44 protein-coding genes (1 of these 44 only partly in view) are annotated in these 55,810 nt (G+C 51.0%); 19 read left to right on the plus strand and 25 right to left on the minus strand.

Features of this window, described 5'->3' with window-relative positions; all coding sequences use genetic code 11:
* From lpxK to spt, 10 genes are all read right to left on the minus strand, one after another.
* Nucleotides 1-964, minus strand: the 5' portion of a protein-coding gene (gene lpxK, locus NG346_RS00870; RefSeq protein WP_262278772.1) for a tetraacyldisaccharide 4'-kinase. It extends 224 nt beyond the left edge of the window; the window shows 964 of its 1,188 coding nt (coding positions 1-964); the start codon lies at nucleotides 962-964; its stop codon lies off the left edge, out of view.
* 5 nt (nucleotides 965-969) lie between these two features.
* Nucleotides 970-2,739, minus strand: a complete 1,770-nt coding sequence (sppA, locus tag NG346_RS00875; RefSeq protein WP_262278771.1) for a signal peptide peptidase SppA — start codon at nucleotides 2,737-2,739, stop codon at nucleotides 970-972.
* Between the two features lie 209 nt (nucleotides 2,740-2,948).
* Nucleotides 2,949-3,362, minus strand: coding sequence for a hypothetical protein (locus tag NG346_RS00880; protein WP_262278770.1), 414 nt, complete (start codon nucleotides 3,360-3,362; stop codon nucleotides 2,949-2,951).
* Nucleotides 3,363-3,394: 32 nt separating this feature from the next.
* Nucleotides 3,395-4,369 carry an alpha/beta hydrolase gene (locus tag NG346_RS00885; protein WP_262278769.1) on the minus strand — a complete coding sequence of 325 codons (975 nt, stop codon included), beginning with the start codon at nucleotides 4,367-4,369 and terminating at the stop codon, nucleotides 3,395-3,397.
* A gap of 177 nt (nucleotides 4,370-4,546) precedes the next feature.
* Nucleotides 4,547-7,027 (minus strand): bifunctional UDP-N-acetylmuramoyl-tripeptide:D-alanyl-D-alanine ligase/alanine racemase, encoded by a 2,481-nt coding sequence (locus NG346_RS00890; protein ID WP_262278768.1) that lies wholly within the window; start codon nucleotides 7,025-7,027, stop codon nucleotides 4,547-4,549.
* A 195-nt stretch (nucleotides 7,028-7,222) separates the two neighbouring features.
* On the minus strand, nucleotides 7,223-8,731 hold the full coding sequence (locus NG346_RS00895) for a glutamine synthetase family protein (protein ID WP_262278767.1): 1,509 nt from the start codon (nucleotides 8,729-8,731) through the stop codon (nucleotides 7,223-7,225).
* Between the two features lie 420 nt (nucleotides 8,732-9,151).
* Nucleotides 9,152-9,811 carry a GDSL-type esterase/lipase family protein gene (locus NG346_RS00900; RefSeq protein ID WP_262278766.1) on the minus strand — a complete coding sequence of 220 codons (660 nt, stop codon included), beginning with the start codon at nucleotides 9,809-9,811 and terminating at the stop codon, nucleotides 9,152-9,154.
* 18 nt (nucleotides 9,812-9,829) lie between these two features.
* Nucleotides 9,830-10,273: a lytic transglycosylase domain-containing protein gene (locus tag NG346_RS00905; protein WP_396266669.1), complete on the minus strand. Its 444-nt coding sequence runs from the start codon at nucleotides 10,271-10,273 to the stop codon at nucleotides 9,830-9,832.
* Between the two features lie 376 nt (nucleotides 10,274-10,649).
* Nucleotides 10,650-11,645 carry a hypothetical protein gene (locus NG346_RS00910; RefSeq protein ID WP_262278764.1) on the minus strand — a complete coding sequence of 332 codons (996 nt, stop codon included), beginning with the start codon at nucleotides 11,643-11,645 and terminating at the stop codon, nucleotides 10,650-10,652.
* Between the two features lie 1,154 nt (nucleotides 11,646-12,799).
* On the minus strand, nucleotides 12,800-13,987 hold the full coding sequence (gene spt / locus NG346_RS00915; protein WP_262278763.1) for a serine palmitoyltransferase: 1,188 nt from the start codon (nucleotides 13,985-13,987) through the stop codon (nucleotides 12,800-12,802).
* A 163-nt stretch (nucleotides 13,988-14,150) separates the two neighbouring features.
* Between spt and NG346_RS00920 the strand changes: the two genes are divergently transcribed.
* The gene (locus tag NG346_RS00920) at nucleotides 14,151-15,197 is read left to right on the plus strand and encodes a diacylglycerol/lipid kinase family protein (protein WP_262278762.1); all 1,047 of its coding nucleotides are present in this window, start codon (nucleotides 14,151-14,153) and stop codon (nucleotides 15,195-15,197) included.
* 360 nt (nucleotides 15,198-15,557) lie between these two features.
* Here the strand turns inward: NG346_RS00920 and NG346_RS00925 are convergent, their stop codons facing one another.
* Nucleotides 15,558-16,274, minus strand: a complete 717-nt coding sequence (locus NG346_RS00925) for a tRNA1(Val) (adenine(37)-N6)-methyltransferase (RefSeq protein ID WP_262278761.1) — start codon at nucleotides 16,272-16,274, stop codon at nucleotides 15,558-15,560.
* Between the two features lie 184 nt (nucleotides 16,275-16,458).
* Here NG346_RS00925 and lon point away from each other — a divergent pair, with 184 nt between their 5' ends.
* The 5 genes from lon to NG346_RS00950 all read left to right on the plus strand — a co-directional run bounded on the left by lon (nucleotide 16,459) and on the right by NG346_RS00950 (nucleotide 24,746).
* A complete protein-coding gene (gene lon, locus NG346_RS00930) occupies nucleotides 16,459-18,951 on the plus strand; it encodes an endopeptidase La (protein WP_262278760.1) in 2,493 nt (830 codons plus the stop codon).
* Between the two features lie 8 nt (nucleotides 18,952-18,959).
* On the plus strand, nucleotides 18,960-20,087 hold the full coding sequence (gene tgt, locus NG346_RS00935; protein ID WP_262278759.1) for a tRNA guanosine(34) transglycosylase Tgt: 1,128 nt from the start codon (nucleotides 18,960-18,962) through the stop codon (nucleotides 20,085-20,087).
* A 14-nt stretch (nucleotides 20,088-20,101) separates the two neighbouring features.
* Nucleotides 20,102-21,385 carry an LptF/LptG family permease gene (locus NG346_RS00940; protein ID WP_262278758.1) on the plus strand — a complete coding sequence of 428 codons (1,284 nt, stop codon included), beginning with the start codon at nucleotides 20,102-20,104 and terminating at the stop codon, nucleotides 21,383-21,385.
* Nucleotides 21,386-21,495: 110 nt separating this feature from the next.
* Nucleotides 21,496-23,262 (plus strand): DEAD/DEAH box helicase, encoded by a 1,767-nt coding sequence (locus NG346_RS00945; RefSeq protein WP_262278757.1) that lies wholly within the window; start codon nucleotides 21,496-21,498, stop codon nucleotides 23,260-23,262.
* A gap of 41 nt (nucleotides 23,263-23,303) precedes the next feature.
* Nucleotides 23,304-24,746: a C69 family dipeptidase gene (locus tag NG346_RS00950; protein WP_262278756.1), complete on the plus strand. Its 1,443-nt coding sequence runs from the start codon at nucleotides 23,304-23,306 to the stop codon at nucleotides 24,744-24,746.
* A gap of 122 nt (nucleotides 24,747-24,868) precedes the next feature.
* Here the strand turns inward: NG346_RS00950 and NG346_RS00955 are convergent, their stop codons facing one another.
* From NG346_RS00955 to NG346_RS01000, 10 genes are all read right to left on the minus strand, one after another.
* Nucleotides 24,869-25,936, minus strand: coding sequence for a hypothetical protein (locus tag NG346_RS00955; protein WP_262278755.1), 1,068 nt, complete (start codon nucleotides 25,934-25,936; stop codon nucleotides 24,869-24,871).
* Nucleotides 25,937-25,994: 58 nt separating this feature from the next.
* Nucleotides 25,995-26,717, minus strand: coding sequence for a YiiX/YebB-like N1pC/P60 family cysteine hydrolase (locus tag NG346_RS00960; RefSeq protein ID WP_262278754.1), 723 nt, complete (start codon nucleotides 26,715-26,717; stop codon nucleotides 25,995-25,997).
* Between the two features lie 40 nt (nucleotides 26,718-26,757).
* Complete coding sequence (locus tag NG346_RS00965) at nucleotides 26,758-27,618, minus strand: DUF1460 domain-containing protein (RefSeq protein WP_262278753.1); 861 nt, start codon at nucleotides 27,616-27,618, stop codon at nucleotides 26,758-26,760.
* A 34-nt stretch (nucleotides 27,619-27,652) separates the two neighbouring features.
* Nucleotides 27,653-28,723, minus strand: a complete 1,071-nt coding sequence (locus NG346_RS00970) for a DUF4421 domain-containing protein (protein WP_262278752.1) — start codon at nucleotides 28,721-28,723, stop codon at nucleotides 27,653-27,655.
* 5 nt (nucleotides 28,724-28,728) lie between these two features.
* Nucleotides 28,729-29,712 (minus strand): Gfo/Idh/MocA family protein, encoded by a 984-nt coding sequence (locus tag NG346_RS00975; protein WP_262278751.1) that lies wholly within the window; start codon nucleotides 29,710-29,712, stop codon nucleotides 28,729-28,731.
* 222 nt (nucleotides 29,713-29,934) lie between these two features.
* Nucleotides 29,935-31,173: an ABC transporter permease gene (locus NG346_RS00980; protein ID WP_262278750.1), complete on the minus strand. Its 1,239-nt coding sequence runs from the start codon at nucleotides 31,171-31,173 to the stop codon at nucleotides 29,935-29,937.
* Between the two features lie 5 nt (nucleotides 31,174-31,178).
* Nucleotides 31,179-31,961 carry an ABC transporter ATP-binding protein gene (locus NG346_RS00985; RefSeq protein WP_262278749.1) on the minus strand — a complete coding sequence of 261 codons (783 nt, stop codon included), beginning with the start codon at nucleotides 31,959-31,961 and terminating at the stop codon, nucleotides 31,179-31,181.
* 118 nt (nucleotides 31,962-32,079) lie between these two features.
* On the minus strand, nucleotides 32,080-33,315 hold the full coding sequence (locus NG346_RS00990) for an efflux RND transporter periplasmic adaptor subunit (protein WP_262288119.1): 1,236 nt from the start codon (nucleotides 33,313-33,315) through the stop codon (nucleotides 32,080-32,082).
* 81 nt (nucleotides 33,316-33,396) lie between these two features.
* On the minus strand, nucleotides 33,397-34,722 hold the full coding sequence (locus NG346_RS00995; protein ID WP_262278927.1) for a TolC family protein: 1,326 nt from the start codon (nucleotides 34,720-34,722) through the stop codon (nucleotides 33,397-33,399).
* A gap of 256 nt (nucleotides 34,723-34,978) precedes the next feature.
* Nucleotides 34,979-35,413, minus strand: a complete 435-nt coding sequence (locus NG346_RS01000) for a copper resistance protein NlpE (protein WP_262278747.1) — start codon at nucleotides 35,411-35,413, stop codon at nucleotides 34,979-34,981.
* A gap of 858 nt (nucleotides 35,414-36,271) precedes the next feature.
* Between NG346_RS01000 and NG346_RS01005 the strand changes: the two genes are divergently transcribed.
* Complete coding sequence (locus NG346_RS01005) at nucleotides 36,272-37,141, plus strand: sigma-70 family RNA polymerase sigma factor (protein ID WP_262278746.1); 870 nt, start codon at nucleotides 36,272-36,274, stop codon at nucleotides 37,139-37,141.
* Between the two features lie 79 nt (nucleotides 37,142-37,220).
* On the opposite strand, the gene NG346_RS01010 is transcribed toward NG346_RS01005, so the two are convergent.
* The 3 genes from NG346_RS01010 to NG346_RS01020 form a co-directional block, all read right to left on the minus strand.
* Nucleotides 37,221-38,114 (minus strand): FimB/Mfa2 family fimbrial subunit, encoded by an 894-nt coding sequence (locus NG346_RS01010; protein WP_262278745.1) that lies wholly within the window; start codon nucleotides 38,112-38,114, stop codon nucleotides 37,221-37,223.
* A 169-nt stretch (nucleotides 38,115-38,283) separates the two neighbouring features.
* A complete protein-coding gene (locus tag NG346_RS01015; RefSeq protein ID WP_262278744.1) occupies nucleotides 38,284-39,912 on the minus strand; it encodes a class I adenylate-forming enzyme family protein in 1,629 nt (542 codons plus the stop codon).
* A 152-nt stretch (nucleotides 39,913-40,064) separates the two neighbouring features.
* The gene (locus NG346_RS01020; protein WP_262288120.1) at nucleotides 40,065-41,063 is read right to left on the minus strand and encodes a PstS family phosphate ABC transporter substrate-binding protein; all 999 of its coding nucleotides are present in this window, start codon (nucleotides 41,061-41,063) and stop codon (nucleotides 40,065-40,067) included.
* A 170-nt stretch (nucleotides 41,064-41,233) separates the two neighbouring features.
* Here NG346_RS01020 and NG346_RS01025 point away from each other — a divergent pair, with 170 nt between their 5' ends.
* The 3 genes from NG346_RS01025 to NG346_RS01035 all read left to right on the plus strand — a co-directional run bounded on the left by NG346_RS01025 (nucleotide 41,234) and on the right by NG346_RS01035 (nucleotide 44,489).
* Nucleotides 41,234-42,109 (plus strand): phosphate ABC transporter ATP-binding protein, encoded by an 876-nt coding sequence (locus NG346_RS01025; RefSeq protein ID WP_262278742.1) that lies wholly within the window; start codon nucleotides 41,234-41,236, stop codon nucleotides 42,107-42,109.
* A 129-nt stretch (nucleotides 42,110-42,238) separates the two neighbouring features.
* Nucleotides 42,239-43,387 (plus strand): ABC transporter substrate-binding protein, encoded by a 1,149-nt coding sequence (locus NG346_RS01030; protein WP_262278741.1) that lies wholly within the window; start codon nucleotides 42,239-42,241, stop codon nucleotides 43,385-43,387.
* 67 nt (nucleotides 43,388-43,454) lie between these two features.
* Nucleotides 43,455-44,489 carry an iron chelate uptake ABC transporter family permease subunit gene (locus NG346_RS01035; protein WP_262278926.1) on the plus strand — a complete coding sequence of 345 codons (1,035 nt, stop codon included), beginning with the start codon at nucleotides 43,455-43,457 and terminating at the stop codon, nucleotides 44,487-44,489.
* Nucleotides 44,490-44,618: 129 nt separating this feature from the next.
* Here NG346_RS01035 and NG346_RS01040 read toward each other — a convergent pair whose 3' ends face one another.
* On the minus strand, nucleotides 44,619-46,667 hold the full coding sequence (locus tag NG346_RS01040) for a TonB-dependent receptor plug domain-containing protein (protein WP_262288121.1): 2,049 nt from the start codon (nucleotides 46,665-46,667) through the stop codon (nucleotides 44,619-44,621).
* A gap of 244 nt (nucleotides 46,668-46,911) precedes the next feature.
* Here NG346_RS01040 and thiS point away from each other — a divergent pair, with 244 nt between their 5' ends.
* From thiS to pstC, 9 genes are all read left to right on the plus strand, one after another.
* The gene (thiS, locus tag NG346_RS01045; protein ID WP_154533359.1) at nucleotides 46,912-47,124 is read left to right on the plus strand and encodes a sulfur carrier protein ThiS; all 213 of its coding nucleotides are present in this window, start codon (nucleotides 46,912-46,914) and stop codon (nucleotides 47,122-47,124) included.
* The gene (locus NG346_RS01050; protein ID WP_262278739.1) at nucleotides 47,121-47,924 is read left to right on the plus strand and encodes a HesA/MoeB/ThiF family protein; all 804 of its coding nucleotides are present in this window, start codon (nucleotides 47,121-47,123) and stop codon (nucleotides 47,922-47,924) included. The genes thiS and NG346_RS01050 overlap by 4 nt, the downstream gene beginning before the upstream one ends.
* Before the next feature lie 46 nt (nucleotides 47,925-47,970).
* Nucleotides 47,971-48,363: a M67 family metallopeptidase gene (locus NG346_RS01055; protein WP_154533361.1), complete on the plus strand. Its 393-nt coding sequence runs from the start codon at nucleotides 47,971-47,973 to the stop codon at nucleotides 48,361-48,363.
* Nucleotides 48,364-48,413: 50 nt separating this feature from the next.
* Nucleotides 48,414-50,834 carry a sulfurtransferase TusA family protein gene (locus NG346_RS01060; protein ID WP_262288122.1) on the plus strand — a complete coding sequence of 807 codons (2,421 nt, stop codon included), beginning with the start codon at nucleotides 48,414-48,416 and terminating at the stop codon, nucleotides 50,832-50,834.
* 2 nt (nucleotides 50,835-50,836) lie between these two features.
* A complete protein-coding gene (locus NG346_RS01065) occupies nucleotides 50,837-51,292 on the plus strand; it encodes a precorrin-2 dehydrogenase/sirohydrochlorin ferrochelatase family protein (RefSeq protein WP_262288123.1) in 456 nt (151 codons plus the stop codon).
* Between the two features lie 190 nt (nucleotides 51,293-51,482).
* Nucleotides 51,483-52,388, plus strand: a complete 906-nt coding sequence (gene cysD / locus NG346_RS01070; RefSeq protein ID WP_154533364.1) for a sulfate adenylyltransferase subunit CysD — start codon at nucleotides 51,483-51,485, stop codon at nucleotides 52,386-52,388.
* A gap of 75 nt (nucleotides 52,389-52,463) precedes the next feature.
* Nucleotides 52,464-53,741 carry a sulfate adenylyltransferase subunit CysN gene (gene cysN / locus NG346_RS01075; RefSeq protein ID WP_262288124.1) on the plus strand — a complete coding sequence of 426 codons (1,278 nt, stop codon included), beginning with the start codon at nucleotides 52,464-52,466 and terminating at the stop codon, nucleotides 53,739-53,741.
* Between the two features lie 36 nt (nucleotides 53,742-53,777).
* The gene (locus NG346_RS01080; protein ID WP_262288125.1) at nucleotides 53,778-54,485 is read left to right on the plus strand and encodes a phosphoadenylyl-sulfate reductase; all 708 of its coding nucleotides are present in this window, start codon (nucleotides 53,778-53,780) and stop codon (nucleotides 54,483-54,485) included.
* A gap of 35 nt (nucleotides 54,486-54,520) precedes the next feature.
* Nucleotides 54,521-55,402: a phosphate ABC transporter permease subunit PstC gene (gene pstC / locus NG346_RS01085; protein ID WP_262288126.1), complete on the plus strand. Its 882-nt coding sequence runs from the start codon at nucleotides 54,521-54,523 to the stop codon at nucleotides 55,400-55,402.
* The last annotated feature ends 408 nt before the right edge of the window (nucleotides 55,403-55,810 follow it).

Genomic DNA, 55,810 nt, shown 5'->3' on the forward strand with positions numbered 1-55,810 from the left:
TCACAAGACGTGTACTGTCTTTGTCTGTAGTGATGACCACACGCGGTTCGGGCAACGATTGAAAAGCCTCGTTGATGCGCTGCGCGTCCTTTGCCTTGAAGAAATGGTGGTCAGCAAAGGTCAGCGGTGTGATCGACCGGCACTGCCTCTTCAGGTCGGCCTCCATCTGCAAAGGCGAAGCGATGCCCGTGAGCAACAACACATTTTTGCCACATAGTGGAGAATCTGCCTCAGCGAGCGACTCTGCTTCGTTAGGGAAGACAGCGACGGGAGCGTCGTAGTCGATGCAAGTAAAATAGAGTTCCTGATAGGGATAGAGGTTCATGGCCTTGGTGAGCACACGAAACTCCATCGGCTTCAAGTCTTTCGGACATTTGGTGATGATCACGATGTCGGCACGACTCTTGCCGTTGAGACTCTCACGCAGCCGGCCAGCCGGCAAGAGCTTGTCGTAGATGATCAATCGGTGATAGTCGACGAGCAGAATGTTGATACCGGGCTTGATATAGCGGTGCTGGTAGGCATCATCGAGAAGGATGACGTCGACATCGTGAGTCTCCTTGTCATGCGTCAGCCTGTCTACGCCCTGACAGCGGTTCTTGTCTACAGCGACGTAGACATCGGGGAATTTCTGCTTCATCTGGTAAGGCTCGTCACCGATCTCGCGTGCTGTCGTCTCGTCGTCAGCGAGTACATAACCTTTGCTCTTGCGCTTATAGCCACGCGAGAGCACGCCGACCTTCACCACATCTTTCAGCAGTCGGATGAGATATTCCACATGTGGTGTCTTGCCGGATCCGCCCACCGTGATATTGCCCACAGCGATGATCGGTATCGCAAAGGACCGCTTTTTAAGCACGCCGAGGTCAAAGAGCCAGTTGCGGAAGCCCACACCTAAGCCATAGAGCCAACTCAGCGGCAAGAGCCATTCATTGATTTTGATGTAATCCCCTTCTGTTCGCATGATTTTTATTTGATTATCAACTCATAAGGCAGCCGTGCCTGCAAGCGGCTCATCGAAGTTGCCCTACGCATCATCATGTAGGCACCATAGTCATCGCCCAACACGGCACGCAGCTGACCGTCGAGATAAGAGCCCGTGGAACTGCTGAACAGATCCATCATCTGGTCAAACATATCCTCAGCTCCTGGATAGGAAACGGTATGCCACTCTGAGAGTGAAGCCAACTCCGCGGCTTTCGCTACTGCCACATCCAGTCCGCCTAAGGCATCGACAAGTTTCAGCTTCTTCGCATCCATACCTAAGTAGACATGTCCTTGGGCCAACTCCTCCACACGGTCCATCGTCATGGCACGGCCTTCAGCCACACGGGACTTGAAGAGACGGTAGCCACGATTGACAGAGGCTTGCATGAGTGACTCTTGCTCCACCGTCATGGGTGCCATGTCGTCGCCCATAGTACTGTTGCGGTTGGTCTGAACATAATCGGCGTTGATGCCCAACTTGCCCGTCATCAACTTAGAGCGGTCGATGCTCGCGCCATAAATGCCAATGCTGCCCGTCAGCGTAGTGGGCTCAGCGATAATATAGTCGGCAGGCGCACTGATGTAGTAACCGCCCGAAGCAGCATAGCCGCCCATCGACACGACGACCGGCTTACGCTTGGCCAAATTCTTGATGGCGTGCCAAATCTGTTCGGATGCATAAGCTGAGCCACCGGGAGAATCCACGCGGATGACGACAGCCTTCACGCCGTCATCGTCGGCTAAGCCATTGAGATCATCGGCCATGTCCTTACCAACAATCATGCTGCCACTGTTGAACATCGACTGCGGCGAAGCCTCGTCAACAATTTCTCCCTCGGCATAGTACACGGCGATCTCGTCGCCTTTACTTTCTTTGACCGTGGAAGCCAGGTCACTGGCTGACACCTGTGGGATCATGTCGTCGTTGTCCAGTCCCAAGCGCTTCTTGATATTGGCCTTCATTTGGTCTGCATAGAGCAATCCGTCGACGAGATGATATTTCTGAAAGTTCTTCGCATCCTCTACGCCGATGTATCGGTCAGCGTATGCGTTGAGTGTGTCTGCGCTGATCTTGCGGTTCTTGCTCACCGTAGCTACGATCTTATCCCATGTACCTTGAATGAACCGTGTGGTCTGGGCACGGGCTTCGTCACTCATGTGGTCGTTGATCAACGGCTCAGTGGCACTCTTATACTTACCGCACTTGAATACATTGAATTTGATTCCAATCTTATCCAGCAAGGGTTTGAAATACATCATCTTTCCGCCGAGGCCGTGCCAATCAACAACACCCTGAGGATTGAGATAGATTTTATCGGCAGCACTGGCAAGATAATAGGTAAAGGCATTATAGCTGTCAGCGTATGCCACCAGCCACTTTCCCGAGATCTTGTAATCCTGCAAGGCATCATAGATCTCTTCTACCTGAGCCGGATCAGCACCGAAGCTGCCGCCCTCAAGATAGATGCCGGCTATCTTGTCGTTGGTCTTTGCCTGCTTGATCGCCGTGAGTATATCTTCCAAAGTCTGACTGGTGTTGCCTTGCAGTTCGTCGCTCAGCGAAGTGGTACCATGATCTGACAAGCTTCCATCAAGTTTCAACACGAGAACACTGTTCTTCTGCACGCTCGGAGTAGCCTCTGATGCCGCCATCATCCCCGACAGCGTCATCATAGCGATCAAGAACGCTACGATGGTGAAAACGAAAAGGCCGACAACAGTCGCACCGGTCATCTTAAAGAATTCTTTCATACACTTGATATTGTTGGATGATTAGAAACAATAAAGTTAATGGTTTCAACGTTTCTGCAAACTTACGAAAAAAAAATCACATAAGCAAACTTTTGCTTTATGAATACGCTACGTTGGACTTGACTGCAACACGATGATAACAGATATGAAGAGCACAGAAATGGCTTCCGCACTCTATCATCTATCTCTCGGATCAGTCAAGCCGACCGTTATTGCTTGTTTTGTTTCTGTCGTGCATGAATGATTCTGACCGTACCACAAAGTGCATCATAGCGTACCTGCAGAGAGTCGCGCTTGACACGCAGCTGGTTGCGACGAAGCAGACTGCGCTCGCTGTTCATCTGCTGAATAGTGGCTTGCAGGGCAGAGTCGGTGCGTCCGATGTCCTGTTGCGTCATCTTCAGACTGGCATCTTGCCAGATGACCAATGCCCGCTGACGGCTCTTGATGGCCCGAGGATGCTGGGCGCGCAGCTGGGTGATGGCGTTGAGCGCAGCCTGATACTGTCCATCGTGATAGAGCGTCTCTATCTTTTTCATCAGTGGCGCCGCCTTCTCGTCCTCGGTTGGCTGACAAGCGAAACAACTCGCCAAGACTATAATTGCTAAGATATATTTCTTCATAACGATAAGAATTTCCTATATATAATAATGTGTCATGGTTCTACATAGCGTTCCACAAACTGCCTCACCACACGACGATAGGCTTGCGGATGATCATGGAGGCTGCGGGCATGGGCGGATTCCTTTGCGAGCCACTTCTCCTTAGGCTGTGGCTTGGCCTTGTAGAGCGGCTCCACCATCCACGTCGGTACGAAATCATCCTTTGTGCCGTGGATAAACAGCATCGGCTTATGGCAGTGTGCCACCATCCTCAACGGCGAGGCCTCGCCAAACGACCAGCCATAGCGCAGACGGCAGAGGGCGGAAGCGGTATAGAGGATTGGGAAAGGCGGCAAGCCGAACTGATCGCGCAGCTCACTGCCGAACTCGTCCCACACACTGGTGTAACCGCAATCTTCTATAAACGCTTTCACGTATGCAGGTGTCTGCTCGCCGGAGACGCACATCGTCGTCGCCGCACCCATGGAGATGCCATGCACAACCATGCGCGACTGTCGGTCGCTCAGACCAAAGCACTTGTTGGCAATGCTTATCCACTGGAGCACATCCAGACGGTCGAGCCAGCCCATCTGCTGGTGATCGCCTGTGCTGCGACCGTTGCCGTAGAGCTCCGGAAGGAGGACATTGTAGTTCATCTCTTGATAGACCTTGGCCCAAGGCAGCATATAGATCGCGCAATCGGTATAGCCATGGACAACCACGGCTATCTTGCTGCTCCGACGTGGCGCAAAGAGATAGACACCATGCAAACTGTCGCCACGGGCATTGACGATGACAGTATCGTGAAGGCAGTGGTTAGCCCGCAGGCTGTCGGTCCACGGACGCAACGACGGATAGCTGTGCTGTATACGCTTCCAGATATAGGCCTCGTGCCGTCCCTTGTTGAAAGACGGGCGCAGCGCATAGTCGAGCATATACCAGCTCGCGCCTCCCAACACGACCGTCAGCAAGACAAGAATACCAAGGACGGTCCAAAGTACGAGACGTCGTTTTCGACGATTCAGCATAAGTAAACGTTGATATATAACTGTTGACAGAAAGGACATTGACAGAGAAAACGTTGATATAAAAAGAGGCTACAACTCGTCATTGCAGCCTCTCTGTTGTTATTTCAAGAGACGGCGGAATCATTGTCGTCGTCTGTTTCTCTCATTCTTTTTTTCAGGATTTAGTTGTCCAACCCTTTAGTCGTCCTGATAATATACGCGCTTGACACGGTTGCTGATGCCGGTGAGCACCTCGTAAGGGATGGTATCAAGGGCATCGCTGAGCACCGTCACGGGCAGATGGTCGCCGAAGATCTCCACCGAGTCGCCTTCCTTGCAGTCGATACCCGTGACATCAATCATAGCCACGTCCATGCAGATGTTGCCGACATACTCTGCCTTTTTGCCGTTGACAAGGCAGTAGCAGTGGCGGTTGCCGAGATGGCGGTTCAGTCCGTCGGCATAGCCGATAGGTATGGCGGCGATGACGCTGTCATGATCGATCTTACCCTTGCGGCTGTAGCCCACAGTGTCACCGGCAGGCACGTGGCGCAGTTGCAGGATCGTCGTCTTCAGCGTCGACACGTTGTTGATGATCTGATTGTTGCGGCTGTTGATGCCATAGAGTCCGAGACCCAGACGGCACATGTCCAACTGACGCTCAGGGAAGTGCTCGATGCCGGCAGAGTTGTCGATATGGCGGAGAATTTTATGGTCAAAGGCGGCCTGCAGTTTCTTGCTGCCCTCGTCGAAGAGCTGGAACTGATGAGCAGAGAAGTCGTCGAACGAGTTATCGTCGGAACCGACAAAGTGAGAGAAGACAGAGCGCGGGATGATGGCATTCTGATGTTTCAGTCTGTCGATGAGTTCATCCATGTCTTTCTCCGGGTCGAAGCCGAGGCGGTGCATACCTGTGTCGAGCTTGATATGTACGGGATAGCCTGTGATACCCTCTTTCTCTGCGGCTTTCACCAACGCGTCGAGCAGGCGGAACGAGTAGACTTCCGGCTCCAGGTCGTAGTCGAACATCGTCTTGAAAGCACTCATCTCAGGGTTCATGATCATGATGTTGCTGGTGATACCATTGCCACGGAGCATGGCACCCTCGTCAGCGACAGCCACGGCGAGATAGTCGACACGATGGTCTTGCAGCGTCTTGGCCACCTCCACACTACCGGCACCGTAGGCGTCTGCCTTGATCATGCACACGAGTTTGGTCTCGGGCTTCATAAACGAGCGGTAGTAGTTGAGGTTCTTCACCACAGCACCAAGGTTCACTTCCAGCACGGTCTCATGCACTTTCTGTACAAGCAACTCCGTGATCTGGTCGAAGCCGAAGCTACGCGCGCCCTTGAGCAGGATGACCTCGTCGCGCAGACTCTTGAAGACCTCGCTATGAATGAAGGCGCCGACACTCTCGAAGAAGAACTTCTCCGCGATCTGTATTTCGTCGGCATACTCACTGATAACCTTGCCGATACCGATGAACTTCACCACGCCGCGCTTGCGGGCCAGGTCGCTGACCTCGTGATAGAGCTCGGCAGGCTCCTCGCCACTCTGGAAGATGTCGCTGAGGATGAGCGTACGACGACGGCCTTTATGGTCGGGACGACGGTTCATGAAGTCAAGCGCGATGTCGAGCGAGTTGATATCCGAGTTGTACGAGTCGTTGATCAGCGTACAGCCGTGGCGGCCTTCCTTCACCTCCAGACGCATGGCAATCGGCTCCAACTGCTCCATGCGCTCGGCAAGCTGCTCGGCAGAAACACCGACATGCAGGGCAACAGCGGCGCAGATGATGGAGTTGGTGATCGACGCGTCGTCGATAAACGGAATGGTATAGCGGTTTTCCTTACCACCTTTATATATATAGTGAATCGTGGAAGAAGCGTCTTCCTTCTCGATCTTCTTGACATACATCGGTGCCTTGCTGTCCTTCAACGACCAGCACAAGCGCTCGCCCTGGTAGTTGAACTCGCCTGCCACCTTATTAATAATAGCATCATCCTCGTTGTACACGACGGTCTGTGCATCGTGGAAAAGGATGAGTTTCTCACGGCACTTCTCCTCCATCGACGAGAAGTTCTCCTGATGAGCATCACCAAGATTCGTCAGCACGGCAATCGTCGGCTGGATGATGTCACGCAGCGCCAGCATCTCACCGGGCTGACTGATGCCCGCCTCGAAGATACCCACCTGGGTGTTGTCGTCCATAAGCCACACCGAGAGAGGCACACCGATCTGAGAGTTATAGCTACGCGGACTGCGGGTGACATAGAGCTGGGGGGAGAGCAACTGATACAGCCACTCCTTGACCATGGTCTTGCCGTTGCTGCCCGTGATACCGATGATAGGGATGTTGAACTCGTCGCGATGGCGTTCAGCGAGCCGCTGCAGGGCTTCGAGCGTGTTGACGACTTTCAGAAAGTTGGCATCGGGATAATCGACAGCATAACCGGCAGGTACGTCGGTGACCACAAAGTTGCGGACACCACGGCGGTAGAGCTCTGGGATGTAGTTATGTCCATCGTTACGTGTTGACTTAAGGGCGAAGAACAAGGTCTCCTCGGGAAAACAAAGCGAACGGCTGTCTGTCAGGAGAAAGCCGACGTTGGCATCCGCACTACCATAGCGGCGTGCGCCGATGAGTGTAGTTACTTTTTCAATAGTATAAGTCATTGCAATTGCTTTTATCTACTGCAAAGATAGTGCAAACGAGTGGAATGACAAAATAAAATGGAATGAAATGGAATTTTATTTTTCATTTCCGAGTGCAGCCTATCTTTAGATAAGATAGTGCAAGATCTTCTCCGCCTCTACTCACAATGACATCAGAGCGATCCCTACGACCGCTCTAATATCACGAAAGAGGCATCACCCACAATGGAAGTATCTGCCAACAAGTTTGGCGATTTCTTCAGGATGCAGGGCTACGTCGTGACGGAGGGTGCGGTCGTTGAAACTTCTGAGCTGCGCGATGACGCCGTCAATCATAGCCTTGGAGAAGATGCCGTATTGCTCAAAGACCGCACGCTGCTGTTCCAGACAGTCGGCGGAAGCCGCACAGCTGTCGGGCAAAGACTTCAATTCTGCGAGTTTCTGCTCATTGGCCTTGTCGTGGATATTCACAGCTACGTAGGTGCGGTCCGCCATAGCCAAGGCATCGGGCATCTCCAGTCCATGAAGCAGTCCTACGCAGATGCCTGCGAGCATCTGGTAAGGATCAGCAGAGCCATCGGCAGACCGGATCTCAAAGGTCTGCTTGCCGCTTGTGTCATAGTTGCGTTCGGGCTCCTCGGGATTGGCTTTATGACACATATCCACACCGGAAGTCCAGCCGAGTGGCACACGTACGAGCACCGAGCGGTTGCGGTCGCCCCAGCATACATTCGTCGGTGCTTCCTGATGCGGAACGAGACGGAAATACGACGTAGGATTCTTGTTGCCAAAGGCAGTCAGCGCCGGAGCCACGTCGAGCAGGCCAGCGATCGCCTTGCGTGCCGTGTCGCTCAGCTTCCCGTTCTCCACGAGCACGTTCTTATCCTCCTTCCGCAACTGTATATGGAAGTGAAGTCCGCTGCCAGCCTCTCCTGTCGTGATCTTCGGCGCAAAGGTCACGTCATAACCCTCGCGGTAGCCTACATTGCGGATGATCCACTTGGCAATCAGCAACTCATCGGCAGCCTGCTCAGCAGGAACTGGCAGAAACTCGATCTCGTTCTGCTCATAGGTAAGTCCGTTCTTCGTGAAGTTACCCACCTCACTGTGTCCGTACTTGATAATACCGCCGGACTGTGCGACAAGCATCATGCAACGCGTGCGGAAGTTACCGCCCTTGGCATAAGGGGCACTCTCGTGGTAGCCGTGTTGCTCTTGTGCGGGAAAAGAGTCTACCGAAGGCTTGATGACGTAGTATTCCAGTTCACCCATCGCCCAGAAGTCCAGCCCCTGGCGGTCACGCAGCGTGGTGATGGCCTTGCGCAGCGTATACTCCGGTGCACTCTCCAGCGGATTACCGTCCTTGTCGAAGAACGAGCAGAGCATGCAAAGTGTAGGAATCTCGGCAAAAGGATCGATGAAAGCGGTAGAGAAACGCGGCATCACATACAAGTCACTGCTCGAAGCCTGGATAAAGTCGAACAGCGAAGAGCCGTCGACACGCTCACCGCAGCTAAGGATCGTGCGCAGATATGCTTCATTGGTAATCACGAAGTTTAGCGTCTTCAGCTTACCATCACCACCGGGGTACATGAAGTTCACCATCTGAATAGACTTGAACTTGATGAGTTTGATGATGTCTTCCATCGTAAAATCCTTCGGTGCCTTTTGCAGATAAGCCACCACAGGATTCATATTCATTAAGACACGTGTGTTATTCTCCATAGTCGATTTTTAATTATTGGTTATCGCTGGCAAAGATAAGGTAAAGGAATGAAATCGCAAAAGAAAAGGCAAAATATCTTCTTTCTATTTTCACAAACGAGCACATCTGTGCCACGTTTTTTCTTTTAACGCGCCATCATAATAAACGAATATAAAGAAAATAGTTCAGCTAATAAGTTTGAAGACTTACTACTTGCTATTTTTATCAAGAATTTGAGAATTAGAGAATATCCTGCCCATCATTGTGGAGTATGAAGGAATAAGAATTTAGTCACGGCAATATTCCACTGAACAATTTCAAAAGGAAACACATTTCCAAAATGCCTTTGAAACGTCGCTTTCAAATCGACTCTTGAAACATTTCACTCCCCTCTCCTTTGGAGAGGGGTTAGGGGGTGAGGCTTGAAACCTGATTAGGAGTTAGTGGGTGAGGCTATACAAATACTTCTTAATCTCAAACGCCCACATCTTATAGCCAAAGGGTGTGAGCAGGAAACCGTCTTGCGTCAGTTCGCGTCGCATCTCATTGGTACCACGACGGACAAAGTTACGGAAGAGATTGATGTACGCGATATGTTTTTTTTCGCAATAATGGCGGAGGCGCACATTGAGTTGCGCCATCATCTGCATCTTGCCTTTGAGCAGTTCCTGGTTATTCTCCCATATCGGCAAGTTGCTCTCGACAAACAGCTTCGTGCGGGGAGACGTGCGACGTATATGAGCGATCAAAGCCACACTGGCATTAAAAGCCTCGTCGACCGTCTTTCCCTCGATGATGTCCTGTCCGCCCGTCATCAGAAAGATAGCTTTCGGGCGTCCTTTCAAGACAGAGCCAATGCGACGATACATCCCTTCCGCATCATCTCCTGCAATGCCACGGTTGCACACATGACGCCAGGACAACAGCACACTCCAGTCACCGGCATACTCGGTCAAAGCGTTGCCAAGCATCACGATGTCTGTGCTGTCGACGTCACGCATGGCAGCAAACTGTGCTACACGCTCCTGATAATGCTCCGACTGCGCACAAGCGGGAAGCATCAGAAAAAGGGAGAGAATGAAAAAGATGTATCGTCTCATTATTATATATAAGGTGTGTTAACCTTTCATGACCTTTAGGACACGCTCCAGATAGCGCTGCGTTCGCTTCACACTATAGTGGATACCGCCATTCCACGAGCGTATCGCCTGTTCAATATTACGTAGCGGATTGTACTTCGACTGTATCAGAAGAAACATTTCCTTCGATTTCTTAACACTCAGACGGTCAGAGAGTTTATACCGTTTCTTACTTCTCCTGCTTCTGAGGATGTTGTTGCACTCAGCCACAAGCAGCGGTGTGATCTGCATAGCTCCCACCGAACTACCACTCTTAGCCTTGCTGTTACCACCACTCTCCACTTGAATGATTGCGTTCATCACATTTTCCCAATAATCGCTCTGTGAAGAGTCTACTGCGTCGGAATCCAGATTGTTACCCGCAAAAGCGCTGAAAGTTCCGACAAAAAGCATCGTCAAAATCAATAAAACGTTTCTCTTTATACCTTGCATAACTAACTATTTATGGAGTCCGGATCTATAAAAGACAGATCCCGGATAGGTTAAAAACAAGCGCTATCCAACTCCGTTCAACATAAGAGGAAAGCCTCCAATTAATTCTGTAGAAACTGGTTATCCTCACATTAACTTTACAAAGTTAAGACAAAAAAGTGAGATAACCAAATGAATTATAACAAATTAAGAAAAGACAACAACGGCCGCACTTCTCCCGAAGTGCGGCCGCTTACTTTTCTTATTGGAACAAATGCAAGTCCCGGAATCCCTTCCATCTTGCATTTACAAACCTGTATAGTAAAAATGGAGCTACTATACTTAAATAATGAATGATATTATATGAATCTATTGAATAAATGTTTGCTTAATTATTGTGGATGTATTGTTGTGAGGGCGCGTTTGGTGAAAACATGTCATCGAAGGGACAGGCTTCGACTGTTATCTTGTTGTTGATTTCATCCAACGGCGTATATATGGGATTGCCCTGCGCGTCGTACACCGGACTGCTACCAATGCCGCCTACCGTTGCACTGATGTGATAGTGCATTCCGGCTTTGATGCTGCCTAAAGGAAGAGGGAAACACGTCGGCATCAGCATCTGTCCGACTCCATAGGGCGCAAACTGCCCCTTGACGACAAGCATGAGTGGATGGTTGCTGTCACTGTCGCATGACGGTGAGAAAAGCGGAAGATTCTTGAGGAAATGGTGTCCACTGACGGCTGTGATTCCATTGGTGCAGAGGCAACTGTGTCCTCGAAAGCCCGGCATCCCATAGTGCGACATATCGCCGTGGCAGCAATCAGCACAGACCTCACCGGGCGAGAGAGCCTCCGGTACGTTGGTGAGCAGGAGGTTTTCCGGGATAAAGAGATCCCTGCCACGCTCGCCGTTGAATGACTGTAGGTCGATTTCGAAATGGTCTACCGTGATTTTAGCCAGAAGGGGGGATACGCTCACTTCGGCAGTGTACAGCAGTCCGGCGCTGTTGGCTGGTGTCAGTGTTTGGGATTCACCGAACATTGGTAAGCGTGCGTCACTCCCAAGACTGGGGGACATGCAGTTGCTCAGTGCTTCGTCGATTGTCATCTGCCGGTTGCGGAAGGCTTGTTCGTCGGTAATGCAGCCCTCATAGAAGTCTGCCGGCGCATTGCACATTACCAGTACGTGGTCGGATGCGCTCAGTTGGGAGGACATGGGAAGCCGGACCGTGTCCTGTCTGACAGCAGCAGCTTCCAGTGTCTTTACATTCTTCGTTTTGCCATCGTGACCAAAGACACCGATTGTCACGCGATCCACGGGAATCTGAGCACTTAAATGGATGTGCACGTCCAAAGAACTAATTGACTTTTCTCTTATCATCGCAGCTTTTATTGAAACTGTAGGGGAATAATTCATAATGCTGATATGTTTGTGTTATACTGATGTTTATATGTCTTTTGTGTTTGTGGAAGCCCATCCCAACTGCATTTTTTATTGCATTTGACTTTGTGGACAGAGTCAATCTCTGCCCATGTTCTATCGCAATAATTCAACAATTGAAAATGAGTTTGTAATCCAGAGTTTATGTTGTTGTCTTGTGTTCGTTGTGTTGTTACTTTATATTCGTTGTGTTGTTGTGTTGTTGTGTTATGTATATCGTTGTGTTATGTATATCGTTGTGTTGCTATGTTGCTGCGTTGCCGGCTTTTTTCTTGTTTGTTATCCTGAATGAAATCTAATCGATCCTTAACCTGTCAGCCAACTACGCTAAAGGAGGGCCACAAGCATAAACTCGTGGCACCTTTCCATTTTTTATATTTAAATTGCAGAAAAGATCATGTTACTGCAGCTAATACCATACTGAAAATCATGTAAGAACTATAATATCTTCATTTTGCGGGAGCAAAGGTACTGACTATTTTCATCATACACAAATTTGATGAGGCAAAAATTATATCCCCAAGGTATAAAAAATGTTTATTCATAAAAAATGTCCACCTTTTAGCGATCTGTTCCCTCTTGCGCATCTTATGGATACACTACTGCCCTACTCTATCAATGGAAATATGATCTATGTCTCGTCCCTCTTTGAAAGCCTCAATCGTTTGCCGATAATTTATAATGACAAAAAACGGTCGTGAAACATGGATGCTCCAGCGAGGAATAAGTGTGAAACATACTTCAGATTCAAAAAAAAGTGTACTCGGGGCGACTCGAAACTGAGCTTTTATGAGAAACTATGGCGTATTGGCAATGCATCTCGGCGAGATGGCGAGGTCATCTCACCGAGATGTCGGTGTCAAACCACCGGAATGATGATGTCATCTCGGCGTGATGATTTCTGAATGCTTTACAAAAGAGGAGAACAAAAACAAAGGGTTTCTGTAAATAGCTGATTAAGTGGTAGTTAGAAAAAGACTCAGAAATTGCCAAAAATCAGAGCCAAGGACGAAAGAAAATAAAAAAACGTCGCCACAGGCGACGTTTTTTATCATTTTTCCCAACATGCGGGATGGATGACTCTTTGCAAGTATTTACTTGATGATACCCTGCTCGACAAAGATCTGCTTGAGGATCTGCACACCGCGCTCGACTTGCTCTTTACTGTGAGTAGCCATCAGTGCGAAGCGGACCAAAGTATCCTGTGGAGCGCATGCGGGCGGAATGACAGGGTTGATGAATACGCCACGGTCGAAAGCCAACTTGGTGACGAGGAATGTCTTGTAGCTGTCGCGGACATACAGCGGAATGATAGGACTCTCGGTCTCGCCAATCTCGAAGCCCTCCTCACGGAAGCGTTTCAAGGCGTAATTGGTCACATCCCACAAGTGCTGGATACGCTCCGGCTCCTCCTGAATGATGTGCAGCGCCTCGATGGCAGCGGCTGTTGCGGCCGGCGTGTCACTGGCGGAGAAGATATAGGTGCGGGAGGTGTGACGCAGATAGTTGATGGTGTCCCAGTCAGCAGCCACAAAGCCACCGATGGAAGCAAGACTCTTGGAGAACGTACCCATGATGACGTCTACCTCGTCCTGAAGGCCAAAGTGGTGACAGACACCACGTCCCTGCTCACCGAAGACACCGAGACCGTGAGCCTCGTCGACCATGATCGAGCAGTTGTACTTATGTTTCAGTTCCACGATCTCAGGCAATTTAGCCAAGTCGCCTTCCATGGAGAAAACGCCATCGACGACAATCAGCTTCACAGCCTCGTGGGGCAACTTCTTCAAAACGCGCTCCAAGTCCTCCATGTCGTTGTGCTTGTAGTGGAGCTGAGTGGCGAAACTCAGACGGCGTCCGTCAACGATGGAAGCATGGTCACGGTCATCGCAGATGACATAGTCACCACGACCGACCAACTGGGGAATGACACCCGCATTGACAGAGAAACCAGTGGAGAAGCACAGAGCTCCGTCTTTGTGCTCAAACTCAGCCAACTCTTTCTCCAACTGCACGTGGATGTCGAGGGTTCCATTGAGGAAACGGCTGCCTGCACAACCGGAACCATACTTAAGGAGTGCCTTCTCGGCGGCAGCGATCACACGATCGTCGCCCGTCAGACCTGTGTAGGCGTTACTTCCGAACATCAGCACCTGATGACCTTCCATAGTCACCTCAGGGCCCTGCTTGCTTGTAATTTCACGGAAATAAGGATATACGCCTTCCTCCATGTACTTCTGAGGTACACGGTAGTTCTTGTATCTTTCTTGTAACTGTCCCATCTTTTAAATAGGTGTAGATAACACTACGTTGTTTATACTTTAGGCTGCAAAGTTACAAAATTTATGGCACAATCAGCGCTTTTTGCGCAGAAATCGTCTGATTTTGCAATTTTTATTGATCTTTTCTTCTCTCATTTCATTTATATTACATAAATTTGCCCTCATGAAAAAGAAAATACTGTTCATCATCAACCCCTGTTCCGGGACGACGAGCAAACGGGTTATTCCTGAGTTCATTACTCAAAATATCAATCACGACTTGTTTGACATCGACATCCAAATGACCCAAGGTCCCGGTGACGCCACGACGATGGCCCATGCAGCCAGCGAGCGTAGCGTGGATGCTGTGGTGGCTGTTGGTGGTGACGGCACTGTGAACGAGGTGGCGCGCGGTCTGGTTCACACTCATACTGCTTTGGGCATCATCCCTTGCGGATCGGGCAACGGACTTGCCAGACACCTGCTCATACCACGTGATATCAAGAAGAGCCTTGGCATCATCAATGACTTTGTGGTTCATGATCTCGATTATTGCGTGATCAACGACATGCCGTTTTTCTGTACCTGTGGCATGGGCTTTGACGCCTTCGTCAGCCAGAAGTTCGCTGAAGCAGGCAAGCGTGGACCGGTCACTTACGTACAGAAAGTGTTGGAGGAAGGTTTGAAATACAAGCCGGAGACCTATATATTAAAGGACGACACGGGTACGCAAAGCTATAAAGCGTTTCTGATCACCTGTGCCAACGCCTCGCAATATGGCAACAACGCCTATATTGCTCCTCAGGCATCGATGAGCGACGGACTGATGGACGTGGTGATTATGGAGCCTTTCAACGTTCTTGAGGCTCCACAGATTGCCATCGACATGTTCAGCAAGACGCTTGACAAGAGCTCTCGCATCAAGACATTCCGCACCAAGCACCTGACGATTCACCGTCAGGAGCCGGGCGTAATTCACTTTGATGGTGATCCCGCCATGACAGGAAAGGACATAGATGTGCATGTCGAGGAAAAAGGTATCCGCATCATCGTCAATCCCAATGGCGACAAACGGTTGCGACGTCCCAACCTCTTGCAGACGAGCGCGGCTGATCTCTTCAATGACCTCTCGGGACTTCACGACGATCTCGTCAAGCAAACGCGGAGAGGTATCGCGCTGACAAAGCTACTGCAAAAGAAATTCGGGAAGACGATCAATAATATTAAATAACTGGAGCCTCACCCCCTTACCCCTCTCCCAAGGAGAGGGGAGTAAAATGCTTCAAGAGTCGTATTCCCTAAAAGATTCTTTGTTCTCAAGAATTTGAGAATGAGAGAATTTCATGTACATCTTGGTGAATTGATAAGAATTTGAGGACATAAGCCGCAAAGACACTTTCGTTCTAATAATCCTTTTTAATTCCAACCTATAGGAACTTCTCTAATTCTCTAATTCTTGAGATAAAAAGTATCCTCAGAGTTCATTCGCAAAACTGTTGGCGCTACACCTTATTATATATAAGAGAGAATTCTCCCGCACATAAGTCATGCTTCTTTTATGTAGTAGATTTACTATTCTCAAAAAGAGGCGCTATTTGACATAGAAGTCGGCGGTGAGCTGCTGATACCAGGCACTTCTGCTTCCGTCTGCATTCATCAGACACTGCTCGGATCGCTCTGCCGGAGAGTGGGAGGAACGGCTGAAGGTGACCAGCACACGCGAGAGAGGCTTTCGCGGGGTCGTGCGCAAAAGCAGCTCACGTTTTTTTCTGAAGCCCAAAAGATAAGCCTCGGTCTCCAAAGCCTCCTGGCTGAGCGTAGGCACAACGACGTTTACAACACCAGTGTCCGTAGTGTTTGCTTTTGCAAAAACAAAAATATCACGAAACGTCAGGCTGTCGTCTCCCGCATGACGGGCCAGCGAGCGCGAAGCCTCGGGCGCTTTCAGGCTGTTGAGAAAGTATGGCGGATTGCAGACGATACTGTCGTATGGCGCTGACGGATGAAAGTTTTGTAGGGCAGTGTGCGTCACAGTAACTCTGGAAGCGAAGGGGGATTGCCGCACATTGTCCGTGGCTTGTTCGGCGGCATCGTGATCCACTTCTATGGCATCGATATCGGCGGACGGAAAGCGCTGTGCCATCATCAGCGCAACCACGCCCGTACCCGTACCGATGTCAAGGATATGATGTCCACCTGTGGCCCATGCGCCAAGCAGCACACCGTCTGTACCTACCTTCATGGCACAGTGCTGTTGTCCGACAAAGAATTGTCGGAACTGGAAACCAATTTTTTCTGTATGACTCATAACCTCTTAAACGCTCTCATAAACATAATATTTTGCTGCAAAGCCAATTGTTAGCCAATTGTTAGACTTGGTTTAGCGTTTTTTATTGAACAGACTAAAACATTATGCTATAATTTTTGTAACTTTGCACATTAAAAGTAGTAAAGGATCCTTCTCACAGCTTGAAACAAGGAACAATATATTCATGAATAAGAAACCAAATACATCCATTCAGATGTTCGCCGACTTTGAAGGCGACACCTCTACCCTCTTCAATACTCAGGCTCCCGATGAAGTTCCCGTGTTGACGACGCGCAACATGGTGCTCTTCCCTGGTATATTGGTGCCAATCCTGTTGGGTAGAAAAGCCAGTATCAACCTGGCCAAGAAGCTCGATAAGTCGGGCAACGGCATGATTTGTGCCATCTTCTGCCAGCGCAATGCTGATATCGACTCTCCCAAAGTCGCTGATCTCTACAAGATCGGTGTTTATGCTCGGTTGGTGAAGATGATCGAGATGCCTAATATCGGCAACATCACAGCGATCTTCCAGGCACTCGGCCGCTGCGAACTTGAGACCATCACTGGCTACAAGCCTTACTATACCGGTATTGTAAAGCCTGCGCCCGAGCATATTCCTGACGACAAGGAGAAGAATACTGATGAGTACAAAACCTTTATGGCTGATTTGCATACAACCACAGAGCGACTCATCAACGTCAATGACGAGATTCCCAGCGAGACAATGATGCCGCTGAAGAATATGGGCGACGACACGCTGCTCATCAACTTTGTATGCACGAACCTGCCGTTCTCCGTACGCGACAAAATCAAATTGTTGCAGATCGGTGACATCTCACAGCGACTCATGGAACTGCTGAAACTGGAGAACCGCGACATACAGCTCAACGAACTGAAAAACCAGATTCGGCAGAAGACACATGAGGATCTTGACGAGCAGCAAAAGGAGTACTTCCTGCAACAGCAGATGAAGAACATCCGTGAAGAGCTCGGCTCTGACAATGGTTCTACTGAGAAGCATGAGCTGGAAGAGAAAGCCAAGAACAAGAAATGGCCCGATGAGGTTGCCAAACTCTTCAAAAAAGAGCTTGACAAACTCGATATGTTCAATGCTCAGAGCCCGGAGTACAGCGTACAAGTCAACTATCTCGAACAACTCGTAAGCCTGCCATGGGGAGAATATACTGAGGACAACCTCGATCTGAAACGCGCCCGCCGTATCCTCGACCGTGACCACTATGGCATGGAAAAGGTCAAGGAGCGCATCCTGGAACACCTCGCTGTGCTGCAGCTGCGTGGCGACCTGAAGTCACCGATCATCTGTCTCTATGGTCCACCGGGAGTCGGCAAGACCTCACTGGGCAAGAGCATTGCGGCAGCCATGAAGCGTAAGTATGTGCGTGTGTCGCTCGGCGGACTCCACGACGAGAGTGAGATCCGCGGTCATCGCCGTACGTATGTCGGTGCCATGCCGGGTCGTATCATCAAGAGCATTCAAAAGGCAGGCTCTTCAAATCCTGTGTTTATTCTTGATGAGATCGACAAGGTGACACAGAACACCATCAACGGCGACCCGTCGTCAGCCCTCTTGGAGGTGCTCGATCCGGAACAGAACAGTGCTTTCCACGACAACTTCCTGGATGTAGACTATGATCTCTCCAAGGTGCTGTTCATTGCTACTGCCAATGATCTCAACACGATTCCGCGCCCATTGCTCGACCGTATGGAGATCATCGAGGTGTCGGGCTATATCACGGAGGAGAAGATCGAGATCGCCAAACGCCATCTCGTGCCACGCGAACTGAAAAACACGGGCCTCGACACTATCGAACCGCCGGTGAAATTCACCAAGCAGGCATTGGAGAAGATCATCGAGTCATATACTCGTGAGAGTGGTGTGAGACAGTTGGAGAAGCAGATCAACAAGGCACTGCGCAAGCTGGCCTTCAAGAAAGCCATGGACGGAGAGTTGGAGTACACCACGATCACACCTGCTGTCTTGCAGGATCTGCTGGGCAATCCGCCTTTCTATCGCGACATCTACCAAGGCAACGACTATGCGGGTGTCGTCACGGGACTGGCATGGACAAGTGTTGGCGGTGAGATTCTCTTCATCGAGACATCACTGTCCAAAGGCAAGGGCGGCAAGCTCACGCTGACGGGTAACCTTGGCGACGTGATGAAGGAAAGTGCCATCATCGCCCTGCAATATGTCAAAGCCCACTGCGATACGCTGAACATCGACTACCGCATCTTCGACAACTGGAATATCCACATCCATGTGCCCGAAGGCGCTACTCCGAAAGACGGCCCCTCGGCCGGCATCACCATCGCCACATCGATCGCATCGGCTATCACCCAGCGCAAGGTACGCAAGAACACTGCCATGACAGGCGAGATCACGCTGCGTGGAAAAGTGCTGCCCGTGGGTGGCATCAAGGAAAAGATTCTCGCTGCCAAACGTGCCGGCATCACCGACATCGTCATGTGCCGCGACAACAAGAAAGACATCGAGGAGATCCCCGAGAAGTATCGCAAGGGTGTGGAGTTCCACTATGTCGAGAACGTACAGGACGTCTGGGACTTTGCCCTCACCGATGAGATTGTGGACCATCCCGTCGATCTGTCCATCCCCAAGGAGGACAGCGACGACAATGACAAGAAGAAAGACGAATAAACATCAGCATGACATTTGAACTTCAACATACCGACAACGCCAGTGACGCACGTACCGGACTCATCACCACAGACCACGGACAGATCAAGACCCCGATCTTCATGCCCGTAGGTACGTGTGGCTCGGTCAAGGGCGTACACTTCCGTGAGCTTCGTGAACAGGTCAAGGCACAGATCATCTTGGGCAACACCTATCATCTCTACCTTCGTCCGGGACTCGAAGTGCTGCGTGCGGCAGGCGGACTGCATGGTTTCAATGGATGGGAGCGCCCGATCCTGACCGACAGCGGTGGCTTCCAGGTGTTCTCGCTGACGGGTATCCGCAAGCTGAGAGAGGAAGGCTGTGAGTTTCGCTCGCATATCGACGGCTCCAAGCACATCTTTACTCCTGAGAACGTCATGGACACAGAGCGTGTCATCGGCGCCGACATCATGATGGCTCTCGACGAGTGTCCTCCCGGACAGAGCGACTATGCTTATGCCAAGAAGAGTCTCGCCATGACACAGCGCTGGCTCGACCGTTGCATCAAGCGGTTCAACGAGACCGAGCCGCTCTATGGTTATCACCAGAGCCTCTTCCCGATCGTGCAGGGCTGTACGTATAAAGACCTGCGTCAGGAAGCCGCAAAGTTTGTCGCCGACAAGGGCGCTGACGGTAACGCCATTGGCGGACTGGCTGTCGGCGAGCCCACTGAGGTGATGTACGAGATGATCGAGGTGGTCAACGACATCCTGCCGAAGGACAAGCCCCGCTACCTCATGGGCGTAGGAACACCACAAAACATCCTTGAGGCTATCGAGCGCGGTGTGGATATGTTCGACTGTGTCATGCCGACACGCAACGGCCGCAATGCCATGCTCTTCACTTATGAAGGCACCATGAACATGCGCAACAAGAAATGGGAGATGGACTTCTCCCCTATCGACCCGGACGGCTGTGAGACCGACAAAGTCTATACCAAGGCTTATCTCCACCATCTGTTCAAGGCCGGTGAGCTGTTGGCCATGCAGATTGCCAGCATCCACAACCTGGCTTTCTACCTCCGTCTTGTCACCGATGCGCGTCAGCACATCGAGCAGGGCGACTTTGTGCAGTGGAAGCGGTCAGTGATTGACCAGCTGGGCAGAAGAATTTGATTATCGTTACGTTCATGAAAAGTTTTAGCAAGATACGTAAACACCGCAGACGCTACAAGGTAGCCCGCTGGATGAGCCGTCATCCGGCGTGGCTGCACAAGGGCTTTGGCTGGATAGCACGCCACACTCGTCTGCTGCAACGTATATTGAAGTGGATCGGACATCTCTTCCGTTTCCTCAGGGTATTGAAGTACATCAATCCCTTCAGATATATCAAGAAGATCGACTGGTATATCATCCGCAAGTTCATCGGCACCTATTTCTTCTCCATCGCACTGATCATCTCCATCTCCATTGTCTTCGATGTCAATGAGAACCTGGCGAAGTTTACGCAGTACCATGCACCGTTGCGGGCCATCGTCTTTGACTATTATGCCAACTTCATCCCCTACTTCGCCAACCTCTTCAGCGCGTTGTTTGTCTTCATTGCCGTGATCTTCTTCACGTCGAAGATGGCCGGCAACTCCGAGATCATCGCCATGTTGGCCACGGGCATCTCGTTCAAGCGGCTGCTCAGACCCTACATGTTCACGTGCGTGCTGTTGGCCGGTCTGTCGTATTACCTCTCAGCTTATGTTATCCCCCACGGCACGGTGATCCGGCAGAACTTCGAGTCGATGTACAAGAACAAGAAAAAGCAGACGTCGGCCGACAATGTGCAGTTGCAGGTGGGACCCGGCGTGATCGCGTACATCCAGCACTACGACGACACGCAAAAGCAGGGCTTCGGCTTCTGTCTCGACCGTTTCAAGGACAAGAAGCTCATCTCGCACCTCACGGCCATGACGATTCAGTACGACACCATCTCTGACAACAAGTTCCATTGGAAGCTTAGCAACTGGAAGGTACGACAGCTCAAGGGCCTGCGCGAGCATATCACCACCGGTGATGTCAAGGACACAATCATACAGATGGAGCCAATGGATCTCGTCTATTCCAAAGGACAACAGGAGACATTCACCTCTCCGGCACTGAGAGACTACATCTCCAAGCAAATCAACCGCGGTTCGGGCAATGTGGTGCAGTATGAGGTGGAGTATCACAAACGCATTGCCTCGTCTTTCGCCTCGTTCATCCTGACGATCATCGGTGCCTCGCTTTCTGCCAGAAAGCGTAAGGGCGGCATGGGCATGTACCTTGGTATCGGACTGGCACTGAGCTTTACCTATATCATGTTGCAGACCGTTTCGGCCTCCTTTGCCATCAACGCAGGCTTCCCGCCGATGCTTGCAGCATGGATGCCCAACCTGATCTTCATCATCATCGCACTGATCTGTTACCGTCAGGCACCGAATTAATGAGTAATGTATAGTGTATAAATCATAAATAATAAATAACAGACTGTTCAGAATAACACGTAAGGTGGGTACACCTTATTTATATTAAACGATAAAAAGAAACATATATAATGAGATTTGAAGAATTAGACTTAAGCGATAACGTCCTTGACGCACTCTATGACATGCGCTTCGAGGAATGCACACCAGTGCAGGAGAAGTGTATCCCCGAAATACTTAGCGGCCGCGACGTGCTCGGCGTAGCACAGACCGGAACCGGCAAGACAGCAGCCTACCTGCTGCCGATCCTTTCCAAACTCGACGACGGCGGATACCCCGACAATGCCGTCAATTGCGTCATCATGTCGCCCACACGCGAGCTCGCCCAGCAGATCGACCAGGCCATGCAGGGCTTTGCCTACTATACACCAGACGTGAGCAGCGTGGCTGTCTACGGCGGCAATGACGGCAACCGCTACGACCAAGAGCTTAAGAGTATGAAGTCAGGAGTCGACGTGGTCATTGCCACACCGGGACGACTCATCTCTCACATCAGCTTGGGCAACGTCGATCTGAGCAAGGTGAGCTTTTTCGTACTCGACGAGGCCGACCGTATGCTCGACATGGGATTCTCTGACGACATCATGAAGATTGCCTCGCAACTGCCTCAGACTTGTCAGACGATCATGTTCTCAGCCACGATGCCGAAGGACATCGAAAAGCTCGCGCAGAGTTTGTTGAAGGACCCTGTGGAGGTGAAACTGGCTGTGAGCAAGCCTGCGGAGAAGATTCAGCAGAGTGCCTATATCTGTTATGAAACACAGAAACTCAAGATCATTGAGGACATCTTCAAGGCTGGTGACCTGAAACGCGTCATCATCTTCTCGGGCAGCAAGCAGAAGGTGAAGCATATCAACCAGGCACTCACCCGCCTGCATATCAACAGCGGTGAGATGCACTCTGATCTTGATCAGGCAGAGCGCGACGATATGATGTTCAAGTTCAAGAGCGGACAGATCGACGTCTTGGTGGCTACGGACATCCTGGCACGCGGCATTGACATCGACGACATCGCCATGGTGATCAACTACGATGTTCCCCACGATGCCGAAGACTATGTCCATCGCATCGGCCGTACGGCACGTGCCGACCGCGACGGCGTTGCCATCACGCTCGTCAACGAAGACGATATGTATGCTTTCCACCAGATCGAGAAGTTCCTTGAGAAGGATATCAAGAAGAATCCACTGCCTGAAGGCTGTGGTGAGGGCCCGGAGTACACGATCTCTAAGCGCAATGGCAAGACTTCGGCGAAGAGCCGTCGACGCAAAGACCGGGATCATACTGCACACAAAGACACCAAGCGTGCCAACCGCAATGCACAGAACCAGCAGGGCGCACAGGGCGAACAGTGCGACGGCCGTCGTAATAACCGCCGGCAACGTGGCAACCGCAACAATGCGGAGGTGCAGACCAATGAGCAAAACCCGATGACCGACAGCAGAGCTGACAACGAGCAGACCCTCAACAAGGGCAACCGCAACAACCGCAACAAGGACAGACGTAACGGCGACAACCGCAATAGGGACAACCGTAACGGCGAGAACCGTAACAATGAGGCTCACAACGGTGAGAACCGTGGCGCCGAGGAGCGTCAAGGCCAAGAGCGCAAACGCAACAACCGCCGGCATCGTGGCCAGAAGGACGAGGGTCGCAATCCGCAAAACGGAAATGCACAGGACTACAGAAAGAAGGGGGCACAAGGCAACAGACCCAAGTCGAAAAAACGTCCACAGCAGCAACCGGCAACTCAGTCTGCCCCGACACAGAGCAAGGGCATCGGCAGCGTGCTGCGCCATCCGCTGAAATGGCTGCGCTCGCTGGGCCGCAAGAAATAAGATATCACAAACATCATACGATCTTATAATCATCAAAGACTATGGAAAAGAAAGAAAAGGAAATCAAGGGTCACTTGACCTCAGAGTGCACGACGATCGTTGTCGGCTGCAAGGCTACAAGTGATGGATCACACATCTATGCCCGTTCCGAGGATTTCGACGCCATGCGCTGCAAGAACTGGCTGGTCTTCCCCGACACCGACAACGGTCCCGAGGAGTTTGTCGCTGACGACAGTGGCTTCCGCTGCCCGTTGCCCAAGAAGCGGCTGGGCTATACCGCCCTGCCCGACTATCAATACCATCACGAGTGGGGAAGCGCTGGCTTCAACTCGCTGGGCATCGGTGAGAGCAGCACGGAGACGATCTTCAGCAGTCCCAAAGCATTGGAGTTTGATCCATACGTCAAGGATGGACTCGCTGAGAACTGCACTTACAACATCGTGCTGCCCTATATCCACTCAGCACGCGAGGGCGTGGAGCGACTCGGCGCCCTGATCGAGAAATATGGTTCTGCTGAGGGTTTCGGCATCGGATTCATCGATAATAAGGAGACTTGGTACCTCGAGAACTGCTGTGGACACCGTTTCCTGGCTTGCCGTATGCCTAACGACAAGTATTTCGTGACGGGTAACCAGAGTCGTTTCCGCAAATATGATCCCAACGACAAGGAGAACTATATCGCGTCGAAGGATCTCATCGAGTTCGCACAGGAGCATGGACTGTACGACCCTTCAAAGGGCGAGTTCGACTTCCACGAAGCTTACTCCAAGGACGACAAAGACGATACCACCTATAACTATCCACGTGTATGGGGACTGCAGGGAATCTTCACCCCGGGCATGAAGCAGGATGTGACGAAGAACACGTTCCCCGTCTTTGCTGAACCCGAAAAGCCAATCACCATCGCGCGTCTGCGCAATGCGTTCCGCTTCCACTACGACGGCACGGACCATGATCCTTATCTCCACAACAACGGCAAGGAGCCTTTCCGTCCCGTGTCGATCTTCCGCACCACACAGACTCACCTCATGCAGGTGCGCCCGTGGCTGCCGAAAGAAATCGGTTGCATCACTTACGTAGCCAACGGCATGGCAGACCTCGGCGTGTTCCTGCCTATCTATCAGGGCATCTCTTCTTTCCCGAAAGCCTATAGCATTGGCGACAACCACTGCGACTCAGCCTCTGCTTACTGGCGTTTCCGCAAGGTGATGACACTGGGCATGGTCAACTACAACGCCTATGCGCCACTGATCAAGGAGACCTATGCCAAGCTCGAAGCTGAGAACGATCAGCGGCAGAAAGAGTTTGAGGAGCGCTATCTCGCCATCTATAAGGAGCGTCCGATGGAAGCTCACGACATGTTGCAGGCCTTCAGCGACCAGCTCTTCAACCATGCGCTTGAGGTCGCTGACGCTCTGGTCAACGAGCTCTTCACACGCATCGCCATCGACACGCAAAAGGAATATCTGTTCCACGGAGCGTAAACGAATGATAAATGTTGAATGATTAGTAAGTCTTTCAACATTCATCAATAGATAATAAGCAAATACCCCAAAGTCACCACAACGGTAGCTTTGGGGTATTGCTTTTCTCCCCCTTGGGGGAATTAGAGAGGGGCTTCTATTTTCAACCTATACTTATCCGTGTACACGATGCTCATGATCTTCGGCAATACTTTGAAGCGACGTGTCAGTGCCAAGGCCACGTGTCCCATCGTGCGTCTGAGGTTCAGCTCCACGCAGGGATGCACCATCAGCTTGTTGTCCACGCTGACCACCATCATGTCGACACCTAAGGGGCCGCGATAGCTGTTGCCAAGCTCTCTGGCGAGTACCATTGTCAACTGCTCCTTGATTAGTATGAGCTGGTCAGCGCTAATCCAAGTTGCCAATCGTGCAACTTTGTCCTCCTCCGTGTCGAGGATGCTGGCCGTGTAAGCACCACTGCGTGTGTCGAAGACCGACAATCCGCAATAGCGCACCGTACCGCGACCGTCTGAAATGAACTCCATGGCAAAGTCCGACACCTTATTATAATAGGGCTCCAGCATGAGACAGCCCTGCCGACCTATGACGTTACGAGCCCAGTTGTGCATCGGTGCGACGTACGATGCTTGATCCTGCCCGTCAAGATACCTTATTCCTCTGCCGCTGCTGCTCCACGGAGCCTTTACCACAACGCGGCCATGATCATGCAGCAAAGCCATTAAACAGCTGACATTGGATACTGTCGTAGCTTCGCCCACAGTATTGGGCAGACGACGCATAGCCGGCAACACGTGTTCAGCAGCCCATTGACGATGACTCATCTGCCGGATAGCTTCCATACGGTTGGGCATCGGCAGCAGCGCAGGAGACACCCCTGCCTTTGTCATTCGACGGAATAGTGCCTGATCCCAACCCCACGGATCAATCTCCTCGGGTTGACGCACATCCAGCACCTCCGCAATTCTCTTCCAGCTATGCCATGATCCCTTTGCTTTCAACCCTAAATGCCGGAAAGCTTCCTTAGCCGCTTCAACGTCTTCCACGATGACTTTGTCACCTTCCTCGGCCCATATCATCGGCAAGAAACCTAAGTCGTGGCGCAATTGCCGAGCAGCATGTGGAGCGGTAAACTGCTCTACATGTGCACCCAACGCTATATCATGTTCAGGATTGAATATATGAATCATTGTTTCGTTTCTTTGTATTGTTAAATGCAAAGATACAAATATTAGTGCAATATCATGGTTATTGTACTGGGCTTTGTGTTTTTTTTATATTTGTTATAAGCAAGCCAAGTATGACAGTATTGGCATCCCGAGAGATTTGTCCAGGGTTGGTGCCAGGCTTTCCTTCTGGAACTTCAAGTCCACGCCGATGATAGAAATTCCGCCAGTAGCGTATTATCTTGCCATGCTCGTTGTGAAACGACATAGGAATAGTACCGTAGATAGGCTTGCCATTGTTGTCGTATAGCATTTTCTGCACCAGTTCACTACAGTACATCGCTTGATCATCGGGCATGTAGAGAGAGTCGTAAGGTAGGCCTCGATAGCATTCCCATTTATCCATCAGTCGTTTAAGGTCTACATCTTTGCGCGGTCTTCCCACAACCACGCTACTTATCAAGTTGGGCTGATGATTCCGCTTTATGAAAGAAGAGAGAAGTGTAAATGTCACGCCCTGTGCTGCTGTTGCCTCCATAACAAATAGTCCGTCCGCCGAGCGGAATACAATGCCGACATGATCGATGGGCATGTGGTCAACACCCTCTGTCACTTCGGTAATTGCATTGCCTTTTGGGTTGAGCACAAAAAGCAAGTCAGCAGTGCGGAGGCTGTCTGTCGTCACAGTCTGAATATTTTTTTCCCCAACATTGGCCCACGTCGCAGAAATGTTCAGTGTACTTAACAGGGCAACTAATAGTATTGCAAGATGTTTCATGAATCTTTCTATATCTTCTTTTGTCATTTATGAAGTGTATGTCAACGGAAGGGTTGAATTTGACCTTTTATATTGCCCTTACAACTCTAATGCCTGTAAACGTCGGGTGCTCCATCATGTAAGTGCGGAAAAGTTTGGGCTCCTCAACCACATGGTGCCGGATGGCAGAAGCGTTGAGTAGATGAAGACCATCAGCATGCCAAACAGCAATACCGATATGACTGGTGTCGAGACCACGCTTAGAGGTGAGGATGACGATGATGTCGCCATTGTGAATGGTGGACCTCAGCAGTGCGCTATTGTCCAATGCGGCCTTGGGAATATAGCGATAAGTGTGTCCCGAAATACTGTCCTCCATCTTCCTGATCTCGCCAATCCAATTGGGATGCATCTTCAACATTGGATATGCCGACGGGTGTGTAGTCATGTAATTCACGCTGACCAACTGCTTTGCCGTGAACGGAGGCACCGGTCCCTGCAAGTCGGTGACCAGTCTCTTTCTCACGTTCTGATTGATCCAATAGGTGAAATAGTGCTGACGCGTAGGATAAGACACGATGCCGTCGCGATAGCGGATCAGTGCCAGCTCTTTGCAGAAATGAGTAAAATCCGGTGTCTTCCGCTTCATACATTCCGAGAGTGCCAGGACCGTCTCAACCAATGTTGTGCAGTCAAACTGCCGCAGATTCACCACAAGTTGCTCCTCCTTGTGCTGATCAAGTGTCTTGGCCACATAAGGCAAGCCTATGAGTTGCCGGCCAAAGAACAGCATGTAGTTGGAGTCCCGCACCTCGCGATGTGCTTTTCTGAACAGTTTCATGACTTTGATAGAATCGCTGCGCCAATAGTCGATCCGGGCAGCGTGTGCCTCTGCTGCTCCCATAAAGAGCAAACAAAAGAACAACAGATATTTGATTTTCTTCTTCATCTGATGAGCTATTATCCTGATTGATATATCGTGTTTATCGTTTTCCAAAGTTGAAACCTACATAGAAATTGAGGTTTCCGAAAATGTTATTGGTGTAGAACTCCTTGCGATGATAAGTGATGAACTGCCATACAGAGCTGCATCCGGCATACCAACGGTTGTTATTCCACACAACAGCACTTCTCAAGATACCGTCGACATTCAGATTGCGGAAGTCAAAGTCCAGGAAATTCTTGAGATTTGTTGACTTCACCTCATTGGTTGCGCGCTTATATGCCAAACAGGCCTGCACCGAGATGTCGAACAGGAAATTGCGTGCAAAAACCCAGTTATAAGCATATCCTCCGGAAACGTTGTAGGCAGAGTAATCGATGTTACTGAATGTCATCGAGGAGTCCATCACCGACATGACTTCCTTCGACAGCCTCGTGGCAGCCAGTTCCTGTAGGGCTGTCCAATTGATGTCAAGGCTATGTTTGGTATATCCGATACCTGCAATCGCTGTTCCGCATGAACGCTTCTGCCTCGTACTCTGTGCGTATGCGGCCGGATATGAGAATTTTCTGTGATTAAAGATATAGTAGAGGTTAAAGCCTTTGATGGAAGAACTCAGGTCTTTGAAGTCCACATTCTTCATTGCCGACGTATCAAACTTCTTTCCGAGATTAATTCCCGCAATGTGATAGTCATTGCCCGATTTGCGGTAAAACAGATCCACGCCAATCTGATTGCTGTATAAACTCAGGTTAAAGTCCTGCTTCTTATCCGAAGCACCCAGATGCACCAAGTCGATGGTGTAGCCCAAGAATACCCACCGCCAACCGAAATAGGGTCCCAACTTATACGAAGGGTCGGGTGAGAAATAATATTCGTGACCGTTTTTATTTCTCATGTGGTAGCTCTCAAACGTGTTGGTGTTCTGAATCATCGCCGACCAGTTGTAGTGCTGCGGCTCTATGTAAGCGGTATCGATGCTCGAAAAATTACGTACAATCCTACGCACACGGCTGATCTTGTGCTGTGTGGAATCGCTGCATTCTTCACCCCACGACAGTAGGACGACCATGCAGAAAAGGAGAAATGTAGCGTATCGAAGCTTCAACATCTTCATCAGAACTTACCAAGAATGCGGTCCATGACCCAGTTGACCGGCGTAGCACTCACGCTCGTGCATTCACATTCGGCCTCGCCTTGCAGATGGCGGATCACCTCGCGGATGATCGGCAACTGCACATAGGAAGGATTGGGGACGACGTAGCTGACATTGCCCTCGCTGGTCACGACATGGATGGGATCGTAGTTGTAGACCGAGAAATAGAGCGATCCCTTGTCGCCGACGACCGTGATTCGGTCTTCCTTGGCACTCTCGTGACCCACAAAGCACCACGACGCACTGCCTGGGATACCCGAGGCAAAGATAAATGCGGCACTGATCGTGTCCTCTGCCTTGTAGAGATGAGCACGGTTGGTGGGATAGCCATGGGCACGCGTGATGACGCCAAAGATATGCTGAAGGATATCCAACTGGTGCGGAGCCAGGTCATAGAAGTAGCCTCCACCTGAGATGTCGGGCTGCAAACGCCACGGCAAACTGTTGACAGCACGGTAGTCGAGGTCGCGTGGCGGCACAGAGAACTGTATCTGCACATTGAGTATCTTGCCCAACGTGCCCTCGTTGATGATCTCCTCCACCTTTTGGAAGTAAGGCAGATAGCGTCGGTAATAGGCCACAAAGCAGGGCACGCCGGTCATCTCGCTGATGCGGTTGATGCGCAGACAATCCTCATAGCTTGCTGCCAGAGGCTTCTCGACATAGCAAGGCTTATGGGCCCGCATGGCCATGATGGCAAACGTGGCATGACTCGAAGGTGGCGTGGCAATATAGATGGCGTTGACATCAGGGTCGTCGATGAGCTGCTGGGCATCGGTATACCACTTGCGGATATGATGACGCTCGGCATAGGAGCGCGCCTTGTCCTCGTTACGGCTCATCACCGCCTCGACATGCGATCCCTCCACGACGTTGAAAGCGGGGCCGGACTTCTTCTCTGTTACCTCGCCACAACCTATGAATCCCCAACTGATCTCTTTCATAACATTCTTTTTTGCAAACTTACAAAAAAAAACGCAAAGCGCAAAGAGATGCACCAAATAATCAGTGCCACTAAGCAGGAACCAGACGGTAAGAGAGCGATGGCTTGAATACGGAAGCCGGTATGAAGCAAACTTACAATAAGGAAGGCCAAATTCTATATAACAGAAACGGCCGCCACGAAAGCATCATGACGGCCGCCCTATAACTAAAATCCTTTAAGACTACTCATACCTGATCGCCTCAATAGGATCCAGACGTGCTGCTTTCTTGGCAGGATACCAGCCGAAGAAAACGCCCGTGAACGTGCAGACTGCAAAACTCATGATGATACTCCACAGCTCTATATAGATCGGCCAGTGAGCAAACATCTTCACAGCGTAACTGGCACCAATACCGAGCAACACACCGATGATGCCGCCCGTGACACTCAGCATGATGGCTTCGATGAGAAACTGATTGAGGATGTCCACGCCACGGGCGCCGACACTCATGCGCAAACCAATCTCACGGGTGCGCTCAGTGACACTGACATACATGATGTTCATGATGCCGATGCCACCCACTATCAGCGAGATGCCTGCCACACAGCCCAGGAGAATGGTCATCATGTCGGTGGTGGAGTTCATCATCGACGAGAGCTCTTCCTGCGACCGTATGTTGAAATCGTCGTCGTCGCCCTGCGTGGTGTCTGTGGCATCCTTGAGTTTATGGTTGCGGCGAAGGATGGTGGTCATCTCTGCCGTGGCTTTGTCGGTGACATCCTCGGTGATAGCCGAGGCCTGTATCTCGCTCAGATAGGTCTGGGCGAGGATTCGCTTCATCACCGTCGTGTAAGGTGCCAGCACGAGATCGTCCTGATCCATACCCATGGAGTTGTAGCCTTTCTTCTTCAGCACGCCGATGACACGGAAGGGAATGGTGTTGAAGCGCACCACACGCCCCACAGGATCACTGCCGTCGGGGAAGAGATAGTCCACCACAGTCTGTCCGAGGATACACACCTTTGCGCCCGCCTTGATGTCCTGATCGGTGAACATGTCGCCGTCGCTGACGCTCAGCTGGCGTATGTCGAGGTACTCCCGGTTGACACCATAGAGCGTCGACTGCGTGTTGTTGTTGCCATAGATAAACTGTCCCGAGCTGCTGACCACAGGACTGATGCCCTTGATGTAGTTGCACTCATCGCGCAGCGACTCATAGTCCGAGAGTTTCAGCGTCTGCATGGCCGACGGATCTTGTCGTACGCCACCGCGCATGTCAGCACCCGGATGGATCATGATCATATTGGAACCCATCTCTGCAATGTTGGCCTGAATGCTTCGCTTCGAACCTTGTCCTATGGCGAGCATCGTAATGACCGACGCCACGCCAATGATAATGCCCAGTGCTGTGAGAAACGACCGCATCTTGTTGGCCATGATCGCACGCAGGGCTATTTTGAAAAGATTGGTATAGTTCATGTTTCCTATTCGTCGGTATTGGCCGGAAGGGCGGCAAGGCCCTCCGCGGCGCTTTGTATATGTGGATTATATTCGTCGCTGATGACGTGTCCGTCACGCAACTGGATGTTGCGGCAAGAATAGTGCGCGATATCGGGATTGTGGGTCACGAAGATGATCGTACGTCCCTCGGCATAGAGTTTCTGAAAAAGTACAAGAATCTCAAACGACGTGCGGGTATCGAGATTACCCGTCGCCTCGTCAGCAAGAATCACGGCAGGATTGTTGACCAGGGCCCGGGCTATGGCCACACGCTGCATCTGACCACCCGACATCTGGTTGGACTTGTGATAGAGTCTGTCGCCCAGTCCTACAGCCTTCAAGGCTTCTACCGACCGGCGGAAGCGTTCTTGGGCCGACACGTCGGGATTGTACATCAGCGGCAACTCCACGTTCTCCACCGATGTCGTCTTTGGCAGCAGATTATAGTTCTGAAAGATAAAACCTATCTTGCGGTTGCGCAGCACGGCACGTTGGCTCTTCGACATCGTGCGCACGGAGACGCCATCGAGAAAATAGTCGCCGCTCGTGGGCGTGTCGAGACAGCCGAGCTGGTTGAGAAGCGTGGACTTTCCGGAACCGGACTTACCCATGATGGTGACAAACTCACCCTCATAGATCTTGAACGACACCCCACGCAGCGCATGTACGGTCTCGTCACCGACCAAGAAGTCACGCTTCACATCCCGCAACTCTATGACGACTTTGCGATTGCCGCCATTGCTGATATCATGATTATTGTTGTTCATTGTGGCTTTCCTGTTTTGTTGAATCAATCATCCTTCAACATTGAGCATTCTACATTGCTTTCATTCATCATTCAACATTGAACACTCAACATTGCTTCCATTTATCATTCAACATTCATTACTTCTTCTTGCTTCCCGGTCCTTTCGGCGCAAACGGACTGGACTCACTGGAAGAAGTCGTGTTGTCGTCGCCGTCATCATCGGGCATTGCGGAACTGATGCCCGTGATGACCTTAGCGCCACGACTGATACCACTGAGTATCTGAGTATGCGAACCGTCAGTCATTCCGATGTTGACACGATGAGCCACCACAGTGTTGCCCTCGATCGTCCAAACCTTGTTCTTGGCATTGGCGATGTCTTTGATCTTCATACCGCCAACGGTCTCTTTCTCCGGTGTGAAGCGCAGTGCCTTGCTGGGCACGCTGAGCACACCCTTGTTCTCCTGGGTATAGATGGTGACAGTAGCCGTCAGTCCCGGCTTCAACTTCAGGTCAGCATTCGGTGCGCTGATCACTACAGAATACGTCACCACGTTGTTCGTTGTCGTAGCCTCCTGGCGCACCTGCTTGACGGTACCGGAGAAGGTGTTGTCGGGATAAGCATCCACGGTGAACGTCACGCGCTCTCCCACCTTCACGTCGCCGATGTCAGCCTCATCGACATCTGCCACGACCTGCATATTGGTCAAGTCCTTGGCAATGGTGAACAGCGTAGGCGTACTGAAGCTGGCGGCCACCGTCTGGCCTTCCTCCACGCTCTTCGAGAGCACGATGCCGTCGATCGGCGAAGTAATTGTGGCATAGCCCAGGTTGGTCTGCGCTTTCTTCACCTGCTCGCGGGCTGCCGACACCTGGTCGCGTGCCGAAGACACACTGGCCATCGCCGTCTGATAGCTCAGGCGGGCACTCTCGTAATCATTGCCCGAGATGAGTCCTTTCTGATAAAGCGCCTTGTTGCGGCGGAAGTTGGCAGCCTGATAGCTCAGACTACTCTCTGCGCTCGACAAGGAAGCCTTGGCCTGTTCGAGGTTGGCCTTCGCTGAGTTTAGCTCACTGATCAGGTTTGACTTGTCGAGCTCAGCGATGACCTGCCCTTTCTTCACCACACTGTTGTAGTCGACATAGAGCTTACTGACGATACCCGACACCTGCGTACCCACCGTGACGGAGGTCACCGGCTCGATCGTACCCGTTGCCGTCACCGTGTTCACGATGTTGGCAGGTGCCACCTCGGCGGTGTTGAACTGCACCTGCTCTTTCTTTTTGTTGCCGGACAAGAGGAAAGCCACCACGGCCAGCACGACGACGATGGCTACCAATATCCAGACTTTGCTGATTTTAATCTTTTTCATTTTTCTCTTTATCAATTTCTGTTTTGTGTTTTCTTTCTTGTGTTTGACTCGTGCTGTGTCTGTGTTGTGTTCTCGTCTCTCTTATTGTTTCAAGGTTCCGTTCTGATAGAATTTCAGCATATCCTGATTGAGGATAGCCAGGTATTTAGCCTGCAACTCGGCCTGCTGTGCCTTGAGCAGCGCATTCTTGCCATTCATGAGCTCAATGACATTCTTCAAGTTTTGCTTGAACTGCTCCTGCAGCAGGTTGTAACTGGTCTGCGCGCTCTCGGTGCTGACTTTGGCACTTCGATACTGCGCCTGGTTATTGACCGCCTGCAACCAATAGTTTTCGATGGTGGAATAGAGCGTGGTTTGCTTGTCGCGAAGGTCAAGCTCATTGGACTGCCGCTCAAGGATGGCCCGGTTGACAGCGGTTTTGGTCTGTCGGTTGTCAAAGAGCGGCACGCTGAGCGTCACCCCACCACCAAAGGCAAAGTTGTTTTTCAGCTGTGTGCCCCAGTTATTATTGCTCATCGACGTGGTGTTGCTGTTCAGCCCGGCACTTAGGCTCACCGTGGGCATTTTCCCGGCTTTTGCTATCTTCAACTGCAAGTCGCTGGCTTTAATGGCTGTGGCCGCACGCTGTATCTCCGGACGGTTGGCCAATGCGCTCTCATAGACAGAGGATACACTCGGAACAGCCGCCAAGGCCATGGCATCGGTCGTGGTTGGTACAGTCACATCGAACTCTTCCTCACTGGTGATTTGCAGCAGTTGCTTGAGCTGACGTTTATACTCTCTCAGACTACTCTCAGCCTGCACCACTGCGTATTCGTCTTGGGCCCGCTGGGCAGTGAGCTGTGCCAAATCAGCTTTGCTCATGCTGCCGACCTTGACAAATTCCTTGCCGCGAGCCTCGTTGGCCTTGGAAGCCTCAAGCGTAGCCTTGTTGACGGCGACGGCATCCTTGGAATAGAGAATCTGCACGAAGAGCTGAGCAATCTGCTCCTGAATGCTGTTGGCAGTAGTCGCCGAGTCAAGACGGGCCTCATCGACAGAAAGCTGGTCAAGCTTCACCTGATTGTGGTTTCTGTTGCCGTTCCATACCGTCCAGGAAGCGTTGATGCCGTATGAACCATTGTAGTAAGTCTTGTCGACATTGGTCTGCACCTTGTCGCCGGCAATCATGTAGCTGCCACGCTCAGGCCATGGGTTATAGGTGACGTTTTGCGATGTCGATGCCGACAGCGAGGGCAGCAGGGCCGACTTGCTCTGCAACAAGGTCTCCTGTGCGCTCTGATAGTTCACTACCGACTTGCGCAACGAGATGTTGTTGGCCAACGCATAGTTGACACAGTCGCCCAAAGTCCATTGTTTGGCCTGGAGCGCCATGTTGCTACCGCCGAGCAATAGTAAAGCACTCATAAGAATCTTTGCGTTTCTCTTAATCATATTCGACTTATTTATTCTGATAATTAATAATTCTTTGATGGCACTTGATTTCAAACGTTTAGCATAAGTCTTTAGGTTTAAGCTTCATTAACCTCAATGAAGGCTACACCTTATTATATATACATAACCTTTCCTACCTTTTGTTCACTTAAGTTTTAGGGACTGTAAGCCGAACAAGTTATACCTCTTTAAGCGACTGAGCAAACATCACGAAACCAACGGCAAAAGATTATTTCGTTAACACATAGAACTTGGCGATCTCACCTTCGGGTTCTGTGCCAAGCGAATCAGTCATAATGATAGATTTGGCATCCTTCACCTTGTAGTAAGTCTTCTCACCGGAAGAAGGGGTGACGAGTTCGATGAGCTTTCCATCCTTGAGATGATAGACGCCACTGGTGACGAACTGGCCGTCTTTCTTGCCAATATAGTCACTCGACAGGTTATAAGTACTGTCAGAACTGATCGTGAGCACCGTCTTAATGCCTTCACAGTCAGCGGCTGGCAGGGTTCCACGGTAAGTGCCACAATAGGAAGTGTCTACGACCGCACTATCGTTAATTGCCACCTTTGTGGAATCAGCACTTGCAGCCGGCTGGGCTTTCTTGCCGCCACAGGCTGCCATCATCAGGGCAAGGCCCAATACTGGAATGAGTTTCTTCATACGCTTGTAAATGTTGTTTGGTGAATGATATTCGACGATGGCAATGCATGATCCTGCTTAAAGGATATAGACACTGCCATTTCTTTGGCAAACTTACAAAAAATAATCGGAATCTGCGTCAGAAGAATAAAAAATATGAAGGGCTGACACTAATTATATAATATTCTGAATGACACAGCCGATGCTACAATAGGCAAATTATATATGTTTTTTTAAAGACTTCCAACGACTTGACTAAAAAAGAGTCTAAAAAAGCAATTTAATCCCAAGAACAGTGATTATAAGTATTTGGGGCTAAATGACGATTGCCTCTATAGTGATTCCAAAATATTAACGCACCAAACAACCAAGACTGTGTAGACCTTTCAGGAAAGACTTCCAATGATAAATCTTATTGACAAAAGTCTGTCAACCTTTGAGCACATTCTAGAAAAGCATCCAAGCAGAAAACACGAAATAAAAGAGAGCAAAAGGAGAAAAGAGTGGGATGACAGGGTCAAAAAGGTTAGATGATAGGATGAAACAACCGAGATGACCGAGTGAAACAACCGAGATGACAACATCAAAAAGGTACTTTGACGAGAAATTCTCTAGAAAATTTCTCGTCAAAGTACCTTTCTGACCAGCCGGGAATAGCCGCATATTTATATATGTCTGATTATTAGCTACTTACAAAAACCAGCTGAAATTCGCGAAAATGAGAGCAAGATGTGGGCCGTTTCAGAAAATCGCCTGTATTTGGCCGCAAAAATGTCAGTTTATTCAACAAAAATATCAAGTCAGACACAATCGTTCTATTGGTACGGTTTTTGCATCTTGGCTACTGAGAAAATTAGAAGAGAAAGGATCATAATAGTCATGAGACAGTTAAAGATTGAACGTAGCATCACCAACCGGCAGAGCGAGTCACTCGACAAATACCTCTTGGAGATAGGCCGCATACCGATGGCCGACATCGACGAGGAGGAAGAGCTGGCCATGAAGATACAGAAAGGAGGCCGCGAGGGTGAGCGTGCCAAGGACAAGCTCATCCGTGCCAACCTGCGCTTCGTCGTGTCCGTTGCCAAGCAATATCAGCACAAGGGGCTCTCGCTGCCCGACCTCATCGACGAGGGCAACATTGGACTGGTCAAGGCGGCTGAGAAGTTCGATCCTACACGAGGCTTCAAATTCATATCCTACGCAGTGTGGTGGATCCGTCAGAGCATTTTGCAGGCCATCGCCGAACAGAGCAGAATGATCAGACTGCCACTCAACCAAGTGGGAGCCATCTCGAAGATCAACCAAGAGATCGAGAAGTTTGAGCAAACCAATCACCGCAAGCCGTCCACAGAAGAGCTGTCTGCCCTCACCAACATCGACAGCAATAAGATACAAGACGCCCTGACTGCTGACACACGGCACATGAGCATCGACGCACCATTCAACGAAGACGATAGCAACAGCCTGTCTGATCTGTTGCCTTCATCCGACCATACGGTGTCGAATATCACCAACCGCGAATCTATGCGCATCGACTTAGAGAGCATCTTTAAGAAAGTATTGAAGCCACGTGAGCAAGAGGTGATTACACGCAGTTTCGGCATTGGATGTCAAGAGGAAGGGCTCGAGGAAACTGGTGAGCGCTTGGGACTCACCCGCGAGCGGGTGCGCCAGATACGCGAAAAGGCTATTGAGAAAATCAGACGTAGTCCTTACGCCAAAATCCTCACCCAATATCTTGGATGAGAGGCTTAGGGTCTCTGTCTTTCATAAGTATATCCCCGACTTGAGCAAACGGCTCAAGCCGGGGATATTTCATTTTATATCAGAATGTGTTATCGTTCAGTCTCCACTCATCATTGGTCAATAGACGGTTGGAATAGTTGGCACTGGCTCCCGTACCCGCCCCGGTGAAGAAAGCTCCGGTGTACTTGGTGATCATATTGCATTGGATCTCCACACCATCAAAAATGTGCTGAATGATCTGATTGCCATTGCCGTCAAATGCTGTTACAGTGACCTTTAAAGTCTGACTGTCGGGTTTGGGAAAGGTGTATATATCAAAGTCATTAGCCTTGCCGACCATATCCGACGTGATCGCAAACTCCACGCTCTGCCGGGAGTTGACGCACCCTAAGCCTGTCACACCATTGAGCGTTGAGCTGCCGCCCGTGTAGGCGAACTTTAAAGTCTTGACATTTTTTGGCATGGTATCGGTCAGTGACAAGCGGAACATCGCCACGATACGCTTCATCATGATGTCTTCTGACGTGTCGGACTCCAAGTCTATGTCCTTGCAATACCAGAAGGTGTCACTCATTCCGCCACTGAAACAGACCTTCTCCGCGTTGGTCATCGTCGCACTCTTCGATCCTCTGTAGGCCAAAATCAAGATCTTGTACTTTCCGGCAGGCAGTGTCAACTGTATCTTTCCGAAGTCTTGGTCCGATGTCGTTTGGTTAACTTGCTTCACTCTTGTACCATCTTGATAAACAGCGACGCTCACCCTATTGCACAAGGTGGTAACATCCGCACTGCGCAACACTTCATAGGACTTCTCAAAATCGGCATCGCCAAGCCTGGCAATGCTAAGCCGTAGATTCACACCGCTTTCTTTGCGGACTTCTTCTGAGTCGTCGTCGCCTACATAAGCCTTCTGACAGGAGAACAGCAACAGACAGCAACACAATAGTATCAGAGAATATAACTGCTTTCTCATAGCAACAGGTTAAGAGATTAAACTTATTGCAAAAATAATAAAACGTCAACAAAGTGTTGACAAAAAAGGAGAAAAACTGAGAGTAAGACACAAAAAAACAGGAGAAGCAACGGAATTTTGTCGTTTCCGTCGCTTCTCCTATGTGTTTTAAGCCTTCATTTCGATTGAACTATACGCGATAGAGCAAACCATTGCGCAGGTCTTCGGCGGCGATGGCCTTGATCTTGGCATGGAGTTTCTTACCCGTAGCATTGAGTGGAACACTCGACACGAAGCGATAGTAACGCGGCCGCTTGAAGTTGGCAATCTCGGGGCTTTCCTTGCAGAACTCGTCCAACTCCTCGGCTGTGAGGCTCTCGTCAGCCTTGACGACGTATGCCGTGACGAGTTGTCCGCGCATCTTGTCAGGCACAGAAGTGACGATGCAGTCTTTCACCTTAGAATTGAGGTTGAGTACCTCCTCTATCTCCACGGGATAGATATTCTCGCCCGAAGAGATGATCATGTCGTCCTTACGGCCTACGATGGTGACAAACTGATGCTCATCCCACGTAGCCAGATCGTTGGTATAAAGGAATCCTTTGTAGTATTTCTGCTCGGTCTCCTCGGGATTGTTGACATATTTGAATGGCGACTTTGCCGGCGACGAGATGATCACCTCGCCGATCTCCGTGCCGTCGTCTTTGGCCAGGTCGTCGGGCTCGGCCCGCCGGTCTTCATAGACTTTCACCACACGCACGTCATCATCGACGCAAGAGGCACCGGCCGTACCGGCATTCTCCGGCAGATCGAAAGGCCGCAGGAAGGTGTTCCAAAAGGTCTCTGTCGTACCATAGCCGTTGAAGATATTTGGCGTGAGCACTTTCTGATAGCGGATGCAGGCTGAACGCTCAAGCGGACTGCCCATCGTCACGATGCCGTGCAGCGTACTGATGTCGTAGCCCTTGTCTTCCTGCTCATCGGCGAGACGCTCCAAGACGGTAGGCACGCCGATGACAAACGTGATCTTATAGCGGTCGATATATTTCAGCGTCAGTCCGGCGTCGAACTTGCGCATCACCACCAGGGCTGCTCCGGCGTAGAATGTAGGACAAGGACCGGCGCAGTGCAGTCCGCCACGATGGAACCAAGGAGTGGTGTTCATCGTCACGTCCTTATAGCTCATCGGGAAATGGATCATCACGTCGTGGCTGGAGAGCACCTCGTTGATGCTCGTCAGTGGCACAGCCTTGGCGTGTCCCGTCGTACCGGAGGTGAAGAGGCGTGTCGTCTCGTCGTAGATGTTATACTCGCAAGTAAATGACGGCTCCTCAGCCGTACTGCCATCGACATAGTCGACAAACGAGATGACCGTGCCGTCGCTGGCTCCGTCGACGACCACAAGGCGCTGAGGACGCCATCCACTCATCTTCACGGCAGCGAGAACATCGCCTTTGCGAGCCTCGTCAAAGAACAGTATTTTTGGTTTGTTGGTCTTCAACAGATCAGCCAACTCTCCCGACGAGAGTCGATAGCTCACCGGACTGTTGACAAAATGTCCTTTGTGGGCTGCAATATAAATAAAGGCAAACTCCGGGCTGTTGAGCATCATCATCATCATCACGTCACCCTTTTTCAGTCCGTCGGTCATCAGACGGTTGGTAAGCCGGTTGACATCAGCGTTGAGTTCACGGTAAGTCCATGTTTTCTTCTGAATGGGATCGATCATTGCCGTGCGCCATCCATAGCGGCGGACATTGCGCATAAATCCCTCAATCCATGTGTAGCGACTCTCAAATATTTCTTTAAAATCTGTCATTATTGATTGACTTTAACACTTTCAAAACTTTAAGTTTATAACAAAGTTATCCATTTTCTGCTTTATACTATATAACATTGTCAGCACAATTAAAGTAATTTAAAACATACTCACCATTTTCTGCACAACATCCCCAATGGCTGTGCAACATTTCAGTGCCTTACTTTCTGCTTTTCATGTACAGGGATAAATCCTGCCGGAATATTGTATTTCTGTCCCTCCTCTAAGATAAAACGGAGGAAAGCCTTGACGATGACATTCTGAGGTTTGCCTTTGCTCACCACAAATAGCTGTCGGGCTGGTGGCGAAGGATAACGTCCGTCTTGAATGGCCTTGATCAGAGATTGCTTTGAAGCATAGAACTGCTCATCTTTGCTGATGCGCCCGTCACCATCAGTGTCAATGGGGAAAAGCGCAATGCCTTCGTTGGGGCGTCCGGTCTGATCGTCGAAAGCATAGCTGATGTTGCACATGCCGAGCCCATAAGGATCGTTGGCCACCTGACGCACAATGCCCGGGTCCCCATAGACACCCGTGCCGCGCAAGTCCTCCTGATGGGATTTCAGCCAGGAGGCAAATGTCTCGGCAGCCCCACAGGCATCGCTGCGAGTGTAGACATTGATAAGCGCATGACTGTTCACGCCCGCTGCCTGCCCCCAGGTCTTGATGGTTCCGGTGACCCAAATGCCACATGCCACCTTCTGAGAGAGTCCCCGTCGAAGCAGCTGACGATAGAGCGGATGACGGATGTTGATGATGGGCACGACGGCATCCCGGGCTACAGCCACCGCCACGGCACCATGCTGCCGCTCGGGTGCTTTCAAGTCTCGCGACACCATTCCCAAGTCTACCTGTCCCGCCAGCACGTCGGTGACGCCCTTGCCCGAGCCTCCAGCCGACACGTCTATGGTCACTCCGGGATGCTGCTGGCTGAAGGCGTCGGCCCAACGAAGCATCAGCGGATAGAGCGCAAACGCTCCCGACACGGCAATGTTGCCCTGCAAGTCTCCGGCTTTGGCCGCTGGCTTACGCCCACAGCCACAGAAAAGTGTGGGCAACAAAAGAAACACGATGACAAGTTTCGTCACTCTACTCCTTATTATATATAGCATGTGTCGGATTGCTTTCTCTTTGCACGAGTTTTTCTTCATTGCATATTGCTTTAATCTACATGCAAAGATAGAAGGAATCAACAAAATAAGCAATCGCCCTATAAGGGTATTTGGCCATACCATCATTGTGGTATGAAAATACTATTAGCGTGGTATTCCCCGGCATCGAGGTTTTCCGTAACTTTGCAACTGTAAAAACAGAGACGCTTATGAACGCAATAGCAAGTACACTCCACCACTTCGGCAACGGCTTCCTCCCGTTTGCTTTCAGTAGCCTCAACAGAGAGGATGCTTCCTTCTCCGTGACCAACAAGTTTGCTCACGCCACGGGAGCGCGTCTGCAGACCCGTCACCTCAATGTCTACATCCATGGGGCTCACATACTGAAGGATATCAACGTGGAGATTCCCCGCAACAAGATCACCTGTATCATCGGCCCCTCAGGTTGCGGTAAGAGCACGTTGCTTCGCACGTTCAACCGTCTCAACGACAGCGTGGAAGGCCTGCGCATGACCGGCGAGGTCACCTTCGACGGTACCAACATCCTCAGGGCTGGCAGCAGTCGCCTCTCTGAACTTCGCCGCAACATCGGCCTCGTGCCTCAGCGTCCCTGCCCTCTGCCTATGAGCATCTACGACAATGTGGCTTACGGTTGCCGCATCCACGGCATCCATAACCGTCATCAGCAAAACAAGATCGTGCGCCACTATCTGCGCGCCGTGGGATTGTGGGACGAGGTCAAGGACAGACTCAACTCTCCGGCATCCCGCTTGAGCGGCGGACAGCAGCAACGTCTGTGCCTGGCCCGCAGCTTGGCCGTAGAGCCTACCTATCTGCTCGCTGACGAGAGCACAAGCGCACTCGATCCTATCAGCAGCCACAAGATTGAGGAACTCTTTACTGAATTGAAAGTCAACAACTCCATCGTGATGGTCACACACACATTGAGTCAAGCGCTACGCATTGCCGATCATGTCATCTTCATGTACATGGGCAAAGTCGTGGAAGAAGGCGATGCCGAACAGGTCTTCCGTCATCCAAAGAATGAGCTGACACAAAAGTATCTCAACGGCGCATTCAGCTAAAAAGACTTAGGTTTAGGCTGCTACGGACTTAGACTGTGTGTTTGAAAACGTCACGGGCTACCCCACTCTATCAAGAACAATATGAAAACGAACCATTTTTTGATTGACAGATATTTATTGAAAAGAGAGATGAAGAAGGGCATGGCCATAGTGCTGTGCCTTCTTTTGTTTTCTGCCTGCCGACCGGGCACGCTCAGCCATCGGGGGCAGAAAGCCGACGTGAGCGAGATTCTCTCAGACAGTGCCCACGTCACGCTTCGCTATGCAAAGAACTTCACCGTACGCTATCTCTCCGACGGAACACGTCTTGTCGACATCAGTGTGGCAGGACATAAGAGCCGGAGCACTTATCGTCTGGCGCTGATTCCCCGTGGTGTCAACGCTTCCGGCATTCCTAAGGAATACTATCATCGGGTGGAAGTACCGGTGGAGCGTTGCATTCCTATGGGCACGGAGCAGTTGGCTGCGTTCATCCAACTGCATGCACTCGACCAGGTTTCGGCCATCACCAGCGTGCGCCATCTGCAAGACAAAGACGTGAGGCACCGCATCGCTGAGGGTAAGATCGCCAAGATTGGCTATGAAGGGAACTTCGACACCGAGACGGTCATGGCGCTTCAACCCGACGCTATCCTCGTCTCCCCTTTTAAGAAAGGCGGTTATGAAGCTTTGCAGCAAGTAGGCTCGCCACTGATTCCTTATACAGCTTTCAAGGAGCCCACACCACTGGGTCAGGCCGAATGGGTAAAGCTCGTGGGTATGCTCACGGGCAGAGAGAAGGAAGCCAACGCTTTCTTCCAACAAGTGGAACAACACTATCACGCTTATCAAGCCTTAGCCGCAAAGGCAACGCACCGACCAACCATCTTCAGCGGGGAGCAGAAAGGCGGACAGTGGTTTGTCATGGGCGGCAAGAGCTATCTCGCCCAACTCCTGCGCGATGCCGGTGCTGTCTATCTCCCTCAACACGACCAACACACGGGCGGTTTCCCCTCTGACTTTGAGTCTATGTATGCCATGGCAGCCCAAGCCGACTATTGGCGGGTGATGAACAGCTATCCCGGCACGTTTTCCTATCAGGCACTCAAGGCTGAGGACCAGCGCAATGAGCAATTCCTTGCCTTTCAACGCCACCATGTGATCTATTGCAATATCGCATCCAGCGGCTATCACGAGCTGGCACCCTTGCGCCCCGACTGGCTATTGGCCGACTTCATCAAAGCCATTCATCCGGAGCTCCTGCCCACCTATCACCCCCATTTCTACAAGCTTCTCTAATCAACAAGAAGTCTCCTGTTTGTGATAAGTCGCTCTTTACAACTCAGAATTGAAATCTCGCATCATGATGCACCGCAACCCAATCGCCACTTTCATCTTGCTCACAGTCGGCTTAGCACTGTTGTTTGCTCTCAACCTGCTGTGGGGCTCTGTTCCCATTTCTTTGCATGAGACACTTGCTATCCTCTTTCATGGCAACGAGACTTCTACTACAAGTATCATTCATCGCAACATCATCCTGAGTTCCCGGCTTCCCCAAGCACTGACTGCCGTGGTAGCCGGTGCCGGTCTGGCTGTGTCCGGCCTGCAGATGCAGACCGTTTTCCACAATCCTTTAGCTGGTCCATCGGTCTTGGGCATCACATCGGGAGCATCGCTCGGTGTCGCCATAGTCGTTCTGCTGGCTGGTACATTGGGCAGCAGTGCTCTGAGCAGCATGGGCTTCCTTGGCAATGTAGCACTGACAAGCGCGGCAATACTCGGTGCGATGGGCACACTGCTGTTGATGACGTTTTTTGCCCGACGTGTAGAGAACACGGTGACGTTGCTTATCATCGGTGTGATGATTGGCTACGTAGCCAATGCTGCCATTGGCGTACTGAAATGCTTTGCCAACGACGACGACGTTCGCGAATATGTCATTTGGGGACTGGGCAGTTTCTCCCGAGTTTCTGGCAATGCCGTCACTTTGTTTATATCTGTCATGGCTATCTTGTTGCCTCTGACCTTTTTCATGGTGAAGCCCATGGATTTGCTGTTGCTTGGCGACAGCTATGCACGTAATTTAGGTTTGAACATTCGCAGGGCGCGCGCTCTGGTCATTCTCTTCAGTGGTGCCATCGTAGCCGTTGTCACCGCCTATTGCGGTCCTATTCTCTTTATTGGTCTCGCTGTACCTCATTTGTGCCGTGGCATTCTGCAAACAGGTAGTCACCGTCTGCTGGTGCCTGCTTGTCTGCTCACGGGAGCCCTGCTGGCTCTCTTCTGTAATCTGGTCGCCCGCTTGCCGGGCTACGAGGGTGTACTACCGGTCAACTCCGTGACTGCACTCGTCGGTGCACCAGTGGTCGTCAGTGTGTTACTAAAAAGAAAAAGGGGATAGAGCCCACCGACTCTATCCTCTTTTTCTTTTCTGTTCTATGACTTCTATCGTTTTCTATAGTATCTATAGATTCTATAGTCTCTATAGCCTCTATAGATTCTATGCCTCCTACAGCATCAACTCTCTCTGCTAATATTTGATCCTCAGTCCCGCAACAATCGTTGTACCCGAGGAAAAGTTGGAATATCTCCGCAACGTACTGTCAATGCGCCGGTCACGGGTATTCAACACATTGTCCACACCCAGGCTCGGCATCACCTCCAAGCCACGGAAGCGAAAGGTATGCGTGGTGGAGATATTCCAAAGCCCATATCCCGGTGCATCCTCGTAGGGTACCGGATAATAGGTCTTGCTCTGCAAACGCCCGTCGGCATGGAGCCCCAGCGTGTATCGTCCCCAACGATGGATATAGTCAGCACCCAGCGTGACAGTGTTGCGGATACTGCGCTCTACATTAGACCAAATCCCATCGGACTGTTGTCGGGCAAGAATATAGCTGTAGTTGGCAAAGAGACTGAGACCGTCTAACGGTTCCACCGTGAAATGGGCACGCAAACCGTAAACCCGTCCCCGGTCGCTGTTGTCGTAGCGATTATAGTGTGTAAGCGTTATGGCCTGTGCGTCGGTAATCTCCGGAAAGTCGCGGCGAAGGGAAGCTACCTCGTCGGCATCCACACTGACAATCGTCTTGACGATCATGTCATGGATATTGTTGACGAAAGTTGTTATGCCAGCCGTCCATTTCCGTGTTTGATATTCCGCGTTGAACGAGAAATAGTCGCTGGTCTCTGCTTTGAGGTTGCTGTTGCCAATAGTCAGCGTAGGAAAGTTGCGCACAAAGGTATAGTAATGATAGTACAGCTCATCAAGGCCTGGTGCACGGTAGCCACGACTGTATGACGCTCTCAACTGCAAATGGCCGTAATGATAGAGCAATGCCACCTTGGGCGTGAAGTTATTGCCAAAAGTCTCATGATAGGTATAGCGCATTCCCAAGAGTGCTTTCAAATTTTTGGTCAGTGCCTGCTCGTGTTGCAGATACCCTGCCCATGTGTAGACATGGCGATCGACGCTTCCCGAAATAGCATCAAGAAAACTGTTTTGCCAGTCAATGCCAGCGATGGTTGTTGCGCCTTGCAGAAAAGAGAACACACCTTTGAGCTCTCCTTCGTAGAGTCGTTGTGTCTTCTTGCGTACATAGTCGCCAACCGCGTAAGTCTTGGTCGCCACGTCGTACTCGTTACCATAGGAATAATGGTCGCCGTTGAAGCGCAGCTGCAGACTGTTTTTGGCAGAGAGTCGATACGTGGCTCCGGCGTCCCACCGCCAAGCTTCTGAGCGCAACTCATAGTCAAAGCCGCCGGCGACATCAGTCTGAGTCTCGGGTCTCACCGTCTTATGCCAGTTATAGCTGCCCTCGGCAAAAAGGCTCAATGCCTTATGATTGTCATAAGCAAATCGCTGGGTAACAAGGTTGGTACGCCAGCCAGAGGCCAGAGGAGCCAGCGACTGATAGGTGTCCCCGTCTGTACCACTCTTGTAAGTCAAGGGATTGTTGCGATAATAACCGCTCTGGTCATGGGTAAAGGAGGTCAGACTGCTGAAGCCACGGAAACCCAATTGCAGATTGGTAGCCTGTCGGAACTGTCCATGGGCAGACACCCTGGTATCGGTAGTGAAGGACAATGGTTTCGAAGCCTCTTGTAGCGTGATGATGTTAACCACACCGCCGATGGCATCACTGCCATAGAGCGAAGAGGCCGCTCCATCGAGAACCTCAATACGCCGCACGTTGGTCATGTCGATGCGGTTGAGATTGACATTGCCCGAGATGTCGCCGATGAGCCGTTTGCCATTAAGCAAAATCAGCGCATATTTGTTGCTCAATCCATTGAGCCGCAGATAGGCACCCGTGGAATTGGGTGATATCGAAAGCTGAGGCAACTGCCTGACTACAGACTCTGCGAACAACCGGGGTGAAGACGAGCTTATACTCCCCTGCCCGATTACCTCCACGGGACTGATGGCAGAGCGCAACCGCTGATGATGACCAGTACCCGTGACCACCACGGGATTGAGACTATAGACCCGTTGCTTTGCCACACTGTCGGTCTGGGCAACCAAGGGCAACGAGACAAATAATAATAAAAGAGGTGTAGTGCTTTGTCTATGCTTCATGCTTTCTATTTTGATGATATACTGGGCTCTTCCATTGTCAAAGCCTAACAAAATGCAAAGTTATGCCAAAATAGTTAAACAGGCAATACCATAGATAGAGTAGATGTCTACCACAATTGTGGGATGGCAATATACCGATAGAGGGGTATTACATCCCAAGCAAAAAATAGCGAACTTTGCAAACGAAAATCAACGAAAGTTGTAATGCCCCAATCAAGCAACAAAAACATCAAAATATAGCATTATGGCACAGATTATCGTAAACGACGAAAAGCAAGACGTGACACTGCCGCTGACACTCAGCGAACTCATCAAGCAGAACAAGGTTTTCCAGCCTGAGATGGTGACCGTGCAGGTCAACGAAGAGTTTGTGGAGAAAGAAGACTACGACAAGACACAAATCAAGGAAGGTGACCATGTAGACTTCCTTTATTTCATGGGAGGAGGCAGCTTATGATAGACTTGACAGAAGACCAGATAGAGCGCTACAGCCGTCATATTCTCTTACAGGATGTTGGGCTTGAGGGTCAGGAAAAGATTCTCAACGCCCGTGTTCTCATTGTCGGTGCCGGTGGCTTGGGCGCACCCGCCGCTATGTATCTTGCAGCAGCTGGTGTGGGACACATCGGCATCGTAGACGCCGACGTGGTGGACTTGAGCAACCTGCAACGGCAGATTATCCATTTCACCAAAGACGTGGGACAACCAAAGGTGGAGAGTGCCAAAGAAAAGATGCTCGCCATCAACCCTGACGTGGAGGTAACTACCTACCACGAATTCATGGACTCGTCCAACGCCAAGAAGATCATCGAACCGTGGGACTTTGTCATCGACGGTACCGATAACTTCCCCGTGAAGTTTCTCATCAATGATGCCTGCGTGATGCTTGGCAAGGCATTCAGCCACGGTGGCATTCTGCGCTTCCGCGGTCAGACGTTTACCCATGTGCCAGGCTCAGCCTGCTACCGTTGCTTCTTTAAGGAACCGCCACCAGCCGGTGCTGTACCCACTTGCTCGCAGGCAGGAGTGCTCGGTGCCATTGCCGGTATGTTGGGCACCATACAAGCTGCCGAGGCTCTGAAATATATCCTTGGCGTAGGTGAACTGCTCACCAACCGCCTGCTCACCTTCGATGCCAAAACGATGAACTTCCGCACGATCAAGGTCAAGCGACGCACCAACTGCGAGATCTGTGGTGAACATCCCACCATCGACCATCTCATCGACTACGAACAGACAGCGTGCGATCTGCACTAAACGTTCACAGCACTGTCTCCCACACCTATTTATAATATACAGCACCATGAAAATCAACGATGATGTCATCCAGCAAATGATCGCACAGGCACAGAAAGACGCACCCTTGGAGACGTGTGGCTATCTGCTCGGCAACGACGGCGTTGTAACCGAAAACTACTGGATGGAGAATATCGATCACAGTTCGGAACATTTCTCCTTCGCGCCTAAGGATCAGTTTGCAGCCTTGAAATACGCTCGTACTAAGCATCTGAAGATTCTCGCCAACTGGCATTCTCATCCCGCCAGTCCCTCACGACCATCACAAGAGGATATCCGGCTGGCCAATGATCCTACCATCCGCTATGCCATCCTCTCGCTCCACGACGGCATACACCTCAACTCCTTCAAGATTCTACAGGGTGAAGTCGTTGACAAAGAGAGTCATTATGAAGGATAAAGAATGAATGCCGAACGACGAATGATAAATGAATAAAATGACATAATAGCATGTACCGCATACCTTCCACACTCAACAGCGACTTGGACTACACCGAGTCACTGATCAAAAAATATCAGGCCGGTGAGATCAAAGCCGGTGAACTGAAAAGCAACCGCGTGCCCATGGGCATCTATGAGCAACGCAAAAACGAGCACTATATGCTCCGCGTACGGTGCGCTGGCGGACTTATCACACCCAAGCAACTTGCCGAGGTGGCTTATGTGGGACGACAGGTATCCACATCGCACCTGCATATCACCACACGTCAAGAGATACAAATTCATAACGTCGATCTGCGGGACGCTGTTCCGGCATTGCGCAAACTCGAAAAAGTAGGGCTCTCCACAGCAGGCGGCGGCGGCAACACCGTACGCAACATGATGGTCAACGACCGTAGCGGACTGGTTGCCGAAGAGGCTTTCGATGTCTACCCCGTGGTTGAGGAACTTACCTCCCGACTCATCGCAGAGCGTGACTCATTCACCATGCCTCGAAAATACAAGGTAGCCATAGACTACAACGAGCAGGATGCCCACTACTCTTTTGTGGCTGACTTTGGATTGCAGGCAAGGATCGTTGACGGACAACGTGGCTACCGCGTGCTCATCGCCGGCAGCACGGCTCCTAATCCTCACACTGGATGGGAGGTATTTGACTTCCTGCCCGAGGTTGATCTTTACCGGGCTGCCAAAGCTCTGAAAAACTGGTTCAACAAATATGGCAACCGACGCAACCGCCACAAGGCCCGCATGCGCTATGTGTTCTATAAATATGGTGAAGAGGAGGCAAAGCGACTCTATCTTGAAGAGTTCAAAGAACTGAAGAGAGACGGCTCACTCGATTTCTTTGTGCCCACACTGCCCCTCGAGCATCATCGTCCCGACTTTACGCCCGAAAAAGATGATAGCGAGGAGTTTCTTCGCTGGAAACGCCGCTATGCCCACGCACAGACCACTGAAGAGGGAAAGCGCGAGAATCTGTGGTTTGCCTACCTGCCTGTAGACCATGGCAACAACCGACCGGAGTTCTTCGCCGAGGTGGCGGACTATCTGGCCAACTATGGCAACGATGTCATCCGTTTCACCAAACGCGAACAAATCCAGGTGCGCAACATCCCCGAGGAATATCTCCCAAACATCTACCATTTCTTCAAGCGTTTAGGTGACTATCAGGTCGACTATCCCGTTGTCGTCACGAACTTCACATCATGCACAGGAGCAGACACTTGCCGTCTGGGCATCTGTCTGCCAAAAGGTGCCATCAATGCTATCACCAAGAAATTGCTCGCCAGCGACCTCGACCTTGATGCCATCCCTGACTTTGAGCTGAAGATGAACGGCTGCACAAATATCTGTGCCAATGCAACATGGGCCGACTTGGGATTCAGCGGACGCATCGGTCGCGTCGGCGACGACCCGTTCCCTGCCTACACGGTATGGCTGCCTCTCAAGGGACGCAACGAGATCGACCTTAGCGTAGGATATATCCCAGCCCGCCATCTACCGGGATTTGTCGAAGACTATCTTCGTGATGTCATCGCCGAGAAAGGCAACTATGCCGACTACTACGACTATGTGGTCAAGCACGGCGCCGAGGTGGTGAAGCTGCTGCTTGAGAAATATAAGACTGTGAAACCCTATGCCGAGGAACCGGATGCCTACCACGACTGGGAAGACGACGAGAAGTTCAGCCTCATCAAATATGAGCAGGCTGAGTGCTCGGCCGGACTCTTCGACATTATTGAACTTGACCAGGACACGATCACGGAGAAGCGCAAGGCCATCGCCGCTGGTACGGCCAAAGACTTGGAGAAAGAACTCCACGACATCGTGTTCGCCGAGAACCGTATGCTCCTCGTTACACGTGGCATAGACCCGCGCACCGACGACGACGTATACAACGGTTTCCTCAAAGAGTTCATCTCTACCGGTATCGTTCCTCAGAAGTTCAGCGTGCTCACCGACCGGGCCCGCCGTCACGAGCCCCTCGCCGATCAGCAACCTCTCATCTATGAGCTCGCCGACCTGCTCAACGAACTCTACAAAGGCATGGACGACAACCTGCAGTTCAAAACGGTTTCAGCGACTGCTCAGCCTCAGCCAGCAGTTTCGAAGCAGACAGATGCTACACCGGAGCCCGCAGTGGCGAAAGCATCCCCTGCTCCGGCAACGTCAGCAGCCGCGCCTTCAAAACCAGATGGTCTCACGCCCGACGTGAAGAAAGACTTCCGTGGTGTGGCGTGCCCGATGAACTTCGTCAAAACAAAGATCGCACTCGCTCCCATGAAGAGCGGTCAGGTACTCGAAATTCTCCTCGACGACGGACAGCCTATTCAAAATGTGCCGGGAAGCGTGAAAAGCGAAGGTCATACCGTGCTGTCTACCGAGAAGGTCGACAACTATTGGAAAGTACTCATCAAAAAGAAATAGCTTTGAATTATCTTCCCATAGCCCTTGCCCTCGCCGAGGCTCCCGTTGTCATCATCGGGGGCTGCGACGAGGGCGTGCGCAAGGCACAACGCCTGGCCCGTCTGACCACCGATGTCACCTTCATCGCTCCCCACATTCCGGACAGCGTGCGCAGTCTCGGCTTCACACTCAAGGAAAAGAATTTCGAAACGGGTGACCTCAACGGTGTGAAGGTGCTCTTCATCTGTACCGACGATGAACGCCGCAACCACGACATTTACCGCATGGCTCACGAGCGAGGCATCCTCGCCTGTGTCTGTGACGACAAGCCCTATTGCGATTTCATCTCGCCCGCCATCGTCCGACAAGACAACATCACCGTTGCAGTAGGCTCTGACGGCAGTGATGTACGACGATCTATACGCATTCGCAACCGTATTAAAGCATTGATAGAGAGTGGTCTGCTCGACATGAGCTGACCACTTTTTTGTTCATCTACACCTACTCTTTGCTATTATATTCATCCATTTCACTACATAATACCCTCTTTGGGGTATCATCTTCTACCACATTGATGGGATATCAAATGGTCATAGTGTGGTATTTCCATAATCCCGGATTTACCGTAACTTTGCAAACAGTAAACGAGATAACATCACATTATTATATATGGACAACAAAACCATTCAACACCTCAAGGAACTCGAATCGGAGAGCATATATGTGTTGCGTGAAGTAGCGGCACAGTTCGAGCGACCTGTCATCCTTTTTTCTGGCGGCAAGGACAGCATCGTATGCACTTACCTGGCCTACAAGGCTTTCTATCCTGCCAAGATTCCCTTCCCATTGTTGCACATCGATACTGGACACAACTTTCAGGAGACCCTCGACTACCGCGATGCTCTGGTGAAGAAACTCGGACTGGAACTCATTGTTGGATCAGTACAGGAGAGCATCGACACGGGACGCGTGAAAGAGGAAACCGGCTACTATGCCAGCCGCAACAAACTACAGATTACGACACTGCTTGACACCATCGACAAATACAAGTTCGACGCTGCCATCGGAGGCGCACGACGCGACGAGGAAAAAGCACGCGCCAAGGAACGTTTCTTCAGCCATCGCGACGAGTTCGGACAATGGAACCCTAAGAACCAGCGACCCGAACTGTGGAACATCTTCAACGGGCGCAAAAACATGGGGGAGCACTTCCGCGTCTTCCCTATCTCCAACTGGACCGAGATGGACGTGTGGCAATATATCTACCAGGAGAACATCCCCATGCCGAGCCTCTACTTCACTCATGAGCGTGAGGTGTTTCAGCGCGATGGTCAATGGCTGGCAGCCCTTCCCGTCATCAAGCGCAAGCCTACGGAGCAAGTAGTGAAGAAGCTCGTGCGGTGCCGAACCATCGGTGACATCACCTGCACGGGACTCACCGAGTCAAAAGCTACCACCGTGGCCGACATCATCGATGAGATCGCTTCCACGCGAGTCACTGAGCGTGGCGGACGAGCTGACGACAAACGCTCGGAGACTGCTATGGAGGACCGCAAGAAAGCAGGATACTTCTAAAGAGTTGAGAGTTGAAAGTTGAAAGTTGAGAGTTGAGAGTTACGGATTACGAATTAGAAATTAGAAACTAAGATTATGACCAAACGAGGATATTTAGATATGGAGTTGCTGCGCTTCTCCACGGCGGGCAGCGTAGACGACGGCAAGAGCACACTCATCGGACGACTGCTCTACGACAGCAAGTCGATCTTTGAAGACCAGCTCGAAGCGGTAGAGGCTGCATCGAAAAGTAGAGGAAACGAGGAGGTGAACCTCGCCCTGCTTACTGACGGACTGCGTGCCGAGCGCGAGCAAGGCATCACCATCGACGTGGCATACCGATATTTTGCCACCCCAAAACGAAAGTTTATCATCGCTGATACTCCGGGACACATCCAATACACACGCAACATGGTCACCGGCGCCAGTACCGCTGACCTGAGCATCATCCTCGTTGACGCACGTCACGGCGTGCTCGAACAGACGGTGCGTCACAGCTACATCTCATCACTCCTTGGCATCCCACACATTGTAGTGGCTATCAACAAGATGGACCTTGTCGACTTCTCTCAAGAAGTGTATGACAAAATTGTCGAGGACTACAGAAAGATGTCGGAAACGCTGCATATCAAGAACGTGGTGTTCATCCCCATCAGCGCCAAGGATGGCGACAACGTGGTGAACAAAAGCGAGCGCACACCCTGGTACAAGGGTAAAGCCCTGCTCGACTATCTCGAGACTGTACCCGTGGGACACAAGACTGTGAGCGACTTCTTCCGCTATCCGGTACAATATGTCATCCGCCCCATCAGCAAGGATTTCCCTGACTACCGTGGTTATGCCGGACGTGTCAGCGGTGGCATCATCCGCCCGGGAGACCGTGTACGTGTCCTACCCTCTGGACTGGAAAGCACCGTAAAGAGCATTGACTTCGCCGGTGATAGCCTCGATGAGGCCTATGCTCCCGAGAGCGTCACCATTCGTCTGAACGACGAGATAGACATCAGCCGGGGCGACACGCTCGTGAAAGCAGATGAGAAACAGCCACAAGTGGAGCAGGACGTGACGTTGGACGTGTGCTGGCTCAATCAAACACCAGCCCAGATACGCAAGAAATATATCATCCGACAGGCTACCTTCGAGACGCAGGGCATGATCCGAAGCATCAACTTCCGACGCAATATCAATACACTGGAGAAAGAACAAAACGTCAGCGAACTCGCTATGAACGACATCGCCGAGATTACCATCCACACGGCTCAGCCTCTCGTCTTCGATGCCTACGATGAAAACAAAGTCACCGGCAGCCTCATCATCATTGACCCTGACACCAACGAGACGGTGGGAGCGGGAATGATTAAGAATGTTGAATGATCAATGTTGAGTGATGAATTATATTAGTGTATAAGGATGAATGAAGAATTAATCACACGGCTTAATGCTGAGCTGGAAGGGAAGAGTGCTGAAGAGGTGATTCGCTATTTCCTGGAACACTACAAGGGACGCATCGCTCTTTCGTCCAGTCTGAGCATCGAGGATCAAGTGCTCACCGACATCATCGTCAAAGAAGCACCCACAACACGCATCTTTACCCTCGACACGGGCCGTCTCTTTCCCGAGACCTATCAGCTCATCGACCGTACCGACATGAAGTATGACATTAAGATAGAGGTATTCTTTCCTGACTACCACGAGGTACAGCGCATGGTAAGAGAAGAAGGCATCAACCTTTTCTATAACTCTGTAGAGAGCCGCCATCGCTGTTGTCAGATCCGCAAGTTGGAACCATTGCACCGGGCCATGCAAGGACTCGACGTGTGGGTGTGCGGACTGAGACGTCAGCAAAGCGTGACCCGTAAGGACATGAACCTCGTGGAATGGGACGACATGCACGGACTTATCAAGGTGAATCCGCTCATCGAGTGGACTGAGCAGCAGGTGTGGGACTATATCCATGAACATAGCGTGCCCTATAACAAGCTCCACGATAAGGGATACCCCAGCATTGGCTGCGAGCCCTGCACACGCGCCGTGAAGCCTGGCGAGGATATCCGATCGGGACGATGGTGGTGGGAAGACCCCAACCACCGAGAATGCGGACTGCATCAGAGAAACTAAGAAAAAGCAAAAAGTAAGTGAGTAAAGTGAGCAGAATGACCTATCGCATTTTTAAAGATAAGATGGCTGGTAGCGTGATGGCAGCCTTGACAATGGCTGCCATCCTGCTGGTGGTGGTCATGGCAGTGGAACTATGCGTGAAGTCAGCGCCCATCCTTCGCCACTACTCGCTTTGGACGTTGCTCACCGAAAGCCATTGGAAACCCATGAAGGGCGAGTTTGGCTTTCTGCCTTTCTTGGCCGGTACGTTCTGGTGCACAGTAGTGGCCATCGTACTGGCACTGCCCGTGTCGCTGTTCATGGCTGTCTATCTCACAGAATATGCCCGACCACGATTACGCGCTTATGCTTACCCACTCCTTGACATACTGGCCGGACTGCCATCGGTCATCTATGGCGTATGGGGCTCTTTGCTCATCGTGCCATGGATATCACACACAGTGGCACCTCTCGTAGGCAAGCAGAGCAGTGGCTACACCGTGTTGGCAGGTGGCATCGTCCTTGGTGTGATGATTCTGCCGCTGCTCATCTCGCTCTTCATGGAGCTCTTTGCCAATGTAGGTAATGACCTGCGCGAGGCATCGACGGCACTGGGAGCCACACGCTGGCAAACGGTAAAACATGTTGTGCTCCGACAATCAGCACCAGGAATGATGGCGGCTATCGTATTGGCCCTGAGCCGTACGATGGGTGAGACAATCGCAGTACTGATGGTCTGCGGCAATCTCGTCATTGTGCCCAGTTCGCTGTTGGATGCTTGCTATCCTATCCCGGCTCTCATTGCCAACAACTATGGCGAAATGCTCTCAGTACCCATGTACGAGAGTGCACTCATGCTTGCCGCCTTTCTCCTCTTCATCCTTGTTGTGCTGATGAATATCGGGTCGAGAATCATACTTAAAAGAGTTAGGAGTTAGCCCAAAGGACATATAATCATTAAACAACAAGAAGAGGAGCCCGTGTAACATATTTCTCCCCTTCCCCTCGGGGAAGGATTAAAGGGTGAGGCTGTTATGAATAAGTTAGCGTTTTATGAAGAAAAGTTGGCTAAGACCTTGATGTACCTGAGTGTACTCGTCGTGGTCTATTGTGTGGTGAGTGTTATAGGAGCCATCCTACAGCGCGGATTACCCGTGCTGTCGTGGCAAATGGTGAGCGAGGTGCCGGGCGGAGGATTTTTCATCGGTGGTAAGGGCGGCTTTCTCGGGTCAGTTGCAAAAGTCCGTGGATGCCTTAGGGGGAGGACTAACCAAATATATTGCGCAAGCGGTATACGAAGAAAGGAAGATCCGCCACTCCTCTCATCTGTGATCTGAACCCTTTGA

The sequence above is a fragment of the Hallella absiana genome (assembly GCF_025457485.1).
GTDB classification, from domain to species: Bacteria; Bacteroidota; Bacteroidia; order Bacteroidales; family Bacteroidaceae; genus Prevotella; species Prevotella absiana.

Excerpts from the sequence above, each read along its gene's own strand:
- NG346_RS00985 (WP_262278749.1), bottom strand. The coding sequence starts at position 31,961 with ATGAACAACAATAATCATGATATCAGCAATGGCGGCAATCGCAAAGTC.
- NG346_RS01000 (WP_262278747.1), bottom strand. The coding sequence starts at position 35,413 with ATGAAGAAACTCATTCCAGTATTGGGCCTTGCCCTGATGATGGCAGCC.
- NG346_RS00880 (WP_262278770.1), bottom strand. The coding sequence starts at position 3,362 with ATGAAGAAATATATCTTAGCAATTATAGTCTTGGCGAGTTGTTTCGCT.
- NG346_RS00910 (WP_262278764.1), bottom strand. The coding sequence starts at position 11,645 with ATGATAAGAGAAAAGTCAATTAGTTCTTTGGACGTGCACATCCATTTA.
- NG346_RS01010 (WP_262278745.1), bottom strand. The coding sequence starts at position 38,114 with ATGAGAAAGCAGTTATATTCTCTGATACTATTGTGTTGCTGTCTGTTG.
- NG346_RS01025 (WP_262278742.1), top strand. The coding sequence starts at position 41,234 with ATGAACGCAATAGCAAGTACACTCCACCACTTCGGCAACGGCTTCCTC.
- NG346_RS00890 (WP_262278768.1), bottom strand. The coding sequence starts at position 7,027 with ATGACTTATACTATTGAAAAAGTAACTACACTCATCGGCGCACGCCGC.
- NG346_RS01060 (WP_262288122.1), top strand. The coding sequence starts at position 48,414 with ATGTACCGCATACCTTCCACACTCAACAGCGACTTGGACTACACCGAG.
- NG346_RS01040 (WP_262288121.1), bottom strand. The coding sequence starts at position 46,667 with ATGAAGCATAGACAAAGCACTACACCTCTTTTATTATTATTTGTCTCG.
- spt (WP_262278763.1), bottom strand. The coding sequence starts at position 13,987 with ATGGGACAGTTACAAGAAAGATACAAGAACTACCGTGTACCTCAGAAG.
- pstC (WP_262288126.1), top strand. The coding sequence starts at position 54,521 with ATGACCTATCGCATTTTTAAAGATAAGATGGCTGGTAGCGTGATGGCA.
- NG346_RS01050 (WP_262278739.1), top strand. The coding sequence starts at position 47,121 with ATGATAGACTTGACAGAAGACCAGATAGAGCGCTACAGCCGTCATATT.
- NG346_RS00960 (WP_262278754.1), bottom strand. The coding sequence starts at position 26,717 with ATGACAAAAGAAGATATAGAAAGATTCATGAAACATCTTGCAATACTA.
- NG346_RS01015 (WP_262278744.1), bottom strand. The coding sequence starts at position 39,912 with ATGACAGATTTTAAAGAAATATTTGAGAGTCGCTACACATGGATTGAG.
- NG346_RS00980 (WP_262278750.1), bottom strand. The coding sequence starts at position 31,173 with ATGAACTATACCAATCTTTTCAAAATAGCCCTGCGTGCGATCATGGCC.
- NG346_RS01005 (WP_262278746.1), top strand. The coding sequence starts at position 36,272 with ATGAGACAGTTAAAGATTGAACGTAGCATCACCAACCGGCAGAGCGAG.
- NG346_RS00950 (WP_262278756.1), top strand. The coding sequence starts at position 23,304 with ATGGAAAAGAAAGAAAAGGAAATCAAGGGTCACTTGACCTCAGAGTGC.
- NG346_RS00920 (WP_262278762.1), top strand. The coding sequence starts at position 14,151 with ATGAAAAAGAAAATACTGTTCATCATCAACCCCTGTTCCGGGACGACG.
- NG346_RS00900 (WP_262278766.1), bottom strand. The coding sequence starts at position 9,811 with ATGAGACGATACATCTTTTTCATTCTCTCCCTTTTTCTGATGCTTCCC.
- NG346_RS00965 (WP_262278753.1), bottom strand. The coding sequence starts at position 27,618 with ATGAAGAAGAAAATCAAATATCTGTTGTTCTTTTGTTTGCTCTTTATG.
- cysN (WP_262288124.1), top strand. The coding sequence starts at position 52,464 with ATGACCAAACGAGGATATTTAGATATGGAGTTGCTGCGCTTCTCCACG.
- tgt (WP_262278759.1), top strand. The coding sequence starts at position 18,960 with ATGACATTTGAACTTCAACATACCGACAACGCCAGTGACGCACGTACC.
- NG346_RS01055 (WP_154533361.1), top strand. The coding sequence starts at position 47,971 with ATGAAAATCAACGATGATGTCATCCAGCAAATGATCGCACAGGCACAG.
- NG346_RS00970 (WP_262278752.1), bottom strand. The coding sequence starts at position 28,723 with ATGTTGAAGCTTCGATACGCTACATTTCTCCTTTTCTGCATGGTCGTC.
- NG346_RS00975 (WP_262278751.1), bottom strand. The coding sequence starts at position 29,712 with ATGAAAGAGATCAGTTGGGGATTCATAGGTTGTGGCGAGGTAACAGAG.
- NG346_RS00945 (WP_262278757.1), top strand. The coding sequence starts at position 21,496 with ATGAGATTTGAAGAATTAGACTTAAGCGATAACGTCCTTGACGCACTC.
- thiS (WP_154533359.1), top strand. The coding sequence starts at position 46,912 with ATGGCACAGATTATCGTAAACGACGAAAAGCAAGACGTGACACTGCCG.
- NG346_RS01030 (WP_262278741.1), top strand. The coding sequence starts at position 42,239 with ATGAAGAAGGGCATGGCCATAGTGCTGTGCCTTCTTTTGTTTTCTGCC.
- NG346_RS00885 (WP_262278769.1), bottom strand. The coding sequence starts at position 4,369 with ATGCTGAATCGTCGAAAACGACGTCTCGTACTTTGGACCGTCCTTGGT.
- NG346_RS01035 (WP_262278926.1), top strand. The coding sequence starts at position 43,455 with ATGCACCGCAACCCAATCGCCACTTTCATCTTGCTCACAGTCGGCTTA.
- cysD (WP_154533364.1), top strand. The coding sequence starts at position 51,483 with ATGGACAACAAAACCATTCAACACCTCAAGGAACTCGAATCGGAGAGC.
- NG346_RS01020 (WP_262288120.1), bottom strand. The coding sequence starts at position 41,063 with ATGAAGAAAAACTCGTGCAAAGAGAAAGCAATCCGACACATGCTATAT.
- sppA (WP_262278771.1), bottom strand. The coding sequence starts at position 2,739 with ATGAAAGAATTCTTTAAGATGACCGGTGCGACTGTTGTCGGCCTTTTC.
- lon (WP_262278760.1), top strand. The coding sequence starts at position 16,459 with ATGAATAAGAAACCAAATACATCCATTCAGATGTTCGCCGACTTTGAA.
- NG346_RS00895 (WP_262278767.1), bottom strand. The coding sequence starts at position 8,731 with ATGGAGAATAACACACGTGTCTTAATGAATATGAATCCTGTGGTGGCT.
- NG346_RS00940 (WP_262278758.1), top strand. The coding sequence starts at position 20,102 with ATGAAAAGTTTTAGCAAGATACGTAAACACCGCAGACGCTACAAGGTA.
- NG346_RS01080 (WP_262288125.1), top strand. The coding sequence starts at position 53,778 with ATGAATGAAGAATTAATCACACGGCTTAATGCTGAGCTGGAAGGGAAG.
- NG346_RS00995 (WP_262278927.1), bottom strand. The coding sequence starts at position 34,722 with ATGAGTGCTTTACTATTGCTCGGCGGTAGCAACATGGCGCTCCAGGCC.
- NG346_RS00925 (WP_262278761.1), bottom strand. The coding sequence starts at position 16,274 with ATGAGTCATACAGAAAAAATTGGTTTCCAGTTCCGACAATTCTTTGTC.
- NG346_RS00990 (WP_262288119.1), bottom strand. The coding sequence starts at position 33,315 with ATGAAAAAGATTAAAATCAGCAAAGTCTGGATATTGGTAGCCATCGTC.
- NG346_RS00955 (WP_262278755.1), bottom strand. The coding sequence starts at position 25,936 with ATGATTCATATATTCAATCCTGAACATGATATAGCGTTGGGTGCACAT.